This is a genomic window from Streptomyces sp. T39 (assembly GCF_008042045.1).
Taxonomy (GTDB): Bacteria; Actinomycetota; Actinomycetes; order Streptomycetales; family Streptomycetaceae; genus Streptomyces.
Genome location: NZ_RDBP01000012.1, coordinates 2588817 through 2640888 on the forward strand (window position 1 = coordinate 2588817; position 52072 = coordinate 2640888).

A 52072-nucleotide genomic window follows, 5' to 3' on the forward strand; every position below is an offset into this window, starting at 1 on the left:
CACCTACCACCGGCACCCCGCCCCGGCAGCCCCGACCACCTGAGGAACACCCCGTGACCGACGCCGTCATCATGTGCAACCTGCGCCCCAACCAGCTCGAACACCACGCCGCACTGCACGCCGCCCACCGCCTCGGGCTGAAGGTCCTGCTGCTCACCGACCAGAAGGCGGACGTGGCACCCTCCCTGCTGGCCGAGCAGATCCGCGTCCCCACCTACGACATCGCCCAACTCGTCGCGGCCGGACGCGAACTCGCCCGCCGCCACCAGGTCGCCGGAGTCGTCACCTGGAGCGACCGCGACGTGCTCGGCACCGCCGAACTCGCCCACGCCCTGGACCTCCCCGGTCTCGACCCCGCCGTCGCACCCGTGTTCCGCAACAAGCACCGCATGCGCGCCGCGCTCTCCGCCCTCCCCGAGTACCTGCCGCGCTTCGCCCGCGTCACCGACGCCGGCGAACTGGAACGTGCCGCCGAACACGTCGGCACACCCGCCGTGCTCAAGCCCACCGGCGCGGCCGGCAGCATCGGCATCTTCGAGATCCACGGCCCGGACGACCTGCGCCCCGCCTTCGACCGGCTCATCGCCTACACCCGCCCCGAGGTGCACCCCATTTTCGCGACGAGCACGGGCGAGCTGATCCTGGAGGAGTTCCTCACCGGCTCCGAACACAGCGTCGAGGGATACGTCCACGAGGGTCGCGTCACCCTCGCCGGCATCACCGACAAGACCACGCTTGCCCCCTTCCACACCGAGACCCGCCACGTCTTCCCCACGGCCCTGCCCGACACCGCGAGCGCCGCCGTCAACCGCATGGCCGAGAAGGTGATCCGCGAACTCGGCCTCACCGACGGCGTGTTCCACCTCGAATGCAAATGGGACGGCGAACGGGCCCGGCTCGTCGAGGTCGCCGCCCGCGTCGGCGGCGACCACATCACCTCCCACCTCGTCCCCCTGGCCACCGGCACGTCCTTCTACGAGAACACCCTCCGCGTCGCCACCGGCCGCCCCCCGGTCCCGGCCACCGCGCCCCCCGCGGCCGCCGGGGTGCAGAAGTTCCTCGCCCCGCACGCCGGCACCTTCCGGCGGCTCGACGGGCTGGGCGAGGCCACCGCCGTCCCCGGCCTCCACCACCTCGTCGTGGACACCCGGCCCGGCGCCGCCGTCCGCGTCCCGCCCGAGCACTACATGGAGTACGCCCTCGGCGCCGCCATCGTCCGGTCGGGCACACCCGCCGAGGTCACCGCCGCCCTGGACACCCTGACGTCCCTCGTCCGCCCCGTCGTCGAACGATGAAGGATCCCCGGCCCGTGAACCTCCTGGAACCGGTACGGCGCGGCCCCGCCCGCCCGCACCTCGTCACCGCCGCCTACCACACGCCCAACGGCCCGCTCCACCTCGGCCACATCGGCGGCCCCTTCCTCTCCGCCGACGTCGTCGCCCGCCACCTGGAGACACTCGGCCACCCGGTGGCCCGGATCTCCGCCACCGACTCGCACGAGTCGTACATCCTCATGACCGCCCGCCGCGGCGGCCTCGCCCCCGAGGAGGTCGCGAGCCGCTACCACGACGAGGCCCTCGCCGCGCTCACCGGCCTCGGCATGCACCAGGACGCCTGGCCCGACATGCACCGCGCCCCCTACCGCGCGATCTACCACGAGCGCAGCCACGCCACGGTGGCGGACCTGGAACGGCGCGGCAGGCTCGTCCGCGAGACCGAGAAACTCCTCCACTCCTCCACCACCGGCCAGGGGCTCGTCGGCGCCTTCGTCCAGGGCCGCTGCCCGGCGTGCGGCAGCGGCGCCGCGGGCAGCTCCTGCGAGTCGTGCGGGCTCTGGTTCGGGCCCGCCGACCTCATCGACCCCCGGCCCGTCCTGCCCGAGGACGGCACGGCCGAGCCGCGCACCGTGACCAGCGTCTTCCTCACCGGCGACCCGCGCCGCTTCTCGGGCGAGGAGGCGGCACGCCGTTTCCCGCCGGGATACGCGGACCTGCTGGAGACCTACGTGACCCACAACGGGCGCCGCATCCGCCTCAACCACCCGCTCGGCTGGGGGGTTCCGTGGCGCGGGGGCGCGGCGGGCGACGTCCACCTCAGCTACGGCACCGGCACCTACGCCGCCTTCAGCGTGCTGCGCGACCTGTACCGCACGGCCGACCCCGCCGGACGCGACGCCTTCGCCCGCGACACCGATGTCGTCACCATCGCCACGGGCGGCTACGACGCCACCCTGCCCTGGATGTTCGTGCTCGCCTTCATGGACGACGAGACCGACTGGCAGCCGCACCAGCACCACATCATGAACCGCTTCCTGCTCCTGAACGGCAGCAAGTTCTCCACCAGCAGGGGGCATGTCATCTGGGCCCACGACTACCTGCGCGCCGCCCTGCCCGTGGACCCGCTCCGCGGCTACCTCGCCTCCCTCTCCGACGCGGGGGAGGAGAGCGACTTCCGCACCGCCGACTTCGCCGACTGGACCTCCCGCGTCCTCGCCGGCCGCTGGGACCCGGCCATCCGCCGCGCGCTGCGCGACGCGGCGGGGGACGAGACGGCGGTGCCCGACTCCTTCACCGCGGAGGCCCTCACGGCCCTCACCGCGACGGCTGACGCCCTCCGCCCACCGACCACCAGCCCGCGCGCCGCCCTCGCGGTCCTCGACGACTGGATCACCCGGGCCGAACGGGGCCTCGCCCCGGGCGAACCCGCGCCCTGGCTGGCCGTCCTCGCCGTCCTGGCCTGGCCCCTGATGCCCACCCTCGGCACCCAGCTCTGGACCACCCTCGGCCGCACCGACCACCCGACCCTCGCCACCCCCCTGCCGACCCGGGTCGTCACCCCGGAGGCCTTCGAGGGCCTCCCGACGGTGACCCGGTCTGCGGTGGAGGCACTGCTGCCGGAGGCGGGCGGGTCCTGACGGCACGCGGGACGCGGGCGGACACGGTTCGACGACCGGGTCCGCCCGCGTGCCGTGGACCTCGGACGCGGCCCGCTCACCTCGTCGCACAGCCGACTAGGTGTAGTCACAGACAGGTATGAGGCCATCGCCTGCGAGATATGTGCCGCCCGTTGCTGAAACCCGAATACGCGTCACGAGCGCGGGTTCGACCTTCTTGATTTCCGTGATGGTGCGCACGCGCGAGTACGGAACAGACGTGCCTTTCGGTCCCAAGCGTTCTGCCTTACGTGGAAGCCTTGCCGCGTGGTCACCCTCGTAGGCTGTGAATACGATCCTGTATCGGGTACCCGTGATGCGTCCGTTCAGAGTGGCGTTCCCCTGGCTGAGGCGCGGATAAAAGCCCAGGGTGCGGATCAACTCGACAGTATCCAGCGCCAATCGCTTCGACGTGAAACAGACTTCTACCCGGTTCGTTCCGGTTTCGATGTACCCGTCGCTGTCGACAAGGCCTTGGAGGGTTTCGCGACGCTGAGTCTCCGACGAGCGGAAGACGTGTGGGGGTATGTGCTTGTTGTGGAGGACTCCCATCTCTCGAAGCGCATGCAAGGCGGTCGCTCTCGCTCCGAGATCGAACCGTATGCGGAACGTCCTCCCGTGTGTGCGCTGACGAGAGACAACTCGTGCTCCCGCCAGCAGGCACTGGGCTTCCAGATGGGGGAGGTCCTCCTCTGACGCAGTGAAGCGGGGCCCGTCGCTGTCGCCGTCTCCGAGCCAGTAGCCCAAAAGGTAGGGCGGCAGGGGCATCCTGATCTCCGTGAAGGAAAGTGCGGGGGTGGGTCGTGTGCGCCACCGCGCAACCCCTCCCCTCGAGGCCTTGGTTCTGCCCTGAGTGAGAGCTCGCTCGAACGTCACCCCTTGCGTCGCCAGATGCAGTGAAGTGGCTACCGTATTGCGATATCCGCCGGAGAATTCACGGACGGGCCAGTAGTGGTCCCCGCTCGCTACAAGGCGAGTGCCATCCCGGAACGTCAATTCATAGCAGGGAGAGTCGGCCTTGCATGTCTCGGACGAGATGACGTGCACCGCCTCCCCTGACTCGCTCAAGAGATGGTCACCCGGTTTGACGTCGCTGGCTTCGGTCCAACCCTGGAGTGTCGGTAGCCTGCCGTTCAATGCCATATGTACCTGCCAGTGATGCGAATCCCCATCGCGGTTCGGTGTGCGATGCGGGGCGGTGGAGCGGTTTCGGGTCGGAGCGGCTTCAGGGCGAGTGATCATGGCCCGTAGGTGTCCGACGCATCGAACGGCCGTGAACCTTCCCGCTGAAGCGCGACGTGGGGCCATGATCTTAGGCCTCGCTCGAATGCGCCCGCCTGCAGTGGTGGAACCGACCGCCCGACGGTGACCGGCCGGCACTCCCGCGCTGTGCCACGGCCCCTGGTGGCGGGAGTTGGGGGCTGAGGTCGGCGGTCTGCGAGTCCATGCCTCGTCCGCGGACCCCGTCACACGCCCGCTTCGAGCGGCATACACCTGCACATACGCGAAGACCCCGGCTCCAGCGTTTCCGCTGGTGACGGGGTCTTTGGGCACTTCCTGCGAAGTGCCCCCGGCAGGATTCGAACCTGCGCACACGGCTCCGGAGGCCGTTGCTCTATCCCCTGAGCTACGGGGGCGTGCGCCTCGCTGGTGCGTGGCGACGGGTAGAACCCTACCAGCTCGCGGAGGGTCTCCGTGAACAGGTATTTCGAGTCCTCGGCGTGCCCCGCGAAGATCGTCCGCAGCCGGGCCGGCGGGCCCGTGGCGCCCCGCCGGCAGCCCGCCCCGGACGGGCAGTGGGCGGAGCCACCGACGGCGACAGGCGGAGCCCGCACGAGCACCACGCGCAGCCCCGCACGGCCACCACGCACAGCCCCGCACGGCCACCACGCGCAGCCCCGCACGGCCAACACGCGCGGCCCCGGCCGGTGTTGCGTCACGGCCAGTGCTCCCGCACGCCCCCGGCGTGCCCCCGCGTCCCCCGCACGGGGCGGAAGTGGGGAAAAGCCGGACGCCGTCGCGCCCTCGGACCTACTCTCGAGTTGTGTCCGGCGTGCCGCGCCGAGTGCTCGTTGTCGACGACAACCGGGTGATTCGGCAGCTGATCAGGGTCAATCTCGAGCTTGAGGGCTTCGAGGTCGTGACCGCGGCCGATGGTGTCGAGTGTCTGGACGTCGTGCACCGGGTGCAGCCCGATGCCATCACGCTCGATGTCGTCATGCCCCGGCTCGACGGACTGCGCACGGCCGCCCGGCTGAGAGCCGACGCGCGGACCAGTCATCTGCCGCTGGCGATCATCAGCGCCTGCACTCCCTACGAAGTGGAGACGGGTGTCGCGGCCGGTGTCGACGCGTTCCTCGCCAAGCCCTTCGAGCCGGCCGAGCTCATCCGGGTCGTGCGGCGGCTGACGCAGCGGGAGCGGCCGGAGCCGGGTGAGCGGTGGCAGGAGCCGCCGTCCGTGGAGGACGGGGCTCCGGGCGGTGGCCACACCGCCGGGCCGGCCCCCGCCTCGCGCCCCGCCCACGGCTGACGCGCCGCAGGTCACGGCACCCCCTGCCCGCATGGCGAAACCGGTTGGCGGACCGACCCCCTTCCTGAAATACGCTTGTGCCGTGACCCCCGCCGAGCTGTCCCGTACCGTCGCGCGTGCCGTGTGCCGTGCGGTCGAGGAGGGCGCGCTGGCGGTGGAGGTGCCCGAGGCGGCGAGTGTGCGCGTGGAGCGGCCGCGGCCCGGGGGCACCGGGGACTGGGCCACCGGGATCGCGCTGCGGCTCGCGGGCCCCGCGGGGCGGCCGCCCCGGGAGGTGGCCGGCGTGCTGTGCGAGCGGATCGCCCGCACCCCCGGCGTCGCGCGGGTCGAGATCACCGGCCCCGGATTCCTGAACGTGACCCTCGAAGGCGGCGCGCAGCGGCGGCTGGTCGAGGCCGTGCGCGCGGCCGGGACGGATTACGGCATGCCCGAGCGGCGCGCCCCCCGCACCCCCTTCATCCACCTAGCCGAGGAGCGTGCCGCGCTCTGGGCGGGCGTGCTGGGCCGGATGGGAGCCGAGGCGCGCCCCGGGGAGGAGCTGCGGGTCGTGCCCGCGGCGCGGCCGGGTCTGGTGGCCGAGCTCGGCGCCGACGCGGCCCGCTGGGCCCTGCTGTCGGCCGCCGCCCACGACCGGCCCCGTACCGGGGGCGTCCTGGTGCAGCACGAGCGCAACCCGCTGCACAAGGTCCGGTACGCCCACGCCCGGGCGCGGGCGCTGACCCGGGGCGCCCAGTGGCTCGGGTTCACCGCGGCGCCCGAGGAGATCGTGGACGCGCCCGCGCTGACGCAGGCGGTCGCCGACCACCCGGCCGTCGTCGCCGACGCCGCCCGGCTGCGCGCGCCCGACCGGCTCGCCCGGCATCTGGAGGCGACCGCCGAGGCCCTGCTGGCCTTCCAGCACACGGTGCTGCCCGTGGGGGACGAGAAACCCTCGGCCGCCCACCGCTCCCGGCTGGCCCTCGCCGAGGCCGCCGGGACGGTGCTCGCCGGTGGCCTGTCCCTGCTCGGCATCAGCGCACCCGAACACCTGTGAGATGTGAGAGACGACAGATGAGCCGATCCGCACACCCCGCCGGGCCCCGTCACGCGGACGTCCTTCCCGAGGGTCACTACAGCGCCCCGCCGACCGACCTGAACACCCTCGACGAGAAGGTGTGGGCGAGGACGGTCGGCCGCAACGACGAGGGGACCGTCACCGTCGGGGGGATCGAAGTGACCCGGCTGGCCGAGGAGTTCGGCACGCCCGCGTACTTCCTCGACGAGACGGACTTCCGGGCGCGCTGCCGCGCGTGGGCGGAGGCGTTCGGCAAGGACGCCGACGTCTTCTACGCAGGCAAGGCGTTCCTCAGCCGCGCGGTGGTGCGCTGGCTGAAGGAGGAGGGGCTCAACCTGGACGTGTGCTCCGGGGGAGAGCTCGCGACCGCCCTCGGCGCCGGGATGCCGGCCGAGCGCATCGCGTTCCACGGCAACAACAAGTCGGAGCGGGAGATCCGCCGCGCGGTCGAGGCCGGGGTCGGCCGGATCGTGCTCGACTCGTTCCAGGAGATCGTCCGGGTCGCGCACGTCGCCCAGGAGCTGGGTGTCCGGCAGCGGGTGCAGATCCGGGTGACGGTGGGCGTCGAGGCGCACACCCACGAGTTCATCGCCACCGCGCACGAGGACCAGAAGTTCGGCATCGCGCTCGCCGGCGGGCAGGCCGCCGAGGCGGTCCGCCGGGCGCTGCGGCTGGACGGCCTGGAGCTCATCGGCATCCACTCGCACATCGGCTCGCAGATCTTCGACATGGCCGGGTTCGAGGTGTCGGCGCGCCGTGTGGTGCAGCTGCTGGCCGAGGTGCGCGACGAGCACGGGGTGGAGCTGCCGGAGATCGACCTCGGCGGCGGGCTGGGCATCGCCTACACCTCCGACGACGACCCGCGCGAGCCGCACGAGATCGCCAAGGCGCTCGGCGAGATCGTCACCCGTGAGTGCGAGTCCGCGGGGCTGCGGACGCCGCGGATCTCGGTGGAGCCGGGGCGCGCGATCGTCGGCCCGACGGCGTTCACGCTGTACGAGGTCGGCACGGTCAAGCACCTGGAGGGGCTGCGGACGTACGTGAGCGTCGACGGCGGGATGTCGGACAACATCCGCACCGCGCTGTACGACGCCGAGTACAGCGTGGCGCTGGTGTCGCGGACGTCCGACGCGGAGCCGATGCTCAGCCGGGTCGTCGGCAAGCACTGCGAGAGTGGTGACATCGTGGTCAAGGACGCGTTCCTGCCCGCCGACCTGGCGCCCGGCGACCTGATCGCCGTGCCCGCCACCGGCGCGTACTGCCGCTCCATGGCCAGCAACTACAACCATGCGCTCCGTCCGCCGGTCGTCGCGGTGCGCGACGGTGCGGCACGGGTGATCGTCCGGCGCGAGACGGAGGAAGATCTCCTGCGTCTCGATGTCGGATAGTTGAGATAAGTGTCTCGCATGCCGGACGAGGGATAGAAACTCCGGTCCGGTGGGTGAGACTGGTCGAACCTAGAAGGAAACGAAACGAGGTCGGATGATGCGTACGCGTCCGCTGAAGGTGGCGCTGCTGGGCTGTGGTGTGGTCGGCTCAGAGGTGGCGCGACTCATGACGACGCACGCGGACGACCTCGCCGCGCGTATCGGGGCCCCGGTGGAGCTGGCCGGGGTCGCGGTGCGCCGCCCCCAGAAGGTGCGCGAGGGCATCGCGCCGGAGCTGGTCACCACCGACGCCACCGCGCTGGTCTCGCGGGACGACATCGACGTCGTCGTCGAGGTCATCGGTGGCATCGAGCCGGCCCGTACGCTCATCACCACCGCCTTCGAGCACGGCGCGTCCGTGGTCTCCGCCAACAAGGCGCTGCTCGCCGAGGACGGCGCGACCCTCTACGAGGCCGCCGAGAAGCACGGCCGCGACCTGTACTTCGAGGCCGCCGTCGCCGGCGCCATCCCGCTGATCCGGCCGCTGCGCGAGTCCCTGGCGGGCGACAAGGTCAACCGGGTCCTCGGCATCGTCAACGGCACCACCAACTTCATCCTCGACAAGATGGAGCGCAGTGGAGCCGGCTACTCGGAGGCGCTCGACGAGGCGACGGCCCTCGGGTACGCGGAAGCCGACCCGACCGCCGACGTGGAGGGCTTCGACGCCGCCGCGAAGGCCGCGATCCTCGCCGGGATCGCCTTCCACACCCGGGTGCGCCTCGACGACGTGCACCGTGAGGGCATCACCGAGGTCACGGCCGCCGACATGGCATCCGCGAAACGGATGGGGTGCACCGTCAAGCTGCTCGCCATCTGCGAGCGCGCGGCCGACGGGCGGTCGGTGACCGCCCGCGTGCACCCCGCGATGATCCCGCTCAGCCACCCGCTGGCCTCCGTCCGCGAGGCGTACAACGCGGTCTTCGTCGAGGCGGAGGCGGCCGGCCGTCTGATGTTCTACGGCCCCGGCGCGGGCGGTTCGCCGACCGCGTCCGCGGTCCTCGGCGACCTGGTCGCCGTGTGCCGCAACAAGCTCGCCGAGGCAACGGGGCCCGGCGAGTCGGCGTACACCCAGCTGCCCGTGAGTCACATGGGCGACGTGGTGACGCGGTACCACATCAGTCTCGACGTGGCCGACAAGCCGGGCGTGCTCGCCCAGGTCGCGACGGTCTTCGCCGAGCACGGCGTATCGATCGACACCGTGCGCCAGCAGGGCAAGGACGGCGAGGCGTCCCTCGTCGTCGTCACCCACCGCGCGCCCGACGCCGCCCTCTCCGGGACCGTCGAGGCGCTGCGCAAGCTCGACACCGTGCGCGGTGTCGCCAGCATCATGCGTGTTGAAGGGGAGTAAGGGACCCATGACCCAGAACGGCACCCACCAGTGGCGCGGCATCATCGAGGAGTACCGGGACCGCCTTCCGGTCACGGACACGACGCCGGTCGTCACGCTCCGTGAGGGTGGCACGCCGCTCGTCCCGGCGCAGGTCCTCTCCGAGCGCACGGGCTGCGAGGTGCATCTCAAGGTCGAGGGCGCCAACCCCACCGGGTCCTTCAAGGACCGCGGTATGACGATGGCCATCACCCGGGCGAAGGAGGAGGGTGCGCAGGCCGTCATCTGTGCCTCCACCGGCAACACCTCCGCCTCCGCGGCCGCGTACGCGGTGCGCGCGGGCATGGTCTGCGCGGTCCTCGTGCCGCAGGGCAAGATCGCGCTCGGCAAGATGGGCCAGGCGCTCGTCTACGGCTCGCGCATCCTCCAGGTCGACGGCAATTTCGACGACTGCCTGAACCTTGCGCGCAGCCTGTCGGAGAACTACCCGGTGGCGCTGGTCAATTCGGTCAACCCGTACCGGATCGAGGGCCAGAAGACGGCCTCCTTCGAGATCGTCGACGCGCTCGGCGACGCGCCCGACATCCATGTGCTGCCCGTCGGCAACGCCGGCAACATTACGGCGTACTGGAAGGGGTACACGGAGTACGCCGCGGACTCCGTCTCCACCCGCACCCCGCGGATGTGGGGCTTCCAGGCGTCCGGCTCCGCGCCGATCGTGCGCGGCGAGGTCGTCAAGGACCCGTCGACGATCGCCACCGCCATCCGCATCGGCAACCCGGCGTCCTGGACGCAGGCGCTGGCCGCGCGCGAGGAGTCCGGCGGCTTCATCGACGAGGTGACGGACCGTGAGATCCTGCGCGCCTACCGCCTGTTGGCCTCGCAGGAGGGCGTCTTCGTGGAGCCCGCGTCGGCCGCCTCGGTCGCCGGTCTGCTGAAGGCGGCCGAGCAGGGCAAGGTCGACCCGGGCCAGCGGATCGTCTGCACCGTCACCGGCAACGGGCTCAAGGACCCCGACTGGGCGGTCGCGGGCGCACCGCAGCCGGTCACGGTCCCGGTCGACGCCTCCGCGGCGGCCGAGCGCCTCGGTCTCGCCTGACGCACGCCGCACGAGCCCTGCCGCGCGCCGGCACAGCCTTGCCGGCGCGCGGTACGCGCCGAGCCGGTCTTCGCGCCGGGCCGTACCGGCCGTCGTGCCGGTACGGCCCGGCGCGAAGGACGGCTCAGGGTGCGGCGCGAAGGACGGCTCGCAGTGCGGCTCGAAGCGCGGCTCAAGGGCCGCCGCGCGCCCTGGCGTTGCGGCCATCGGCACATGCCTCCGGAATGCCCGGGCGGAAAATCCGGGCAACCGGGACAAGGTTCCGTGCGGGGGCACGGGCGGGCCCGCGACACGCATCGTGCGCCTCCTGTGCGCCCTATGTCGCAGGTGAACCTTCCTTCGATAGGCTGTACCCGAACCCGTCCGCCGCATATGCCGTGCGGTTGTCGCCGCTGTCGCCGCCGCGGGCTCGGGTGTTCGTCCCCTCTCGGAAAAATCTCGTACATCTCGCAGTTCAGAACCAAGGAGAAACGTCGAGCGATGGCCGGTCCAGCGTTCCGCGCCGCCGCTGTCCGGGTGCGCGTCCCCGCCACCAGCGCCAATCTCGGTCCGGGCTTCGACGCCCTCGGGCTGTCGCTCGGCCTGTACGACGACGTCGTCGTCCGGGTCGCGGATTCCGGTCTGCACATCGACATCGCGGGCGAGGGTGAGGACACCCTGCCGCGCGACGAGAACCACCTGCTCGTGCGCTCCCTGCGCACGGCCTTCGACCTGCTGGGCGGGCAGCCGCGCGGCCTCGAGGTCGTCTGCGCCAACCGCATCCCGCACGGCCGCGGCCTCGGCTCGTCGTCCGCCGCCATCTGCGCCGGCATCGTCGCCGCGCGCGCGGTCACGATAGGCGGCGACGCCCGTCTCGACGACACGGCGCTGCTGGAACTGGCGACCGAGATCGAGGGCCACCCGGACAACGTGGCCGCCTGTCTGCTCGGCGGTTTCACCCTCGCCTGGACCGAGTCCGGCGCCGCCCGGGCGATCAGGATGGACCCCTCGGATTCCGTCGTTCCGGTGGTTTTCGTGCCGGGCCGGCCGGTGCTCACCGAGACGGCCCGCGGTCTGCTGCCGCGCACCGTCCCGCATGTCGACGCCGCCGCCAACGCCGGGCGCTCCGCACTCCTCGTCGAGGCTCTGACCAGGCGTCCCGAGCTGCTGCTCCCGGCCACCGAGGACCGGCTCCACCAGGAGTACCGCGCTCCCGCGATGCCCGAGAGCATCGCGCTGGTCAACCGACTGCGCGCCGACGGCGTCCCCGCAGTCATCTCCGGTGCGGGCCCCACGGTCCTCGCACTGGCCGAGGACGGCACGGCCGACAAGGTCGCGCTGCTGGCGGGCGAGGGCTGGGCCGCGAACCGGCTCGCCTTCGACGCGGCGGGGGCGAGCGTTCTGCCGCTGTCCCCGCAGTGATCGACGATTGCCGGTGAGTGAGAGGGGGAATGTTTGTTGGAGCCGGTAGTGTTAACCTCAAGTCTGCAACCGTCGCCGAAGCGGCGCGGTGCTGCGCGTCCCGTATCGGGACCACCATTCTTCCGAGAGCCTCCCACACTGCCTGAGCAGCCTGCCTGAGCAGAGTCGAGCACGCTCCGGAACCGGCACGACACCCCTCGCTCAGCCAGGAGTGGGTCGAGCAGGGGGTCATCGGGCCGGGCCTTGCACGTCTTGCATGTATATCTCTCCGCCGTTGATCTGCACCGGCGGGACCACCGCTCCGACACGGTCCGTACCCCGGGACCACCGTCGGACAGCACAACCGGTCGCCGAGCCAGAAGGCCGACGTCCGCTCCAGGGAAGGACCCTTCGTGAGCGACACCACCGATCTGATGGGCGTTACTGCCGACAACAACGTCGACACCACCGCGCCCGCCGAAGGTGCTGCCTCCGGCACCACCACACGGCGCCGCCGCTCCGGCACCGGCCTCGAGGGCATGGTCCTGGCCGAGCTGCAGCAGGTCGCGTCCGGCCTCGGCATCAGGGGCACTGCGCGGATGCGCAAGAGCCAGCTGATCGAGGTCATCAAGGAGGCGCAGGCCGGGGGTTCCCCCGCGGCCAAGCCCGCCGACGCCGCCGCGGCCGACGCCCCGGTGAAGCCGAAGCGCCGCGCCACCTCCAAGGCCCGTACGGGTGACGAGGCCGCCCCTGCCGCGGAGAAGCCCGCCAAGGCCGACAAGGCGGCCGAGAAGGCCGTCGCCCAGCAGCAGATCGACATCCCCGGCCAGCCGGCGAGCGACGACCAGCCGGCCGGCGAGCGCCGCCGCCGTCGCGCCACCGCGCAGGCGGGCTCCCCGGAGACCCGTACCGAGTCGCGTACGGACACCGCCGTCGACGTGAAGACCGAGACCAAGGCGGAGGCGACGACCGACGCCAAGGCCGAGTCCGCCGTCGCCGGCCAGGACGGCGAGGGCCGCCGCGACCGCCAGGACCGCGGACAGCGCGGCGAGCGCGGCGAGCGCGGGGAGCGCGGCGAACGCCGCGACCGTCAGCGCGGCCGCGGCAAGGGCGACGACCAGCCCCAGGGCGGTCAGCGCCAGCAGCGCCAGGGCGGCCCGCAGGGCCAGCAGGGCGGCGGCGGTCCGCAGGACGACTTCGACGACGACGGCAGCGGCCGCCGCGGACGGCGCGGACGCTACCGCGACCGCCGTGGGCGCCGTGGGCGCGAGGACTTCGCGGGCGGCGGCGAGCCGCAGGTCTCCGACGACGACGTGCTGATCCCCGTCGCGGGCATCCTCGACATCCTCGACAACTACGCGTTCATCCGGACCTCGGGCTACCTGCCCGGCCCGAACGACGTCTACGTCTCCCTCGCCCAGGTCCGCAAGAACGGCCTGCGCAAGGGCGACCACGTCACCGGCGCCGTGCGCCAGCCCAAGGACGGCGAGCGCCGCGAGAAGTTCAACGCGCTGGTGCGCCTGGACTCCGTCAACGCCGCCGCGCCCGAATCCGGCCGCGGCCGCCCGGAGTTCAACAAGCTGACCCCGCTGTACCCGCAGGACCGGCTCCGTCTGGAGACCGACCCCGGTGTGCTGACGACGCGGATCATCGACCTCGTGTCGCCGATCGGCAAGGGCCAGCGCGGTCTGATCGTGGCCCCGCCGAAGACCGGCAAGACCATGATCATGCAGGCGATCGCCAACGCCATCACGCACAACAACCCCGAGTGCCACCTGATGGTCGTCCTCGTCGACGAGCGTCCCGAAGAGGTGACCGACATGCAGCGGTCGGTCAAGGGCGAGGTCATCTCCTCGACCTTCGACCGACCCGCCGAGGACCACACCACCGTCGCCGAGCTGGCCATCGAGCGCGCCAAGCGCCTCGTCGAGCTGGGTCACGACGTGGTCGTCCTGCTGGACTCGATCACCCGCCTCGGCCGCGCCTACAACCTGGCGGCGCCGGCCTCCGGCCGCATCCTGTCCGGCGGTGTCGACTCGACCGCGCTCTACCCGCCGAAGCGCTTCTTCGGCGCCGCGCGCAACATCGAGGACGGCGGCTCGCTGACCATCCTGGCCACCGCGCTGGTCGACACCGGCTCGCGCATGGACGAGGTGATCTTCGAGGAGTTCAAGGGCACCGGCAACATGGAGCTCAAGCTCGACCGCAAGCTCGCCGACAAGCGCATCTTCCCCGCGGTGGACGTCGACGCGTCCGGCACCCGCAAGGAGGAGATCCTGCTCGGCAGCGACGAGCTGGCGGTCACCTGGAAGCTGCGCCGTGTGCTGCACGCCCTCGACCAGCAGCAGGCCATCGAGCTGCTCCTGGACAAGATGAAGCAGACGAAGTCGAACGGCGAGTTCCTTCTGCAGATCCAGAAGACGACTCCGTCGGCCGGCAACAACGACTGAGAGAGCTTCACCACAGCCCGGGGGCTCGTCCGCGAGCCCCCGGCGTCCTCCGCCCGACCGGTGAACCACCTGGTGGGGACGGGGAAACGGCTCGCTCCCGTGCCCACCACGCCCGCGTGGTGGGCACGCGTCGTTCTCAGAGGGCTCTCAGGCGCCCGTGCAACCCTGATGGATGCTTCACCGTCCCCCGGAAAGACGGACATGTGCCGGTCCACCGCGACCGGCCGCCGCGCCGGCGCCCGGCGCGGACGGGGCCCCGACAGAGCCGAGGAGAGCATGACCGAGCAGAGCAGCAGCAGAGGCGGCGGCCGAATACGCGGCGGCGGCACACGGCGGAAGCCGCCGTCGACCGCCCGCCGGGGATGGAGCGTCGCGGCCTGGTCGGCCGCGGCCCTGCTGCTCGTCGGCGGTGCCGGCCTCGGCTACGTCTCCTTCAAGGTCAACGGCAACCTCGACGGCGTCGACATCAACCAGGCACTCGGCACCGAGCGCCCCAAGAACCTCGACGACGGCTCGATGGACATCCTCGTCCTCGGCTCCGACTCGCGCTCCGGCGCCAACTCCGCGTACGGGCGGGACGAGGGCGGTGCCCGTTCCGACACCGCGATGGTCGTCCACGTCCACCAGGGCCACAAGAAGGCGTCGGTGGTGTCCATCCCGCGCGACACCCTCGTCGAACGTCCCGACTGCACACGTGCCGACGGCTCCGACGCCCCCGGCGCGCAGCGGGCGATGTTCAACACCGCGTACGAGTCCGGGGGCCCGGCCTGCGCGGTGAAGACCGTCGAGGCCATGTCGGGCATCCGCATGGACCACTACCTGGAGATCGACTTCGACGGCTTCAAGACGCTGATCGACGAACTCGGCGGCGTCGAGGTCACCACCACCGAGCGCATCGACGACTCCAAGAGCCACCTCGACCTCGAACCGGGCACCCACACCCTCGACGGCGAGCAGGCCCTCGGACTGGTGCGCACCCGGGGGAGCGTCGGCGACGGCAGCGACCTCGGCCGCATCCAGCTCCAGCAGGCGTTCATCAAGGCCCTCGTCGACCAGGTCGGGGACGTCGGTGTGTTCGGCAACCCGAAGAAGCTCCTGGACCTCGCCGACACCGCGACCAAGGCGATCACCCCCGACTCCGAGCTCGACTCCGTCGGTGAACTGACCGGCTTCGCCCGGGGCCTCGGCTCGCTCGGCTCCGAAGACGTCCACATGGTCACCATGCCCGTGCGCTACGACCCACGGGACCCCAACCGGGTCGTCCCCGTCGAGGCGGGCGCCGCGCAGGTGTGGCGGGCCCTCAAGCAGGACCGTGCGATCCCGGCCGCGGCCCTGGAGGACTCCGCCGGCGACAAGGGCGAGGCGGCGGACGTCGTGGGCGGACGGTAGCCGACCGGGCGCGACGGGTGACCGATCGCGCGCCCGGCGCGGGGCCGTAACGCATCTCCCTACCCTCCGGACGCCCGGGGAATACCTCGGGGGCGCCCCCGGTTTTGGGAGATACGGCCGGTCCTGGCAGACTGGTACGTCGGCCCCGGTTCACGCACCCGCATCCCGCGCGTGCGACCCGGCGCCCTCCGGAACCTAGGAGACACCTTGAAGCGCGACATCCACCCCGAGTACGTCGAGACCCAGGTCAGCTGCACCTGCGGCGCGTCGTTCACCACCCGCAGCACGATCGACGGCGGCACCATCCGTGCCGAGGTCTGCTCCGAGTGCCACCCGTTCTACACGGGCAAGCAGAAGATCCTCGACACCGGTGGCCGTGTGGCCCGCTTCGAGGCCCGCTTCGGCAAGGCTGCCGGCTCCAAGAAGTAGCGAGCCGCTGCGCCGGTCCTCGGCCGCCCCGTCCGGGGGGCCGGGACCGGCGCTTTGTCCGTTCTGAGCAGCAGCCCCCCTTTGCGTCAGCGTCATGGAACCAGGAGCCCCCGCATGTTCGAGGCGGTCGAGGAACTGATCGGCGAGCACGCCGATCTCGAGAAGAAGCTCGCCGACCCTTCGGTCCACGCCGACCAGGCGAACGCGCGCAAGCTGAACAAGCGCTACGCCGAGCTGACGCCCATCGTCGGCACGTACCGCTCCTGGAAGCAGACCGGTGAGGACATCGACACCGCGCGTGAACTGGGGGCGGACGACCCGGACTTCGCCGCCGAGGTGAAGGTGCTGGAGAAGCAGCGCGACGAGATCACCGAGAAGCTGCGGCTGCTGCTGGTCCCGCGCGACCCCAGCGACGACAAGGACGTCATCCTCGAGGTCAAGGCCGGCGCCGGCGGCGACGAGTCCGCGCTGTTCGCGGGCGACCTGCTGCGCATGTACCTCCGCTACGCGGAGCGCGTGGGCTGGAAGACCGAGATCATCGACGCCACCGAGTCCGAGCTGGGCGGCTACAAGGACGTCCAGGTCGCGGTGAAGACCAAGGGCGGCCAGGGTGCCACCGAGCCCGGCCAGGGCGTCTGGGCGCGACTGAAGTACGAGGGCGGGGTGCACCGCGTGCAGCGGGTGCCCGCGACCGAGTCCCAGGGCCGCATCCACACCTCCGCCGCCGGTGTGCTGGTCACGCCCGAGGCCGAGGAGATCGACGTCGAGATCCACGCCAACGACCTGCGCATCGACGTCTACCGCTCCTCCGGGCCCGGCGGCCAGTCCGTCAACACCACCGACTCCGCGGTGCGCATCACCCACCTGCCCACCGGCATCGTCGCCTCCTGCCAGAACGAGAAGAGCCAGCTCCAGAACAAGGAGCAGGCGATGCGCATCCTGCGCTCCCGGCTGCTCGCCGCCGCGCAGGAGGAGGCCGAGAAGGAGGCCGCGGACGCGCGCCGCAGCCAGGTCCGCACGGTGGACCGGTCCGAGAAGATCCGGACGTACAACTTCCCGGAAAACCGGATCTCGGACCACCGGGTGGGCTTCAAGGCGTACAACTTGGACCAGGTCCTCGACGGCGACCTCGACGCGGTGATCCAGGCCTGCGTCGACGCCGACTCGGCCGCCAAGCTCGCCGCCGCGCAGTAGAGCGCCGGCGGCCCCGACCGCACCACCCGCACCCGCACCGCATCTGCACCGGAGGACCAGCGTGAACCTGCTGCTTGCCGAGGTGGCACAGGCCACCCAGCGGCTGGCCGACGCCGGCGTGCCGTCGCCGCGCTTCGACGCGGAGGAGCTCGCCGCGTTCGTGCACGGCGTGAAGCGGGGCGAACTGCACAACGTCAAGGACGCCGACTTCGACGCCCGGTACTGGGAGGCCGTCGCCCGCCGCGAGGCACGCGAGCCGCTCCAGCACATCACCGGGCGGGCGTTCTTCCGCTATCTGGAGCTGGAGGTCGGCCCCGGCGTCTTCGTGCCCCGCCCCGAGACGGAGTCCGTGGTCGGCTGGGCCATAGAGGCCGTGCGGGCCATGGACGTCGTCGAACCGCTCATCGTCGACCTGTGCACCGGCTCCGGGGCCATCGCGCTGGCGATGGCGCAGGAGGTGCCCCGCTCGCGGGTGCACGCCGTGGAGCTGTCCGAGGACGCGCTGAAGTGGACCCGGCGCAACGCCGAGGGGTCCAGGGTCACCGTCCACCAGGGCGACGCCCTCGCGGCCCTGCCCGAGCTCGACGGCCAGGTCGACCTCGTCATCTCCAACCCCCCGTACATCCCGCTCACCGAGTGGGAGTACGTCGCGCCCGAGGCGCGCGACCACGATCCGCAGATGGCGCTGTTCTCCGGCGAGGACGGCCTCGACACCATCCGCGGCATCGAGCGGACCGCGCACCGGCTGCTGAGGCCGGGCGGCCTCGTCGTCGTCGAGCACGCGGACACCCAGGGCGGCCAGGTGCCGTGGATCTTCAACGAGGAGTCCGGCTGGGCGGACGCGGCCGACCACCCCGATCTGAACAAGCGGCCGCGGTTCGCGACCGCACGCAAGGCGATGCCATGACGAAGCACGTGTACCAGGAGGCCCGCTGATGGCTCGGCGATACGACTGCAACGACGCTACGGACCGCGCCACCGGCCTGCGGGAAGCCGCATCGGCGATCCGGCGCGGAGAGCTCGTCGTGCTGCCCACCGACACCGTCTACGGCATCGGTGCGGACGCCTTCACCGCGGAGGCCGTCGCCGACCTGCTGGACGCCAAGGGGCGCGGCCGCAACATGCCCACCCCCGTCCTCATCGGCTCGCCCAACACCCTGCACGGCCTGGTGACCGACTTCTCCGAGCAGGCGTGGGAGCTCGTCGACGCCTTCTGGCCGGGCGCGCTGACGCTGGTCACCAAGCACCAGCCGTCGCTCCAGTGGGACCTCGGGGACACCCGCGGCACCGTCGCGATCCGGATGCCGCTGCACCCGGTCGCCATCGAGCTGCTCACCGAGACCGGCCCGATGGCCGTCTCCAGCGCCAACCTCACGGGACACCCCTCTCCCGAGGACTGCGACGCGGCCCAGGAGATGCTCGGCGACTCCGTCTCCGTCTACCTGGACGGCGGGCCGACGCCCGGCATCGTGCCGTCGTCCATCGTCGACGTCACCGGCAAGGTGCCCCTGCTGCTGCGCGAGGGCGCCCTGTCGGCCGACGAGCTGCGCAAGGTGGTACCCGACCTCGAGGTGGCCAATTGACCGCCCCGCAGGGGCGTGGCATAGCGGAGACCAGCAGTACGGGACCGACCTTCCGCATCCTCCACGTCAGCACCGGCAACGTCTGCCGCTCGCCGATCACCGAGCGGCTGACCCGCCATGCCCTGAGCGACCGCCTCGGCGATCCCCTCACGGGCGGCCTGATCGTGGAGAGCGCGGGCACCTGGGGGCACGAGGGCGCCCCGATGGAGGCCAACGCCGAGATCGTCCTGGCGGACTTCGGCGCGGACGCGAGCGGCTTCATGGGACGTGAGCTCCTCGACGAGCACGTGATCCGCGCGGACCTGGTGCTCACGGCGACCCGTGACCACCGGGCCCAGGTGATCTCCATGGGGCACTCGGCGGGGCTGCGCACCTTCACGCTCAAGGAGTTCACCCGGCTGGTGCGCGCGATAGACCCGACCACGCTGCCCGACCCGCACGAGGGCGTCGTCGAACGCGCCCGCGCGCTGGTGCGCGCGGCGGCGGCGCTGCGCGGGTGGCTGCTGGCACCGAGCCCGGACGCGGACGAGGTGTTCGATCCGTACGGGGCGCCGATCACGTTCTTCCGCTCCATCGGCGACGAGATCCACCAGGCGCTGGACCCGGTGGTGACCGCCCTGACGGGCGTGCCCCCACGCGCCTGACCGCCACGGCGGTGGCCGCCGCGAGGGCGTCGCGCCCGGGGGGGGCGGCGGTGCCCCGAGGCGTGCACCGGGCTCCGCCCGGGCCCGTCGCGCCGCGCGCGGTGACCTCGGTCGCCGGACGGGCGGAGGGCTCGGCCTCGCCGGTGTCCGAGGCGCGGGGGTGCGGGGGCGGAGCCTCCGCGAGAGGTGACGCGCGGGGTGGGGGAGCGCGGCCGGGGACGGCCCGAGGCGTGCACCGGGCTCCACCCGGGCTTGTGCCGCGCTGCGCGCGGTGCCCTCACACACGCACGGGCTGAGGACGCCCACCGGCCCCGTGCCCGCAGGCGCGGCGTGCACGCGCTGAGGACGCCACCGCCCCCGGTGCGGGGCGCGCACGGCACGGAGACGCGGCCCGCGGGAGCCGCCCCCCGCCCGCCCCAGGGCACGCGCCCGCGGGGCGGAAACGCGGGGCCGGTTCTACATTGGAGGGGCCGCCCCCCAGGCCCGAGCACCGGAGCAGTCATGCCCGTGACCCATGAAGTGCATCCCGCACCGGTCGTCTACGACACCCCCGGATTCGAGGCGCTGCGCAGGCAGGACCCGCAGGCGGCCGACATCCTGTACGGCGAGGCACGGCGGCAGGCGGGCTCGCTCCAGATGATCGCCGCCGAGAACTTCACCTCGCCCGCCGTCCTCGCCGCCCTCGGGTCGCCGCTCGCGAACAAGTACGCCGAGGGCTATCCGGGCGCCCGCCACCACGGCGGCTGCGAGATCGTCGACGCCGCCGAGCGGCTCGCGGCCGAGCGGGCCAGGGCGCTCTTCGGTGCCGAGCACGCCAATGTGCAGCCGCACTCCGGGTCGTCCGCGGTGCTCGCCGCCTACGCGGCCCTGCTGCGTCCCGGCGACACGGTGCTGGCGATGGGGCTGCCGTACGGCGGGCACCTCACCCACGGGTCGCCGGCGAACTTCTCCGGCCGCTGGTTCGACTTCGTCGCGTACGGCGTGGACGCCGAGACCGGGCTGATCGACTACCACCAGCTGCGCACCCTGGCCCGGCACAGCCGGCCGAAGGCGATCGTCTGCGGCTCGATCTCGTACCCCCGCCACCCCGACTACGCCGCCTTCCGCGAGGTCGCCGACGAGGTCGGCGCATATCTCATCGCCGACGCCGCGCACCCCATCGGGCTGGTGGCGGGCGGTGCCGCCCCCAGTCCGGTTCCGTACGCCGACATCGTGTGCGCGACCACGCACAAGGTCCTGCGCGGGCCGCGCGGCGGGATGATCCTGTGCGGGAGCGAGCTGGCGGACCGGATCGACCGCGCGGTGTTCCCCTTCACGCAGGGCGGTGCGCAGATGCACACCATCGCGGCCAAGGCGGTGGCGTTCGGGGAGGCGGCGACCCCCGCGTACGCGTCCTACGCCCACCAGGTGGTGGCGAACGCGCGCGAGCTCGCCGAGGCGCTGGCCGGTGAGGGCTTCACGGTGCTCACCGGAGGGACGGACACCCATATCGTGGGGGTGGACCCGGCGGGTCTGGGCGTGGACGGCCGGACGGCCCGGGGACGGCTCGCGGCCGCGGGCATCGTCCTCGACACCTGCGCCCTGCCGTACGGCGACGGCCGCGGGATCCGGCTGGGCACCGCCGCGGTCACCACCCAGGGCATGGGCCGCAGCGAGATGGCCCGGATCGCGGGACTGTTCGCGGCCGCGATCCGTGAGGAGGGCGGGGTGCTGGAGCGGGTGCGGGACATCGCCGAGCGGTTCCCGCCGTACCCCAGCTGAGGCCACCCGGCGTTCATCCTCCGTGCAACCGTCGGCCGTCCCCGCTCGTCGTATGTCCTAGGGTATGGAACGGCGCGTCGTCCAACACATGGGGATTCAGTGCGCGAGTACCTGCTGACGCTCTGTGTCACGGTAGCGGTGACTTACCTGCTGACCGGACCGGTGCGGAAGTTCGCCATCGCAGCCGGCGCGATGCCGGAGATCCGTGCGCGTGACGTGCACCGGGAACCGACACCGCGGCTCGGCGGCATCGCCATGTTCGGCGGTCTGTGCGCCGGTCTGCTGGTCGCGGACCATCTGGCGCACCTCAACGACGTCTTCGAGCTGTCGAACGAGCCGCGGGCGCTGCTCTCGGGAGCGGCGCTGATCTGGCTGATCGGCGTCCTCGACGACAAGTTCGAGATCGACGCCCTGATCAAGCTCGGCGGACAGATGATCGCCGCCGGTGTGATGGTGGCGCAGGGTCTGACGATCCTGTGGATCCCCGTGCCCGGTGTGGGCACCGTCTCGCTCACCGCCTGGCAGGGCAATCTGCTGACGGTGGCGCTGGTCGTGATCACGATCAACGCGGTGAACTTCGTCGACGGTCTCGACGGTCTCGCGGCCGGCATGGTGTGCATCACCTCCGGCGCGTTCTTCATGTACGCCTACCGCCTCTGGTACGGGTACGGGATCGAGGAGGCCGCCCCGGCGACGCTGTTCGCGGCGATCCTCATGGGCATGTGCCTCGGCTTCCTGCCGCACAACATGCATCCCGCCCGGATCTTCATGGGCGACTCCGGTTCGATGCTCATCGGCCTGGTGCTCGCGGCCGGCGCCATCTCCATCACCGGCCAGGTGGACCCGGACCGGCTCGGCATCTTCGTGGGCGGCGAGCGCGAGGCCACCCACGCGATGCTCCCGGTCTTCATGCCGCTGCTGCTGCCGCTGACCATCACCGCACTGCCCGTCGCGGACCTGGCGCTCGCCATCGTCCGCAGGACCTGGCGCGGCCAGTCGCCGTTCGCCGCCGACCGCGGCCATCTGCACCACCGGCTGCTGGAGATCGGGCACTCGCACAGCCGCGCGGTGCTGATCATGTACTTCTGGTCGGCGCTGATCGCCTTCGGCACCGTCGCGTACTCGGTGCACTCGGCGTCGATGTGGATCGTGCTGGCGATCGCCGCGCTGAGCGCGGTGGGCCTGGTGCTCCTGCTGCTGCCGCGGTTCCGGCCGCGGGCGCCGCGCTGGGCCGAGTCGTTCGTGCCCCCGCGCTACCGTCGCCGTCGCCGGGGCGGGCGTCCGTCGCCGGCCGGGGGTGCGGCGCGGGGCGGCCCGCGGGAGGCGGGGGCGGCCGCGGACGGCCCCGACGATCCGGACGACGAGGAGTACACCCGGGTGCGGGTGGGTGTGGGCGGCGTCAACGGGGCGACAGCCCTGGGCGCCCGTTCGCGGCTTCCCGACCGGCGGAAGGCCGGTACGCGCGGCTGACGTTCGCGGCCCGGGAGGGGCATATCCGCCCTTTACCAGACGAAACCGATGGTTGTCGTGCACACACGCGCAGTGTCACTCTCATGTGTGAGAGTTGGCACACCTGCGGGTAAAGACCTCATCAAATAGTTTGTGATACCGTTCACGAGACCCGGAGACAGAGCCGAAGGACCGTAGTGCGACGGTCCGTTGGCCCCCGAGGCCCAACTCGGGACCGGGCTTACGCTCGTCCATGACGACACCACTGCCCCCACCAGCAAGCGGAGCTGCCGCCATGCCGTCCACCGACGCACGCTCACTTCTCATGACCGTCGTACCCACCGCTGCCGCCGGCGCGATCGCCGCGGTGATCGCAGCGGTGGTCGCCGGCGGCAAGGGGGCGGTGGGCGCGATCGTCGCGACGCTGGTGGTGATCCTCTTCATGGGGTGCGGCATCGTCGTGCTCCAGCGGACGGCGAAGCACTTCCCGCAGCTCTTCCAGGCGATGGGGCTGATGCTCTACACGACGCAGCTGCTCGTGCTGTTCGTGTTCGTCGCCGTCTTCAAGGACACCACGCTGTTCAACCCGAAGGCGTTCGCCGCGACGATCGTCGCCGCGACGGTGGTCTGGGTGGCGGCGCAGGCCCGCGCGTTCATGAAGGCCAAGATTCTCTACGTCGAGCCCGAATCCTCGGACACCCGCAAGGGCGAGAAGACGGGCCTGTCGTCGTGACAGGTAGGGCCGGGATAAAGCAGCGTTCGGGACCCTGCTATCGTCCGGTGCCAACTGCGGCACTGCGGGCGCGGGCATCCAAGCTGACGCCTGCTCGATCGCGAGGCTTTGATGCCTGAGGGCCGCCCCCACATCCGAAACACCAGTCCGGTGCCGACTCGCGGCTGCGCGCCGCTCCGACACAACGAGGTTGCCGAACCCATGCGTCACGCCGAAGGAGCCCGCGGTGAGTGCTGAACAGACCACGCTCGCCTTTGACTGGAGCTGCCGCATCCTGGCCGACAACGGCTGTGGCTTTCCGGCGCCGGGCCTGCACTCCTTCCTCTTCAAGCCGATCTTCACCGTCGGCGGCTTCGAGTTCAACAAGGTGATGCTGCTCGCGCTCATCACCACGCTCGTCGTCGTCACGTTCTTCACGATGGCTTTCGGGAAGGCCAAGGTCGTCCCGGGCAAGCTCCAGATGATTGGTGAGGCGGGCTACGACTTCGTCCGCCGCGGCATCGTCTACGAGACGCTCGGCAAGCGGGAGGGCGAGAAGTACGTCCCGCTGATGGTCTCGATCTTCTTCTTCGTCTGGATCATGAACATCTGGTCCGTGATCCCGCTGGCGCAGTTCCCGGTCTCGTCGATCATCGCCTACCCCGCGGTCCTGGCGATCATCGTCTACGTGATCTGGGTGTCGCTGACCTTCAAACGCCACGGCTTCGTGGGCGGTTGGAAGAACATCACCGGCTACGACCCGTCGCTCGGCCCGATCAAGTGGCTCGTCTCGTTCATCGAGTTCTTCTCGAACCTGCTCGTGCGGCCGTTCACGCACGCCGTGCGACTCTTCGCCAACATGTTCGCCGGTCACCTGATGCTGGTGATGTTCACCGTCGCCTCCTGGTACCTGCTGAACAGCTACATGATCCCGGCCGCGGGCGTCTCGTTCGTGATGACCATGGCCATGATCGTCTTCGAACTCTTCGTGCAGGCCGTCCAGGCGTACGTCTTCGTCCTCCTGGCCTGCACCTACATCCAGGGCGCTCTCGCCGAGCACCACTGAGCCAACTCCCGCCCGCACCACCCCCAATCGTCCGGTGGCCAACCAGCACGAAGAGTTCGAAGACGATCATGGCCATGGTCATCACGAACGAGACGCCCGCGGCCGGGATCATGTAGCTGTTCAGCAGGTACCAGGAGGCGACGGTGAACGAAAAGGAAGAATCAGCATGGCTGCCACTGAGACCCTTGCCCAGGTCACCGGTTCGCTCGGCTCCATCGGCTACGGCCTCGCCGCGATCGGCCCCGGCATCGGCGTCGGCATCGTCTTCGGTAACGGCACCCAGGCTCTTGCCCGTCAGCCCGAGGCTGCCGGCCTGATCCGTGCCAACCAGATCCTGGGCTTCGCCTTCTGTGAGGCGCTCGCCCTGATCGGCATCGTTATGCCGTTCGTGTTCGGTCAGTAATCACCTCTCACTGACGACACTTTTCGACGAAAGGCACTGATGTGATCGCCAACATCGTTCAGCTGGCGGCCGGGGAGGAGCAGAACCCGCTTCTGCCCCCGGGTCCCGAGCTGCTCGTCGGCACGATCGCCTTCGCCATCGTCTTCTTCTTCTTCGCGAAGAAGCTTCTCCCGAACATCAACCGTGTTCTCGAGGAGCGTCGCGAGGCCATCGAAGGCGGCATGGAGAAGGCCGATGCGGCCAAGATCGAGGCCGAGAGCGTCCTGGAGCAGTACAAGGCCCAGCTCGCCGAGGCCCGCCACGAGGCCGCGCGCCTGCGCCAGGAAGCGACCGAGCAGGGCACCGCGATCATCGCCGAGATGAAGGCGGAAGGCCAGCGGCAGCGTGAGGAGATCATCGCGGCCGGCCACGCCCAGATCGCGGCCGACCGCAAGGCCGCTGCCGCCGCGCTGCGCCAGGACGTGGGCAAGCTCGCCACCGACCTGGCCGGCAAGCTCGTCGGTGAGTCCCTCGAGGACAGCGCCCGCCAGAGCCGCACCATCGACCGCTTCCTCGACGAGCTCGAGGCGAAGGCCGAGGTCGCGCGATGAACGGAGCCAGCCGCGAGGCGCTGGCCGCCGCGCACGAGTCCCTCGACGCGCTGACCGACTCCACGTCGGCCGACGCGGCGAAGCTCGCCGGCGAGCTGGCCGCCGTCACCGCGCTGCTCGACCGTGAGGTGTCGCTGCGTCGGGTCCTCACCGACCCGGCGCAGTCCGGCGAGGCCAAGGCCGAGCTGGCCGGGCGCGTGCTCGACGGGCAGATCGGCGGCCAGACCGTCGACCTGGTCAAGGGCATGGTCCGCGCGCGCTGGTCGCAGTCGCGTGACCTGGTCGACTCGCTGGAGGAGCTGGCGGCCACCGCCGACCTCACCTCCGCGCAGAAGACCGGGCGTCTCGACAACGTCGAGGACGAGCTGTTCCGCTTCGGGCGGATCCTCGTCTCCAGCCCCGAGCTCCGCTCGGCGCTGACCGACCGGGCCGCCACGGCGACCGCCAAGGGCGAGCTGCTGAGCTCCCTGCTCGGCGGCAAGGCCGAGAAGGTCACCGAGCGTCTGGTCGTCGGTCTCGTCACGCACCCGCGGGGACGTAGCCTGGAAGCGGGACTCGACTCCCTTTCCAAGCTCGCCGCGGCGCGCCGGAACCGGATGGTCGCCGTCGTCACCTCCGCGGTGCCGCTCACCGAAGCGCAGAAGCAGCGTCTCGGCGCGGGTCTGGCGCGGATGTACGGGCGCGAGATGCACCTGAACCTCGAGGTGGACCCCGAGGTTCTCGGCGGCATCTCGGTGCGGGTCGGCGACGAGGTCATCAACGGCACCGTCCAGGAGCGCATCGACGAGGCCAAGCGCCGGATCGCCGGCTGACCGGTCGGCCACGCACCACTGCGGTGCCGATCAACTGAACAGGCAACACCAGCGGCCCGGTTGGGCCGTGCAGAGATTGCAGAAGATTCCTGGGGGTCGGCCCCCAGACCCCCAAAGAAACTTCGGGCCCAACAAGGAGAGCAGGGAACCCAGATGGCGGAGCTCACGATCCGGCCGGAGGAGATCCGGGACGCGCTGGAGAACTTTGTCCAGACGTACCAGCCGGACGCGGCCTCGCGCGAGGAGGTCGGTACGGTCAGCCTTGCCGGCGACGGCATCGCGAAGGTCGAGGGTCTTCCCTCGGCCATGGCAAACGAGCTGCTGAAGTTCGAGGACGGCACCCTCGGTCTCGCCCTCAACCTCGAGGAGCGCGAGATCGGCGCGATCGTCCTCGGTGAGTTCAGCGGCATCGAGGAAGGCCAGTCGGTCACCCGCACCGGCGAGGTCCTGTCCGTCGCCGTCGGCGAGGGCTACCTCGGCCGCGTTGTCGACCCGCTCGGCAACCCGATCGACGGTCTCGGCGAGATCGAGACCTCCGGCCGCCGCGCCCTCGAGCTGCAGGCCCCCACGGTCATGCAGCGCAAGTCGGTGCACGAGCCGATGGAGACCGGCTACAAGGCCGTCGACGCGATGACCCCGATCGGCCGTGGCCAGCGTCAGCTGATCATCGGCGACCGCCAGACGGGCAAGACCGCCCTGGCCGTCGACACGATCATCAACCAGCGCGACAACTGGCGCTCGGGCGACGTGAACAAGCAGGTCCGCTGCATCTACGTCGCCATCGGCCAGAAGGGCTCCACCATCGCGTCCGTGCGCGGCGCGCTGGAGGAGGCCGGCGCCCTGGAGTACACGACGATCGTCGCCGCTCCGGCGTCCGACCCGGCCGGCTTCAAGTACCTCGCCCCCTACACCGGCTCGGCCATCGGCCAGCAGTGGATGTACGAGGGCAAGCACGTTCTGATCATCTTCGACGACCTGTCGAAGCAGGCCGACGCCTACCGCGCCGTGTCCCTGCTGCTGCGCCGCCCGCCGGGCCGTGAGGCCTACCCGGGTGACGTCTTCTACCTGCACTCGCGTCTGCTGGAGCGCTGCGCCAAGCTCTCCGACGAGATGGGTGCCGGTTCGATGACCGGTCTTCCGATCGTCGAGACCAAGGCGAACGACGTGTCGGCGTTCATCCCGACCAACGTCATCTCCATCACCGACGGCCAGTGCTTCCTGGAGTCCGACCTGTTCAACGCCGGCCAGCGTCCGGCCCTGAACGTCGGTATCTCGGTCTCCCGTGTCGGTGGCTCCGCCCAGCACAAGGCCATGAAGCAGGTCTCCGGCCGCCTCCGTGTCGACCTCGCCCAGTTCCGTGAGCTGGAGGCGTTCGCCGCCTTCGGTTCCGACCTGGACGCGGCCTCGAAGGCCTCGCTGGAGCGCGGCAAGCGCATGGTCGAGCTGCTGAAGCAGGCCCAGTACCAGCCGATGTCCACCGAGAACCAGGTCGTCTCCGTCTGGGCCGGCACCACCGGCAAGATGGACGACGTCCCGGTCCAGGACATCCGCCGCTTCGAGCGGGAGCTGCTGGACTACCTGCACCGCGAGGAGGGCGGCCTGATGGCCTCCATCCGCGAGGGCGGCAAGATGTCGGACGACACCCTGACCAAGGTCGCGGACTCCATCGCGGCGTTCAAGAAGCAGTTCGAGACCCACGACGGCAAGCTGCTCGGCGAGGACGCTCCGGCGACCGTCAACGTCTCGAAGTGACGACGGAAGGGACCTGACTCATGGGAGCGCAGCTCCGGGTCTACAAGCGTCGCATCCGGTCCGTCACCGCGACGAAGAAGATCACCAAGGCGATGGAGATGATCGCCGCCTCGCGCATCGTCAAGGCGCAGCGCAAGGTGGCGGCCTCCACGCCGTACGCGACCGAGCTCACCCGCGCGGTCACGGCGGTGGCGACCGGTTCGAACACGAAGCACCCTCTGACCACGGAGGCCGAGACCCCGTCCCGCGCCGCGGTGCTGCTCGTCACGAGCGACCGCGGTCTGGCCGGCGGCTACTCCTCCAACGCCATCAAGGCGGCGGACCGGCTCATCGAGCGGCTGCGCGGCGAGGGCAAGGAGGTCGACTCCTACATCGTCGGCCGCAAGGGTGTCGCGTACTACGGCTTCCGTGAGCGCAAGGTCACGGAGTCGTGGACCGGGTTCACGGACAGCCCGGAATACGCGGACGCCAAGAAGGTGGCCGCCCCGCTCATCGAGGCCGTCCAGAAGGACACCGCGGAGGGTGGCGTCGACGAGCTGCACATCGTCTTCACGGAATTCGTGTCGATGATGACGCAGAACCCCGTCGACGACCGGATGCTGCCGCTCAGCCTCGAGAAGGCGGAGGAGACGCAGGGGAAGGGCGAGATCCTTCCGCTGTTCGACTTCGAGCCGTCGGCGGAGGACGTCCTCGACGCCCTGCTGCCGCGCTACGTCGAGAGCCGTGTCTACAACGCACTGCTGCAGGCCGCCGCTTCCGAGCACGCGGCCCGTCGCCGGGCGATGAAGTCGGCCACCGACAACGCGGGTGAGCTGATCAACACGCTTTCCCGACTTGCCAACGCGGCCCGCCAGGCCGAAATCACCCAGGAAATCAGCGAGATCGTCGGTGGCTCCGCAGCCCTGGCCGACGCGACCGCGGGGAGTGACAAGTAATGACGACCTCTCTTGAGACGGCTGCTGCCACGGGCCGCGTCGCCCGGGTCATCGGCCCGGTCGTCGACGTGGAGTTCCCCGTCGACGCGATGCCCGAGATCTACAACGCCCTTCACGTCGAGGTCGCCGACCCCGCCGAGGAAGGCGCCAAGAAGACGCTGACCCTCGAGGTGGCGCAGCACCTCGGTGACGGCATCGTCCGCACCATCTCGATGCAGCCCACCGACGGCCTGGTCCGCCAGGCCACGGTGACCGACACGGGCGTGGGCATCAGCGTGCCGGTCGGCGACTTCACCAAGGGCAAGGTGTTCAACACCCTCGGTGAGGTGCTGAACCAGCCCGAGGAGAACGCCAACGTCGGCGAGCGCTGGCCGATCCACCGCAAGGCCCCGGCCTTCGACCAGCTCGAGTCCAAGACCGAGATGTTCGAGACCGGCCTGAAGGTGGTCGACCTTCTCACCCCGTACGTCAAGGGTGGAAAGATCGGTCTGTTCGGTGGTGCCGGTGTCGGCAAGACCGTGCTGATCCAGGAAATGATCATGCGTGTCGCCAACCTCCACGAGGGCGTCTCCGTCTTCGCGGGTGTCGGTGAGCGTACGCGTGAGGGCAACGACCTGATCGCGGAGATGGAGGAGTCCGGCGTCCTCGACAAGACCGCGCTGGTCTTCGGTCAGATGGACGAGCCCCCGGGCACCCGTCTGCGCGTCGCCCTGGCCGGTCTGACCATGGCGGAGTACTTCCGCGATGTGCAGAAGCAGGACGTGCTCTTCTTCATCGACAACATCTTCCGGTTCACCCAGGCCGGTTCCGAGGTGTCCACCCTGCTCGGCCGTATGCCGTCCGCGGTGGGTTACCAGCCGAACCTCGCCGACGAGATGGGTCTGCTGCAGGAGCGCATCACCTCGACGCGTGGTCACTCGATCACCTCGATGCAGGCGATCTACGTCCCCGCGGACGACCTGACCGACCCGGCGCCGGCCACCACGTTCGCCCACCTCGACGCGACGACGGTTCTCTCCCGTCCGATCTCCGAGAAGGGCATCTACCCCGCGGTGGACCCGCTGGACTCGACGTCCCGCATCCTGGACCCGCGCTACATCGCGCAGGACCACTACGAGACGGCGATGCGCGTCAAGGGGATCCTCCAGAAGTACAAGGACCTCCAGGACATCATCGCGATCCTCGGTATCGACGAGCTGGGCGAGGAGGACAAGCTGGTCGTCCACCGTGCCCGTCGTGTCGAGCGCTTCCTGTCCCAGAACACCCACGCGGCGAAGCAGTTCACCGGCGTGGACGGTTCGGACGTGCCGCTGGACGAGTCGATCTCCGCGTTCAACGCGATCTGCGACGGTGAGTACGACCACTTCCCCGAGCAGGCGTTCTTCATGTGCGGTGGTCTCGAGGACCTCAAGAACAACGCCAAGGAACTCGGCGTCTCCTGAGTCCCCGACTCGCTGAAGGGGGCGGGCACGTCCCGCCCCCTTCGTCGCGCCCGCCGCCCGGCCTCCGGGAGTGCGCGGGGGCACCCGGCCCGAGGGCCGGACGGGACCGGGGCACTTCGGTGCTCCGGGCCCTACTAGACTTATGACCCAACACCCGGCACAACCGCCGGGTGGTGACCCGAGGAGCCAACCTTGGCTGCTGAGCTGCACGTCGAGCTGGTCGCCGCGGACCGCAGTGTCTGGTCCGGCGAGGCCACCCTGGTGGTCGCGCGCACCACGTCCGGCGACATCGGCGTCATGCCCGGTCACCAGCCGCTGCTGGGTGTGCTGGAATCGGGCCCGGTGACCATCCGTACGACTGAGGGTTCGACCGTCGTGGCCGCCGTTCACGGTGGCTTCGTCTCCTTCGCCGACAACAAGCTGTCGCTGCTGGCGGAGATCGCCGAGCTGGCGGACGAGATCGACGTCAAGCGCGCCGAGCGCGCGCTGGAGCGTGCGAAGTCCGACACGGACGGCGCCGCCGAGCGCCGCGCCGACGTCAGGCTGCGCGCGGTGGCGGCCGGCTAGGTCCTGTCCGGACCTGGCGACACCGCCGATCAGGTTTTTCCCTCAGCCGCGGCCGTTCCGGAGCCCCTCCGGAGCGTGCCGCGGCTGAGGCGATGCAGGTGCACGTGGTATTCGGTTAACGGGACGATGCGAGGAGGTCGGTGGAGATGTTCCTCGCTCTTCTTGTGAGCGGCCTGGTCGTCCTACTGGTGGTGGTCGCGCTCTTGGTGTTCGGCCTGCGCAGGCGGCTGATCCAGCGCTCGGGCGGCACCTTCGACTGCAGCCTGCGCTGGAACGTCCCCGAGGAGGGCGATCCGTCGAGCAAGGGCTGGGTCTACGGCGTGGCCCGCTACAACGGTGACCGCATCGAGTGGTTCCGCGTCTTCTCCTACGCGCCCCGGCCCCGCCGCACCCTGGAGCGTTCCGCGATCGAGGTGCTGGCCCGCCGGGTCCCGGACAGCGAGGAGGAGCTCGCCCTGCTGTCGGACTCCGTGGTCCTCGGCGCCCTGCACCGCGGCACCCGCCTGGAGCTCGCGATGAGCGAGGACGCGCTGACCGGCTTCCTCGCCTGGCTGGAGGCGGCGCCGCCGGGCCAGCGGGTCAACGTGGCGTGAACCGGATGTGAGGAAGCCCGGGCGGGGAGGACCCCGCCCGGGCTTCCTGCGTGTGTACGGCCCTGCTACCCGAGGCCGCTGTTGATCGCGCTCACCAGCTCACCGTTGGTGGTGTCGCCGCTGAACTCCCAGAAGAACGCTCCGCCGAGGCTCTGGTTCTTCGCCCAGGTCATCTTGGAGCCGATGGTGGCCGGGGTGTCGTAGCTCCACCAGTTGGTGCCGCAGTGCGCGTAGGCCGTGCCGGCGACGGTGCCGGTGGCGGGGCAGCTGCTCTTGAGGACCTTGTAGTCCTCGATGCCCTGCTCGTAGGTGCCGGGCGCCGGTCCGGTCGCGGTGCCGCCGGGGGCGGCCTGGGTGACGCCCGTCCAGCCGCGGCCGTAGAAGCCGATGCCGAGCAGCAGCTTCTTCGCGGGGACGCCCTTGGCCTTGAACTTGGCGATGGCGTCCGCGGAGTTGAAGCCCGCCTGCGGGATGCCGGCGTAGCTGTTCAGGGGCGAGTGCGGGGCCGTGGGGCCCTGGGCCGCCCAGGCGCCGAAGAAGTCGTACGTCATGACGTTGTACCAGTCGATGTACTGTGCGGCGCCGCCGTAGTCGGCCGCGTCGATCTTGCCGCCGTTCGAGCCGTCGGCCGTGGTGGCGGCGGTGACCAGGTTGTTCGCGCCGAACTTGGCACGCATCGCCTGCATCATGTTCCTGAAGGAAGCCGGACCGCTGGTGTCGCAGGTCAGACCGCAGGCGTTCGGGTACTCCCAGTCCAGGTCGATGCCGTCGAAGACGTCGGCCCAGCGCGGGTCCTCGACCAGGTCGTAGCAGGACTGTGCGAAGGCGGCCGGGTTCTGCACCGCCTGGCCGAAGCCGCCGGACCAGGTCCAGCCGCCGAACGACCAGAGGATCTTGATGTGCGGGTACTTGGCCTTCAGCTTGCGCAGCTGGTTGAAGTTGCCGCGCAGCGGCTGGTCCCAGGTGTCCGCGACGCCGTCGACGGACTGGTCGGCGGTGTACGCCTTCTCGTAGTCCGCGTAGCCGTCGCCGATGGTGCACTTGCCGCCCTGGACGTTGCCGAAGGCGTAGTTGATGTGCGTGATCTTCGCGGCCGAGCCGGAGGTCACCAGGTTCTTGACGTGGTAGTTGCGCCCGTAGACGCCCCAGTTGGTGAAGTAGCCCAGCTTGACCTTGTCGCCGGTCGGCGGCTCGCCGCCGCCTCCGCCGGTGGTGCGCACCGAGACCGAGGCGCTGACCGGGCCGGTCTGGTCGGCCGTGTCGCGTGCCTGGACCGCGTAGGAGTAGTCCGTGCCGGCGGTGAGGCCGTTGTCGGTGTACGTGGTGCCGGTGACCGTGGCGACCTTGGCCCCGTCGCGGAGCACGTCGTAGTTCTTGACGCCCTTGTCGTCGGTGGCCGCGCCCCAGGTCAGCCGCACGGAGGTGTCGGTGACGCCGGACGTGGCCGGTGCGCCGGGAGCGGTGGGCGGGGTGTCGCCGGGTACGGAGCCGCCGTCGCAGGAGGCGCCGTTGAGCTTGCACCCGGTGGGGGAGCCGGTGCCGGAGCCGTTGAAGCCGAAGGACACCGAGGCGCCGGGGGAGAGGGTGCCGTTCCAGCCGACGTTCTTGGCGGTCCAGTGGTTGCCGGAGCTGGTGACGGTGGCGTCCCAGGCGGAGGTGACCTTGGTGCCGGCGGGGAAGTCCCACTCGACGGTCCAGGAGCTGATGGTCGTGGTGCCGGTGTTCTTCACCGTCCACTTGCCTTCGAAGCCCGAGCCCCAGTCGGAGGACTTCGCGTAGGTGGCGGTGGCGGAGGTGGCCGCCTCGGCGGGGGAGGCGAGACCGACCATGGCGGCGAGGGGGAGCAGCAGTGCGGTGAGTCCCGCGGTCGCCCGTGATCTGAGGCGCCGTCTCGCGTGGGGGGTGTCTGTGGCCTGAGTGCTCAAGGAAGCTCCTCGAGTCGTGTGCGGACAGTTCGGGGTTGGTCCGTGCACACCGCTGCGGGGCTCACCGCAGCGTGCTCGGCGAGAGTAGGGTGGTCTGGACCAATCGTCAATAGGTCCAGACCAACGTCGGGGCGCCCCGTCCGGCTCCGGTCAGATCCCCAACTCCTGGGCCAGGACGGCCGCTTGCACCCGGCTGCGCAGCTCCAGCTTCCCCAGCAACCTGCTGACGTGCGTCTTCGCCGTCGCCTCCGCCATCGACAGCCGCTGCGCGATCTCCGCGTTCGACAGGCCCTGCCCCAGACACGAGAGCACCTCCCGTTCCCGCCGGGTCAGCGCGTCGACCACCGACGGATCGGGCCCGTCCGCCGACCGGCCGGGCCGGGGCGCGGCGAACTCCGCGATCAGGCGCCGGGTGACGGCGGGCGCGATCGTCCCCTCGCCGCGTGCCACCGTGCGCACCGCCTCGATGAGGGCCCCGGCCTCCGTGTTCTTCAGCAGGAAGCCCGCGGCGCCCGCCCGCAGCGCCCCGAAGACATAGGCGTCGAGATCGAACGTGGTCAGCACCAGGACGTCGGCCAGCCCCCGCGAGACCACCTCACGGGTCGCCGACACCCCGTCCAGCTTGGGCATCTGCACGTCCATCAGCACCACGTCCGGGCGCAGCTCGCCGGCGAGCCGCACCGCCTCCTCGCCGTCCGCCGCCTCGCCCACCACCTCGATGTCGGGCGCGCTGCGCAGGATCAGGACCAGCCCGGCACGCACCGCGCTCTGGTCCTCCGCGACCAGCACCCGCACCCGGCGCCCGGGTGCGGGCGCCGGTGCGGCCGCCGTGTCCGTCATGCCGAGAACTCCTTGTCGTCGACGAGCAGGGGCAGGGTCGCCCGTACCCTCCAGACCGTGCGCGGACCGCCTCCGCCCTCGGGGCCCCGTGCCGGCCCCGCCGCGAAGCCGCCGCCCAGCAGCGCGACCCGCTCCTCCATGCCGACGAGACCCGCCCCGGAGCCGGGGGCGCGCGGCCCCGGCCGGCGCCCGAAGGGGCTCACGACGTCCACGGCGAGCACCCGGGCCGCGTCGTCGAGTGCCACCGTCACCCGGACCTCGCCCGCCTCGGCGTGCTTGAGGGCGTTGGTCAGCGACTCCTGCACGATGCGGTAGGCCGCCAGCTCCACCGGCGCGGGCAGCTCCACCGCCCCCGTGCGCCGGTCGTGCAGCGCGAAGGTCAGCCCGCTGGGCGCGCCGTTCGTCCGCGCCTGCTCCACCAGCGCCTCCAGCCCGGCGAGGGTCGGCGCGGCCGCCGGTTCCGTGTCGCCGCCCGCGCTGTCCCGCAGCAGTCCGATCAGCCGGCGCATCTCGGCCAGGCCCGCGACGCTGTTCTCCCGGATCACCCCGAGCGCCTGACGGGTGGTCGCCTCGTCGTCCAGCGACAGCGCCGCCGTGGAGTGGATGGCGATCGCCGACAAGTGGTTCGCCACCATGTCGTGCAGCTCGCGGGCCATCCGGGCCCGCTCGGCGACGACCGCCTGCGCCCGGTCCATCTCCGCGAGCAGGGTGGTCTGCTCGGCCCGCAGCCGCGCGGCGTCCGCGGCCTCGCGGTGGTTGCGCACGATGGCGCCGGTGGTGGCGGGACCGAAGGAGACGAGGCCGGTGACGACACCGATCAGCAGCGCTCCCGGGTTGCGCAGCCAGGCCAGGAAGCCGATCGTCACCGCGATCGTGAGCATCCCCGTGATCACCGGGATGCGGCGGGCCGCACCGGGCGAGCCGTACAGCACCGCCGCGTAGACGAGGTCGGCGAACATCATCACGGTCGCCAGGCTGCCGGGGGTGAACAGGTCGGAGATCATCGCCGCCGTGCCCACGAGCAGGGCGGTCCGCGGCATGGTGCGGCGCAGCAGTTCCAGGGCGGCCATGGCCGTCAGCGGCAGCAGCGTCACCCAGCCGGGCAGCGGGGCCCCGTAGCCGTTGGTGTGGAGGTCGAACGACCAGAGCAGCAGGCCGCCGAGCAGACCGGTGACCGCGATGAGGACGTCGTCGCGGTGGGGGCGGGGCAGGGTCACGGACCCATCAAACACGCAGCGGCCCGCCGCGTGCCTCACCGCGCGGTCGGAGGTGCCACTACATCGAACGATGCAGTCGCAGGTCGTCACCGGCGACGACGACGGCGCGGCCCGGGGCCGACAGTCTTGGAGCGTACGAGAGGAGATCCGCCGTGATCGTCACGCTGATCATCGTCTGCGAGATCGGGTTCTGGGTCCTGCTGGCCGCCGGTCTCGCCGTCCGCTACCTGCTGAGGATGCCCCGGACCGGTGCCGCGCTGCTGCTGTGCGAGCCGCTGCTGGAGGTGCTGCTGCTCGTGGTCACGGCGATCGACCTGAAGAACGGGGCCGACCCGAGCTGGAAGCACGGTCTGGCGGCGCTCTACATCGGTTACACCGTCGGGCACGGCCACCGGACCGTGAAGTGGCTCGACGGCCATGCCGCCCACCGCCTCGGCGGCGCGCCGCCGCCCCCGAAGCCGCCGCGCTACGGCATGGCCCGCGCCCGGCACGAGGGCCGTGTCTGGCTCGGCACGGTGGTCGGCGCCGCCGTCGCGAGCGTCCTGCTGCTGGGCGCCATGTGGTACGTCGACGACCCCTCGCGCACCGGGTCGCTGGAGAGCTGGATGTCCGGGGCCTGGCGGGCGGCCGGCATCCACGGCCTGATCGCCCTCACCTACGCGGTGTGGCCGAAGAAGGACCCCGGCGCCGCCGGGAAGTCCGACCGGGAGCCGGTCCGCGTCGACCGCTGAGGGCGGGCCGCCCGGGCGCGGTCCGCGCCGCGCCCGACCGCCCGGCGTGCTGCCGGCCCCGGAGCCCGTCGGGCCCCCGGGACCGCCGCTCAGCGTTCGCCGCCGGGCACCCACAGCACGTCGCCGACCTCCTTGTTGGCGGTCCTGGCCAGGATGAAGAGCAGGTCGGAGAGGCGGTTGAGGTAGGTGGCGGTCAGCGCGTTCATCGTCTCGCCGTGGACCTCCAGCGCCGCCCAGGTCGACCGCTCGGCCCTGCGGACCACCGTGCACGCCTGGTGCAGCAGGGCCGCCCCCGGCGTCCCGCCGGGCAGGATGAAGCTCCGCAGCTTCTCCAGCTCCTCCAGGAACCGGTCGCAGTCGGCCTCCAGCTTGTCGACGTAGGACTGCTCGACCCGCAGCGGCGGGTACTTCGGGTCCGGCACGACCGGGGTCGACAGGTCCGCGCCGACGTCGAAGAGGTCGTTCTGCACCCGGACGAGGACCTTCACGACCTCCTCGTCCAGCCCTCCGAGGGCGATCGCCGTACCGATCACGGCGTTGGCCTCGTTGGCGTCGGCGTACGCCGAGATGCGCAGATCGGTCTTGGCGGTGCGGCTCATGTCGCCGAGGGCGGTGGTGCCCTGGTCGCCGGTGCGGGTGTAGATGCGTGTCAGATTGACCATGCGGTCAGCGTAGTTACGCCCCGGCCCTGCGGAACACCCGTGTGCCGACCGTCACGGACACCGCGGCCAGCGCGAGCGCCATGAGCACGCCGTACGCCATCGCGGGACCGGCGTAGTCGCCGACGTACGCGGCGCGCACCGCGTCGACCAGGTAGCGGAACGGCATGATGTGCGACAGCACGTCCAGCCACGCCGGGGCCAGCGCCATCGGCAGCATCAGCCCGGACAGCAGCATCGACGGCATGCTGACCGCGTTCACCACCGGGCCGAACTCCTGCGGGGTGCCGACCGTCATCGCGAGCGCGTACGACAGCGCCGCGAGGGAGACCGTCAGCAGCGCGACGAAGGCGAAGCCGATCAGGATGCCGCCGAGCGGCGCCCGCAGCCCCATCGCCAGGGCCGCGAGCACCAGCAGCACGGCCTGGAAGACGAACAGCGCGGCGTCCCGCAGCACCCGGCCCAGCAGCAGCGCGAGGCGGCTCACGGGGGTCACTCGCATCCGCTCGACGACCCCCGTCTGCTTGTCGATCAGCACTGCGAAGCCGGCGAACGAGGCGCCGAAGAGCCCCAGCTGGAGCAGGAGTCCGGGCACGAGCACCTGCCACGAGTCGCCCTCGGACGCGAGCGGCAGATCGGACAGCAGCGGCCCGAAGAAGAGCAGGTACAGCAGCGGCATCAGGACGCCGAAGAGGATCTGGAACCGCGAGCCGAGGGTCTGGCGGGCGTACCGCCCGAAGATCAGCGCGGTGTCGGAGAGGAGTTCTGGCATGTCGGGGGCCCAGGGCCTTTCGTGTGGATAGGGGTGGACCGGCGAGCGGGGTCCGGTGCCGTGGATCGCAGGGCGGAGGGGTGAGGAGGACCTCCTCCAGGGGCGAGCCGGCGCAGGGCGCGGCACCGGGGCACGCGAGCCCGCCAGGATGTGAACGGAGGCCCTAGACGGCGATCGGTGTGGTGTCCCGCGGCGCGGCACTGCGCCCGGTGATGGCGAGGAAGGTCTCCTGGAGACCCGCTTCGGGGGAGCCCCCGTACCGCGACCTGAGGTCCGCCGGGGTGCCCTCGGCGGCGACGACGCCCCGGTCGACGACGACCAGGCGGTCGGCGAGGGCGTCGGCCTCGTCGAGGTAGTGCGTGGTCAGGAAGACGGTGGTGCCCTGCTCGTCGCGGATGCGGCGCACCAGCTCCCACAGGTCCGCCCGGCTCGCCGGGTCCAGCCCGGTGGTCGGCTCGTCGAGGAAGAGGACCTCCGGACGGTGGGTGAGGGCCATGGCGATGTCGAGCCTGCGCCGCTGCCCGCCGGAGAGCGCGGCGCACCTGCGGTCCAGCAGCTCCGTCAGGCCGAGCTCCTCCGCGAGTTCGCCGGCGCGGGTGGCGGCCGCGGCCGCCGTCAGCCGGTACAGCCGCCCCTGGGTGACCAGCTCCTCCCGGACCGGGACGGTCGGGTCGACGCCACCGGACTGGGCGACGTAGCCGATGCGCCGGCGGACACCGGCCGGGTCGCGCACCAGGTCGTGTCCGGCGACGGTGGCGGCGCCGCCGGTGGGCGGGAGGAGTGTGGTGAGCATGCGCAGGGTGGTGGTCTTGCCGGCGCCGTTGGGGCCGAGGAAGCCGAGGATCTCGCCCGGCCGGACGGTGAGGTCGATGCCGCGCACGGCGTCCACGCTCCCGCCGCGGGTGCGGAAGGTCCGGGCGAGCCCGGCGGTGCTGATGATTGCCATGACCCCAGAAAAACAGAGTCACTTAAATTTTGCAACGACCCCAAAGTTTAGCCGGGTGCACCGAAGCTAGGATCGGGCCATGGCGGAAGGGCTCAGGGAACGCAAGAAGCGGCAGACCAGGCAGCACATCTCCGACGTGGCCACCCGGCTCTTCGTGGAGCACGGATTCGTCACGGTGACGATCGCCGAGGTCGCCGAGGCCGCCGATGTCTCGGTCAACACCGTCTACAACTACTTCCCGGCCAAGGAGGACCTCTTTCTCGACCGCAGCGCCGACGTCACCGACCGGCTCTCCCGCTGGGTGCGCGGCCGCCGGCCGGGGGAGTCGGCCGCCGCCGCCGTGCTGCGCGAGCTGCGCGCGGCCGTCGAGGGGATGTCTCCGGCCGTCGGGCTCTTCGAGGGCTACGCCGACTTCATGAAGGTCATCGTCGAGGCGGACACCCTGCGCTCGCGGCTGTGGGCGATCCAGCAGGAGAGCCTGCTCGACCTGGTGGGCACGATGCGCGCGGAGGGCGGCGCCGCCGAGGGGGACATGCTGCCGGATCTGGTCGCGGGGCAACTCGCCTGGCTCCACGGGACGCTGATGGGGTGGATCGGCGCGGAGATGGTCAAGCGGCGCAAACCGGACCAAGTGTCCCGTGAAGCCCTGGTCCTCATCGACGAGATGGAGGAGCTGCTGAGCGAGAAGGTGCTCGACTACGCCGTCCGTGGCGGCTGACCGGGGGGCCGGAGTGTGATGTCCGCCATGTGGGACGTGACGCGCGTCTCTTGGCGGTCACAGGGCCCCCTCACGGGCGCTAACCTCCCGCAGAGAGCGCACATGTAAACAGTCGTTAAGGGGTGCAGCAGTGGCCAGGAAGCTCGCCGTCATCGGGTCCGGACTCATGGGGTCCGGTATCGCACAGGTCTCGGCCCAGGCCGGCTGGGACGTCGTGCTGCGCGATGTGACCGACGAGGCCCTGACCCGCGGCCGCGACGGCATCAAGGCGTCGTACGACCGGTTCGTCGCCAAGGGCAGGCTCGAAGCGGCCGACGCCGAGGCGGCGTTGGCCCGCATCACCACCACGACCGACCTGGACGCCGTGGCCGACGCCGACATCGTCGTCGAGGCCGTGTTCGAGAAGCTCGAGGTCAAGCACGAGATCTTCCGGACGCTCGACAAGATCGTCCGGCAGGACGCCGTCCTCGCCTCCAACACCTCCGCCATCCCGATCACGAAGATCGCGGCCGTGACGGAGCGGCCGGAGCGGGTCGTCGGCACCCACTTCTTCTCGCCGGTCCCGATGATGCAGCTGTGCGAGCTGGTCCGCGGCTACAAGACGAGCGACGAAACCCTCGCCACCGCGCGGGAGTTCGCCGAGTCCGTGGGCAAGACCTGCATCGTCGTCAACCGCGACGTCGCCGGCTTCGTCACCACCCGCCTCATCTCTGCCCTCGTCGTCGAGGCGGCGAAGCTGTACGAATCGGGCGTCGCCACCGCCGAGGACATCGACATCGCCTGCAAGCTCGGCTTCGGCCACGCCATGGGGCCGCTGGCCACCGCCGACCTGACCGGCGTCGACATCCTGCTGCACGCCACGAGCAACATCTACACCGAGTCGCAGGACGAGAAGTTCGCGCCGCCGGAGCTGATGCGCCGGATGGTGGACGCCGGTGACATCGGCCGCAAGAGCGGGCAGGGCTTCTACAAGCACTGACGCTATCGACCGATTCGGTATCGCCCGTGGGGGTGAATTCGGTATCGGTTCGCTTACAAGCAGCAACCCCACCGCATGTGCGGCAGTCAGTTGTTGCAAGACGGGGAATCAACGGACACGGGGCAGACCACACCTTCTCGGGGAGCGCATATGCACATCAGGGGCGACCACGCCGAGCTGGTCGTCGGGGGCCGCCTCGACGTCCGCAGCGCGGCGGACGCCCGTACGGTGCTGCACTCGGCCGTCGACGACGGCGTCGGCGACCTGGTGCTCGACCTGACGCACCTCGACTCCTGGGACGCCACCGGGCTCGGGGTCATCATGGGAGCGCACCGGCGGGCCGGCCGCTGCGGCCGCCGCCTGGTGCTGCGCGGTGTGCCGCCGCAGATGCAGCGGCTCCTCGTCGCCACCAGGCTGCACCGCATCCTGGCGATCGAGGGCGGTATCGCGGCGGAATCGCTTCCGCGCGTCTGACGTCCGCCCGCCCCCGACGGGGAGCCGGGCGGGCGCCCGCCCGGCGATCGCGACGGAGCCCGCCGGCGGCGGAGGAGCCCGGCCACCCGGCGCCGAGGTCTCCGATCCGCGGGAGCGAGCCGCCGAGGTCTCCGACCCGCGGGAGCGAGCCGCCGAGGTCTCCGCGGTGCGGGACAGAGCGGCGCATCCGGCCGCCACGGGGACCTTCGCGGTACGAGCGGCACCACGGGTGCGAACGGTACGAGGCGTGCAAACCTCCCAAGACCGTGACGTCCCAGGCTGTGGGGGAACCCGCTGTTCCGCGATCCCCGCCCAGCGTCTAGGGTTCGATCGCCCGCCCTTGCGCAGGACCCGTCAGGCGGGCACCGGACCGAAGCGACGGCGAGCGTGCCCAGAGGCCGGAGGGCAACGAGCACGCGGCTCCGGCCCCAGGATTCGAGCGATCTTGGCGGAGCGAGTCAGGCAACCGCATCTGGGGGCTTTCACCATGGACAACGACAGCTTCGGCGAATCCGCCGGACACGGGCGGCCGCCGCGCGACGCCATCAAGCAGGCCGTGCCGTCCGCCCCGGCGCCCGTGCGCACGGTCCAGCTCGTCACCGGCGACTACCTGCTCACCGTCAACCCCGTCGACGGCAGCGAGATCGAGCTCTGCCCGCCCCTGCAGACGCCCGCCCGGCCGGTCCGGCACACCGCCGCCGAGCGCGCCGAGGTGGCCCGGGCGGGTCTGCCGCCCGTCCCCGCCGGACCCGCCGCGCCGCGGCTGCCGCTGCTGGAACGCGACGAGCCGCGCGAGCGCCTCGTCCGGCTGATCGGGCAGGGCCGCTCCGTCCGCCTCACCGGTCCCGCGGGATCGGGACGCACCGCGCTCCTCGACGCCGTTGCGGAGGAGTGCGCGGACGTGGCCCCCGACGGGGTCGTCCGTCTCAACGGTCTGAACCGCACTCCGGGCGAACTCCTCCAGGAGCTGTTCGCGACGGTCTTCTCCGCCCCCGGGCAGCGCCCCGACCGGAACGCCCTCGCGGGCTTCGTCCGCGACATCGGTGCCGTCGTGATCCTCGACGACCTGGAGTTCGGCGGCGCCGCGCTCGACGAACTCCTCGACGCCGCGCCCGAATGCGCCTTCCTGCTCGCCGCCACGCCCGAGGTGGCCGCGCCCTCCGCCGACTCGCCCCTGGAGGAGGTCTTCCTCGGCGGCCTCGGCCGGGCCACCGCGCTGGAACTGCTGCGCCAGGTCGTGGGCAGGGCGCTGACCGAGGAGGAGGCCAACTGGGCGGGAGACCTCTGGTTCGAGTCCGAGGGCCTGCCGCTGCGCTTCGTGCAGGCCGGTGCGCTGCTGCGCCAGTGCGACGACCTGCGCGGCGACCCGGAGGCGTTCGAGGACTTCGCCCCGTTCGACGCCGCGCAGGGCCGGGACGTGCCGCTGCCGACCCTGGGGGAGGGGGCGGCACCCGCTCCGCTGCTCGCGTCCCGCCTCAGCGAATCGGCCCGCGCCACCCTGCGCTTCGCCGTCGCGCTCGGCGGCGAGGTGCCGCACCAGGCCCATCTGCCCGCCCTGGTGGGCGACACCCACGCGGACGCGGCTCTCGGCGAACTCATGGCCTGCGGCCTGCTCTCGCCCGCCGGTCCGCGCTACCGCCTCGCCGCCGGAGTCCTCGCGCAGCTGAGGGAGAAGGGTTACGACGAGGGCGCCGCCGGTCATGCCCACACCGCGGCCCAGCACTACACCTGGTGGGCCGGCCACCCGTCGGTCACGCCCGAGCGGGCCGTCGCCGAGGCCGACGCGCTGCTGGCGTCGCTCGCGGGCCTGGTGCCCGCCGGCGACGCCGGGTACGCCAGCACGGCCGTGCTCCTCGCACGCAGCGCCGCACCGGCCTTCGCCGCCGGACGGCACTGGGGCGCCTGGGAGCGGGCCCTGCGGAGCGGCTCGGAGGCCGCCAGGATCGCGGGCGAGGTCGCCGAAGACGCCTACTTCCACCACGAGTTGGGCGTCCTCGCCCTGTGCACGGGCAACCTGGACAGGGCCAGGGCGGAGCTGGAGGCCTCCATAGGCATGCGCGGGGCCCTCGCCGACAGGAACGGCACGGTCGCGGGACGCCGGACGCTGGCGCTCGTCGAGGACCGTACGCAGGGACTCGCGCCGAAGCCCGAGACGCTGACCACGCGCCCGGAGGGGCCGCAGTCGCCGCCCCGCGGCGTCCCGCTCGCCCTGGCGTCCGGGGCCGCGACCGCCCGGCTGCCCCGGACCGGTGGCGACGACGCCTCGCCGGTGACGCAGGCCCTCGCCACCGGGGCGCCGGACCGGGCGCCCGCGCGCCGCTTCGGCGTCCTGGGCGGCACCAGGCGGAACCTGGTCGCCGTCGGCGCGGGCGCCGTCCTGGCGGTCGTCCTCGGCACCGTCGTCACCCTCGGGGCGACCTCCGGCGCCGAGGAGCCGCCCGCGGAGGGCGTCAGGAACGGCCAGCAGACCGACGACGGGATCGACGACTGGGGCACGGACGAGCCCGCCCCGGCCGGCGAGCCCTCCGCCACCCCCGACGGCAAGGGGAGCACCGGGCCGTCGCCCTCGGCGTCCCCGGGCACGGCCACGCCGTCCCCGGGCGCGAGCGCGACGAGCACCGGCCCCGCGCCCTCCACGAGCTCGTCCCGCCCGGCGACCCCGTCCAGGACCAGCCGGCCGCCCACGGCGCCCACCTCCGGGCCCGCCCCGTCGTCGCCGACGAACTCGCCGAGCCCGTCGGCGAGCAACCCCTCGCTGCCGCCGTCGCCGACCACGACCCCCACCGGGGGCACGACGTCGGCGGACGGATCGCCGACCACCCCCCTCGACCCGGCCTGAACGCCGTGACCGCGCGGCCGAGGACGGCCGCGCGGTCGGGGAGAGGGGTCCGCGCGCAGGCGCACGGGGGTGGGATCAGAAGAGGCGGAGCTTGTCGTCCTCGATGCCGCGCAGGGCGTCGTAGTCGAGAACCACGCAGCCGATGCCGCGGTCGGTGGCCAGCACGCGCGCCTGCGGCTTGATCTCCTGGGCCGCGAAGACGCCCTTGACCGGCGCCAGATGCGGGTCGCGGTTGAGCAGCTCCAGGTAGCGGGTCAGCTGCTCGACGCCGTCGATCTCGCCGCGGCGCTTGATCTCCACCGCCACCGTCGCCCCGTCGGCGTCCCGGCACAGGATGTCCACCGGGCCGATGGCCGTCGGGTACTCGCGGCGGATCAGGCTGTATCCGGCGCCGAGTGTCTCGATCCGGTCGGCCAGCAGCTCCTGCAGGTGTGCTTCCACGCCGTCCTTGATGAGACCGGGGTCCACCCCCAGCTCGTGGGAGGAGTCGTGGAGGACCTCTTCCATCGTGATGATCAGTTTCTCGCCCGCTTTGTTCACCACGGTCCACACGCTGTCGTCACCCTCCTTCAACGTGCAGGGCGGCGACATCCAGTTCAGTGGTTTGTACGCCCTGTCGTCGGCGTGGATGGACACACTGCCGTCGGCCTTGACCAGGATCAATCGGGGGGCGGACGGCAGATGGGCGGTGAGCCGGCCCGCGTAGTCCACGGAGCAGCGGGCGATGACGAGACGCATGGTCGGCAACGCTACTCGACAGCCGCCTCGGCGCGCGATTCGCCCCGGAAGCCCCCTTCTTATTTGGCCGGTTGTGCTCCCAATCTCCTGGTGCGACCAAGACAGCGCACTTACCGTGTAAGCGGGAGGTCGCCGGTCGTGCACGCTGCGTCGTCTTACATCTTTGGTATGCCGTCGTTTCGCCCGCTTTCTCCCTCCATGCCCGTAAGACCCCTTCTTGGGGGTCGCGAGAGGAGAACCCATGTCGCTCGACGTCTCACCGGCTCTGTTGGAACAGGCCGAGCGAGGCGAGGTCGACGAAGCAGCCTTCGTCGACTGCGTCCGGACCTCCCTGCCCTTCGCATGGGAGATGATCAGTTCTCTGGTGGCTCAGCTGGAGGTGGACGGCGGCGACTTCGCCGACAACCAGACGCCTCCGCCCGACGAGCAGGCACGTGGTCAGCTGCTGCGCGCACTCGCGAGTGACGCGATTCGCGGTGCGCTCCAGCGGCACTTCGGTGTGCGTCTCGCATTCCAGAACTGCCACCGCGTCGCGGTGTTCCCGCTGGACTCCTCGGCGGACGAGCGGCTCGCCCGCTTCACCTCCGTACGGGGCCAGCTGCTCAACCAGTCTCCCGAACTGCGCGACTGCTAGGGCCTTTCGTTCGGATCAGGGCGGATCGGCGAGTGACGTCGCCCCGGTCCGGACGAGGAGCCCCGGTCGTCGTGGCCGCTTCCGCATCCGCGCAGGATGTCGGAGCGGTGGCACCGCCTGTGGCACCTCGCACGACTCCCGGCCGGGGCGACGGGCCCGGCCGGGCCCGCACCGGGGCGTCCGGCTCACAGGAGCCGGGGCAGCACCTCGGTCCCGAGACGGCGTACGTTCTCCTCGGTGGCCGCGAGGTCGCCGGACCCCTCCGCGAGGAGGGCGAAGCGGGTGATGCCGGTGCGCTCGGCCGTTGCGGCGAGCCGGTCCGCCGCGAGCCGCGGTGGTCCCACGGGGTGCAGCGAGCAGAGCATCTCCGTGTAGGCGACGGGGTCGCGCATCGCGCGGTGCCGGCCGTCCACGGTGACATGCGCGTCGAGACCGAGCTTCAGCCAGCCCGGCATCGCCTTGACCAGGGTCTCCCGCGCCTCGGCCGCGCCGTCGGCGATCTGGGCCACTCCGGCCGACACATGCTCCGCCCCCGCGACCTCCTCGGGCGGGCGGCCCGCCGCGAGCGCGTGGCGGCGCCAGAGGCCGACCATCGCGGCCTTGTCCTCGTCGCCGCAGTGCATGCCCAGCAGCATCGGCAGCCCCCGTTCCGCGGCCAGCTCCACACTCTTCGGGGACGTGCAGGCGACGACCACCTCGGGCCCCGTGTCCGGGCCGTCGATCCGTTCGGCGGGGCGCGGGACGACGTCGACCTCCCGGAACGCGTACCGCTCGCCGTCGGCCCCGACACGCGCCTCGCGCAACCACCGGAGCAGCAGATCGAGCGATTCCCGGAACCCGTGTTCGTACGCGGCGAGGCCGGCGCCGAAGACCTCCAGATCGACCCAGGGGCCGCCGCGCCCCACACCGAGCGTGAATCTGCCGCCCGAGGTCAGGTGGAGCAGTGCGGTCTGCTCGCCGAGCGCCACCGGGTGCGCGGTCGGCAGCACGCTCACCGCCGTGCCGACGTGGATCCGGCGTGTGCGGCCCAGCAGCAGGGCCGCGAGCGTCACGGCGGACGGGCAGACCCCGTACGGTACGAAGTGGTGTTCCGCCAGCCAGACGGAGTCCAGCCCGGACTCCTCGGCCACCTCGGCGGACCGCACCGCGCGGTGCAGTGCCTCCCCCTGTCCCTGACCGGGGAACTGGGCCGCCAGTACGAAAGTGCCAACGCGCATCGCCAATTGCCTCCTTGCGGCCGACGCGTCTCCCCCTCGACGGCATCAACGCATGACACGTGCCAAAGGCACGGGCGGGCGGGAAGTTGTTGCGATTTTCCGCTAACCGGAGCCGTCGGCCCGGCCGCCGTGGGGCCGGAGGCGACGAGTGCCCCGTATCCGGGCGCTTACGCTGGAGGACGACCGTCCGGCCGACATCCATGAGGTGAACCCGTGTCCCCGCGCCGCAACCGCCCCCGTGGCGGCGACAACCCGACCGATCGAGGCGACGAGGTCGGCAGCCGGTACGGCGGCTTCGGACGCAGCGAGTCCTGGCAGGGAGAGGACTGGTCGGTGCGGCACGTCGCCGGGGCGAGTGCGGCGGGCAAGTCGTACCGCTGCCCCGGCTGCGACCAGGAGATCCCGTCCGCCGTCCCGCACGTGGTGGCCTGGCCCGAGCACGGCGGCGTGGACGACCGGCGCCACTGGCACAAGGCCTGCTGGAACGCGAAGGACCGCCGCACCACGAAGGTGCAGCGGTCCCGGAACGCGCCGCGGCACTGAGCCCGCCGCGAGGCCGTCCTCAGACGTCGCGGCTGTTCATCACCGCGAAGGCTCCGCCCAGCGAGACGGCGGCGAGGCCCACCATGATCGCGACCGGCGTCCAGCCCAGCGGACCCGACGAGCCGCCCGACGCGGCCTCGCCGTAGATGCCGATGAGCTGACTCGGGATCGCGTACTCCAGCAGGAACTGCTGCAGGTCCGCGAGGTTCTCGGAGAACATGAACATCGCGGCGACCAGCGGCATCAGGATGACGCCGATCATGGTCGTGATCGCGCCCGCCGAGTGCCGGATCATGCCGCCCACACCGAGCGAGACCAGACCGAGCGCCCCGACGAACAGACCGACCCCCACGGTGGCCCGCAGCCACTCGTCGCCCTTCGGCTCGGAGGCGTCGACCATCGCGTGCTGCATGAGCGCGACGAGGGTGGCCACCACGGTGGTGATCACGAAGACCAGCAGGAAGAAGACGACGGCCTTGGCCGCCAGCACCCGGCCGCGGCTCGGGCAGGCCGTCAGCGTCGTACGGATCATGCCGGTGCCGTACTCGGACGTGATGGTGAGCACGCCGAGGGTCACCACGCAGATCGAGCCCGGCAGCAGGCCGAAGAAGCCCAGCGCGAGCGCGGACTCCTCGCCCATGCCGGCGGACTCGCCCGCCGCGGCGAGGAGCGCGGCGACACCGAGCCCGATGCCGATCATGAGCAGGATCATCACGCCCAGCGTCCACATGGTGGAGCGCACCGAACGGATCTTCGTCCACTCGGAGGTGAGGGCGTCGCCGAGGTGCGCACCGCGGATCGGGATGGGCGAGGAGTACGCGGGAGCGCCCGGCTGCTGGTAGGAGGTGGTCATCGGGCGTCCTCGGGCTTGGTCAGGTCGGCGGGCGCGGCGGCCGGGGCCGCCGGGGGAGCGGTGGGCGGCACGGCGGGCGCCTGGGGCGCCGGCTGCGCCGGGGCGCCGGGCACCGGCGCCGCGTACGGGTTCTGGCCGGGCGCCGGCGGGGCGTACCACCCCTGCTGCGGCACGTCGGGGATCTGCTGCGGCGGCACCCAGCCCACCGGCGGCTGCTGCATGAGCCCCGCCTTCTGGTCGTCCGTGGAGCGGTAGTCGACGGCGCCCTGCGTCATCCGCATGTACGCCTCCTCCAGCGACGCCTGGTGCGGCGACAGCTCCCACAGCCGGACGCCGGCCTCGTGCGCCGCGTCGCTGATGCGCGGCAGGGCGAGCCCGGTCACCCGCAGCGCCCCGTCGGCCTCGGGCATGACCTGCCCGCCGGCCTCGGTCAGCACCGCCGACAGCTTCTCGCGCTGCTGCGGCTCCGTCTGCGGGGTGCGCACCCGCGCGAAGTCGGCCGAGTTGTGCGAGATGAAGTCCTTGACGCTCATGTCCGCCATCAGCTGGCCGCGGCCGATGACGATCAGGTGGTCCGCGGTGAGCGCCATCTCGCTCATGAGGTGCGAGGAGACGAAGACGGTGCGGCCCTCGGCGGCCAGCTGCTTCATCAGGTTGCGCACCCAGAGGATGCCCTCGGGGTCGAGGCCGTTGACGGGCTCGTCGAAGAGCAGCACCTGCGGGTCGCCGAGCAGCGCGGCGGCGATGCCCAGCCGCTGGCCCATGCCGAGCGAGAAGCCGCCCGAGCGGCGCTTGGCGACGTCCTGGAGCCCGACGACGCCGAGCACCTCGTCGACCCGGCGTGCCGGGATGCCGGACAGCTGCGCGAGCGACAGCAGGTGGTTGCGGGCGCTGCGTCCGCCGTGGACGGCCTTGGCGTCCAGCAGCGCGCCGACCTGCCGGGGGGCGTTGGGCAGCTGGCGGTACGGCCGTCCGCTGATGGTGACCTGGCCCGAGGTCGGGCGGTCCAGGCCGAGGATCATGCGCATGGTGGTGGACTTGCCGGCGCCGTTGGGTCCGAGAAAGCCGGTCACGGCGCCGGGCCGCACCTGGAAGGAAAGGTTGTACACGGCCGTCTTGGCGCCGTAGCGCTTCGTCAGGCCGACTGCCTCGATCATTTCTCCAGCCCCATCGACTGTCGGGTCGTCGGGGCCCAGGCCGTGCTGTGCCGTACGCCCCCGTAAGAGTTAGGAGGATATCCGGGCCTTGACGGTTCCGGCCAAGACGTGTCGCCGGATCCGCCCGGTGCCGTGTGTCTCAGGCGTCGCGCTTCTTGAGGACCAGGTAGCCGCCGACGAGCGCGGCCGCCACCCAGACGAGCATGATGCCGAGCCCTCCCCAGGGCCCGTACGGTGCCTCGTCGCTGTTCAGGGCGTTGGGCACGACCTGCATGATCTTGGCGCCGGCCTGGTCGGGGAAGTACTGCGCCACGTCCTTGGCGCCCGGGACGGCGCTGAGGATCTGCGAGACCAGGAAGAAGAACGGCATCAGGATGCCGAGCGACAGCATCGAGCTGCGCAGCATCGCCGCGACGCCCATCGAGAAGACCGCGATCAGGCCCATGTACAGGCCGCCGCCGACCACCGCCCGCAGGACGTTCTCCTCGCCGATGGAGGTGCGGTGCGTGCCCAGCAGGGCCTGGCCCACGAAGAAGGTCAGGAAGCTGGTGACCAGGCCGATCACCAGCGCCAGCAGCCCGGCCACCGCGATCTTGCTGAAGAGGAACGTGGCCCGCTGCGGCACGGCCGCGAGCGAGGTGCGGATCATGCCGGAGCTGTACTCGGTGCCGACGACCAGGACGCCGAAGACGACCATGGCCAGCTGGCCGAGGATCATCCCCGAGAAGCTGATCAGGGTCGGGTCGAAGGTGAGCCGCTCGGCCTCGGAGAGGTCGTCGAAGGTCGAGTTCATCAGGGCGCTGAGGGCCGCGCCCATGGCCAGGGTCACGGCGAACGCGCAGATCAGCGTCCAGGTCGTGGACGAGACCGTGCGGATCTTCGTCCATTCGGACGTCAGGACGGCGGGTACGGACGCCATGGGTCAGGCTCCCTCGTTGCGCGGGGCCCACTGCGGGGCGGCGGGACCGGTCGGCGGGGGCGCGTCGGCGCGGTCGCCGGTGGAGTGCGCGTGGTACTCCACGGAGCCCGCCGTCATCTGCATGAAGGCCTCTTCGAGCGAGGCGCGCTGGGCGCTCAGCTCGTGCAGCACGATCCGGTGCTCGGCGGCCAGTTCACCGAGTGCCTCGGTCGTCGCGCCGTCGATCTCCAGGGTGCCGTTGCCGGACTCGACGGCGATCATGCCGGCGCCGTGCAGCACGTCGAGGAGGCGTTCGCGCTGCGGTGTGCGCAGTCGTACATAACTGCGGGAGTTCTTGTGAATGAAATCGGCCATCGACGTGTCGGCGAGCAGCCTGCCCTGCCCGATGACGATCAAGTGGTCCGCGGTCAGGGCCATTTCGCTCATCAGATGGGACGAGACGAAGATCGTCCTGCCTTCCTGGGCGAGGGCTTTCATCAGATTGCGGATCCAGTGAATTCCCTCGGGATCCAGACCGTTCACCGGCTCGTCGAACATGAGGATCTCCGGGTCGCCGAGCAGCGCCGATGCGATTCCGAGGCGTTGGCCCATACCAAGGGAGAATCCCTTGGACTTCTTCTTCGCCACCGCGGTCAGGCCGACGACGTCGAGCACTTCCGCGACCCGGCGTGCGGGGATGCGGTTGGCCTGGGCGAGGCAGAGGAGGTTGTTGTACGCGCTGCGGCCGCCGTGCATGGCCTTCGCGTCGAGGAGCGCGCCGATGTACTTGAGCGGTTCGTCGAGGTCCCGGTAGTGCCTGCCGTCGATCCGGACCGTCCCGCGGGTGGGGTTGTCCAGATCCAGCATCATGCGCATCGTGGTCGACTTGCCCGCCCCGTTGGGGCCGAGGAATCCGGTCACCACCCCCGGGCGCACCGTGAAGGAGAGGTTGTCGACCGCGACCTTCTTGCCGAAATGTTTGGTGAGACCCTCGAGCTCGATCATGCGGTCACGCTACGGGGGCGGCATGGCCTCCGCCACCCGGTTCGCCCAACGGGACACGTCGGTCGCGCGTCGGGGGCGAGGCCCCGCGGCCAACGGCCCGTGCCGGGGGGCAAAGTGACGCCGGCACGCTTGCGCGGGCGCTGCGCGCCCGGCGGGTGACGCCCCGGAACACCGGTGCCCGGCACCTCCGAGAGGTGCCGGGCACCGGTCTGTGCACGGATCGCGGGACGGCGGGCGAGCCGGTGCCGGGCCCACAGGCCCGGCACGGCGCCCGAGGGGCGCGCCCGGCGCGTCAGCGGGACTGCTGCGCCGGGACGCCGCGGGAGATGGGCTCGTCGTCCGCCGGGGTGCCCGCCGCGGCCACGGCCGCACCGGTCAGCGTGGCCAGCATCTCGCGGACGTTGGTCAGCTGGGCGTTGATCGAGTCGCGGCGGTTGGTCAGCGCCGCCAGCTCGCGCTCCGATTCGCTGCGGATCCGGTCTGCCTTGGCGTTGGCGTCGGCGACGATGTCCTCGGCCTGGCGCTGAGCGGTCTCCACCGTCTGGCGGGCACGGCGCTCCGCGTCCGTCCGCAGCTTCTCGGCCTCCAGGCGCAGCTGCTCGGCACGGTGCTCGATCTCCGCCAGGCGCTTCTCCGCCTTGGCCTGACGCGAGGCCAGGTCGCGCTCGGACTGCTCGCGGCGCTTGGCCAGGTTGGTCTCGAAGTCCGCGGCGGCCTGGGCGGCCTTCGCGCGGGTCTCCTCGAAGAGGGCGTCCGCCTCCTCGCGCTTGGACTGCGCGTCCTTCTGGGCCTCGCTGCGCAGCGTCTGGGCGTCGCCCTTGGCCTTCTCGACGATGCGGACGCCCTCGTCCTCGGCCTTGGACTTGCGCTCGGCGGCGAACGACTCGGCGTCGTTGCGCACCTGCTGGGCGGCGGACTCGGCGAGCTCGCGGTGCTGCTCGGCGGCGCGACGGGCCTCCTCGCGCAGGTCCTTCGCCTCCTCCTCGGCGAGACGGAGGATCTTCTCGACACGCGCGCCCAGACCGGCGTACGACGGCTCGGCGTCGTTGACCTGGGCCTGGGCGTTCTGCGTTTCGAGGTGGAGCTCCTCGATGCGCTTTTCCAGAGAGGTGATTCGGGCCAGAGCACTATCACGGTCGGCGACGAGTTTGGTAATGCGGTCGTCCACCTGACCGCGGTCGTAACCACGCCGCACGAGCTCGAAGCCGAAGGGGGAGGAAGTGTCGCTCATGGGGTTCCTGTCGAAAGAGACCGGTGAGGTGTTAGAGGGAATCCTAGGGGCCGAGGCGGCGTGTCATCGAGCGGATGCCGGTTTGATCTGGAGAATGTCCAGCCTTTTGAGTGGCTAGCCGTCGGATGACTTGCCACTCGAACGAGTGCCCCCCGCCGCTGCCCCCGCCTTGACGG

48 protein-coding genes, 1 tRNA gene and 1 pseudogene are annotated in these 52072 nt (G+C 71.4%); 34 read left to right on the top strand and 16 right to left on the bottom strand.

What is annotated here, in order from left to right; genetic code table 11:
* Positions 1-53: 53 nt before the first annotated feature.
* Positions 54-1295 (top strand): ATP-grasp domain-containing protein, encoded by a 1242-nt coding sequence (locus EAO77_RS12865; protein WP_147988128.1) that lies wholly within the window; start codon positions 54-56, stop codon positions 1293-1295.
* Positions 1296-1309: 14 nt separating this feature from the next.
* Positions 1310-2914 (top strand): class I tRNA ligase family protein, encoded by a 1605-nt coding sequence (locus EAO77_RS12870; RefSeq protein ID WP_187283199.1) that lies wholly within the window; start codon positions 1310-1312, stop codon positions 2912-2914.
* A gap of 96 nt (positions 2915-3010) precedes the next feature.
* Here EAO77_RS12870 and EAO77_RS12875 read toward each other — a convergent pair whose 3' ends face one another.
* Both EAO77_RS12875 and EAO77_RS12880 read right to left on the bottom strand, forming a co-directional pair.
* Entirely contained in the window at positions 3011-3700 is a 690-nt protein-coding gene (locus EAO77_RS12875) for an LAGLIDADG family homing endonuclease (RefSeq protein ID WP_147988130.1), read from the bottom strand.
* Between the two features lie 797 nt (positions 3701-4497).
* Positions 4498-4569: transfer RNA gene (locus EAO77_RS12880), tRNA-Arg, on the bottom strand.
* 359 nt (positions 4570-4928) lie between these two features.
* On the opposite strand from EAO77_RS12880, the gene EAO77_RS12885 reads away from it, so the two are divergent.
* The 17 genes from EAO77_RS12885 to atpB all read left to right on the top strand — a co-directional run bounded on the left by EAO77_RS12885 (position 4929) and on the right by atpB (position 24426).
* The gene (locus tag EAO77_RS12885; protein ID WP_147988131.1) at positions 4929-5462 is read left to right on the top strand and encodes a response regulator; all 534 of its coding nucleotides are present in this window, start codon (positions 4929-4931) and stop codon (positions 5460-5462) included.
* Positions 5463-5544: 82 nt separating this feature from the next.
* Complete coding sequence (gene nrtL / locus EAO77_RS12890; protein WP_147988132.1) at positions 5545-6495, top strand: ArgS-related anticodon-binding protein NrtL; 951 nt, start codon at positions 5545-5547, stop codon at positions 6493-6495.
* 17 nt (positions 6496-6512) lie between these two features.
* Positions 6513-7904 carry a diaminopimelate decarboxylase gene (gene lysA, locus EAO77_RS12895; RefSeq protein ID WP_147988133.1) on the top strand — a complete coding sequence of 464 codons (1392 nt, stop codon included), beginning with the start codon at positions 6513-6515 and terminating at the stop codon, positions 7902-7904.
* A 94-nt stretch (positions 7905-7998) separates the two neighbouring features.
* A complete protein-coding gene (locus tag EAO77_RS12900; RefSeq protein WP_187283200.1) occupies positions 7999-9291 on the top strand; it encodes a homoserine dehydrogenase in 1293 nt (430 codons plus the stop codon).
* A gap of 7 nt (positions 9292-9298) precedes the next feature.
* A complete protein-coding gene (gene thrC / locus EAO77_RS12905) occupies positions 9299-10369 on the top strand; it encodes a threonine synthase (protein WP_147988134.1) in 1071 nt (356 codons plus the stop codon).
* A 480-nt stretch (positions 10370-10849) separates the two neighbouring features.
* Positions 10850-11770 carry a homoserine kinase gene (gene thrB / locus EAO77_RS12910; protein WP_147988135.1) on the top strand — a complete coding sequence of 307 codons (921 nt, stop codon included), beginning with the start codon at positions 10850-10852 and terminating at the stop codon, positions 11768-11770.
* A gap of 392 nt (positions 11771-12162) precedes the next feature.
* On the top strand, positions 12163-14199 hold the full coding sequence (gene rho / locus EAO77_RS12915; RefSeq protein WP_147988136.1) for a transcription termination factor Rho: 2037 nt from the start codon (positions 12163-12165) through the stop codon (positions 14197-14199).
* 276 nt (positions 14200-14475) lie between these two features.
* Positions 14476-15588 (top strand): LCP family protein, encoded by a 1113-nt coding sequence (locus EAO77_RS12920; RefSeq protein WP_147988137.1) that lies wholly within the window; start codon positions 14476-14478, stop codon positions 15586-15588.
* Between the two features lie 207 nt (positions 15589-15795).
* Positions 15796-16017, top strand: coding sequence for a 50S ribosomal protein L31 (gene rpmE, locus EAO77_RS12925; protein WP_147988138.1), 222 nt, complete (start codon positions 15796-15798; stop codon positions 16015-16017).
* A gap of 114 nt (positions 16018-16131) precedes the next feature.
* Positions 16132-17211 (top strand): peptide chain release factor 1, encoded by a 1080-nt coding sequence (gene prfA / locus EAO77_RS12930; RefSeq protein ID WP_147988139.1) that lies wholly within the window; start codon positions 16132-16134, stop codon positions 17209-17211.
* Between the two features lie 61 nt (positions 17212-17272).
* Positions 17273-18118, top strand: a complete 846-nt coding sequence (gene prmC / locus EAO77_RS12935; RefSeq protein ID WP_147988140.1) for a peptide chain release factor N(5)-glutamine methyltransferase — start codon at positions 17273-17275, stop codon at positions 18116-18118.
* A 28-nt stretch (positions 18119-18146) separates the two neighbouring features.
* A complete protein-coding gene (locus EAO77_RS12940) occupies positions 18147-18794 on the top strand; it encodes an L-threonylcarbamoyladenylate synthase (protein WP_147988141.1) in 648 nt (215 codons plus the stop codon).
* Positions 18791-19438, top strand: a complete 648-nt coding sequence (locus EAO77_RS12945) for a protein-tyrosine-phosphatase (RefSeq protein WP_147988142.1) — start codon at positions 18791-18793, stop codon at positions 19436-19438. Before EAO77_RS12940 ends, EAO77_RS12945 begins: the two co-directional genes overlap by 4 nt.
* A 501-nt stretch (positions 19439-19939) precedes the next feature.
* The gene (gene glyA, locus EAO77_RS12950; protein ID WP_147988143.1) at positions 19940-21199 is read left to right on the top strand and encodes a serine hydroxymethyltransferase; all 1260 of its coding nucleotides are present in this window, start codon (positions 19940-19942) and stop codon (positions 21197-21199) included.
* A gap of 99 nt (positions 21200-21298) precedes the next feature.
* Positions 21299-22669, top strand: coding sequence for an MraY family glycosyltransferase (locus tag EAO77_RS12955; RefSeq protein ID WP_147988144.1), 1371 nt, complete (start codon positions 21299-21301; stop codon positions 22667-22669).
* 274 nt (positions 22670-22943) lie between these two features.
* Positions 22944-23381: a hypothetical protein gene (locus tag EAO77_RS12960; RefSeq protein WP_147988145.1), complete on the top strand. Its 438-nt coding sequence runs from the start codon at positions 22944-22946 to the stop codon at positions 23379-23381.
* Positions 23382-23655: 274 nt separating this feature from the next.
* Positions 23656-24426 carry a F0F1 ATP synthase subunit A gene (atpB, locus tag EAO77_RS12965; RefSeq protein WP_147989107.1) on the top strand — a complete coding sequence of 257 codons (771 nt, stop codon included), beginning with the start codon at positions 23656-23658 and terminating at the stop codon, positions 24424-24426.
* A gap of 42 nt (positions 24427-24468) precedes the next feature.
* Here atpB and EAO77_RS39950 read toward each other — a convergent pair.
* Positions 24469-24574, bottom strand: a pseudogene (locus EAO77_RS39950) (F0F1 ATP synthase subunit A); the annotation flags it as partial.
* Between the two features lie 18 nt (positions 24575-24592).
* Between EAO77_RS39950 and atpE the strand changes: the two are divergent.
* From atpE to EAO77_RS13010, 8 genes are all read left to right on the top strand, one after another.
* Positions 24593-24829 carry an ATP synthase F0 subunit C gene (gene atpE / locus EAO77_RS12975; protein ID WP_147988146.1) on the top strand — a complete coding sequence of 79 codons (237 nt, stop codon included), beginning with the start codon at positions 24593-24595 and terminating at the stop codon, positions 24827-24829.
* A gap of 41 nt (positions 24830-24870) precedes the next feature.
* Positions 24871-25419, top strand: a complete 549-nt coding sequence (locus EAO77_RS12980; protein ID WP_147988147.1) for a F0F1 ATP synthase subunit B — start codon at positions 24871-24873, stop codon at positions 25417-25419.
* Positions 25416-26231, top strand: a complete 816-nt coding sequence (locus EAO77_RS12985) for a F0F1 ATP synthase subunit delta (protein WP_147988148.1) — start codon at positions 25416-25418, stop codon at positions 26229-26231. The genes EAO77_RS12980 and EAO77_RS12985 overlap by 4 nt, the downstream gene beginning before the upstream one ends.
* Positions 26232-26384: 153 nt before the next feature.
* A complete protein-coding gene (gene atpA / locus EAO77_RS12990; protein ID WP_147988149.1) occupies positions 26385-27983 on the top strand; it encodes a F0F1 ATP synthase subunit alpha in 1599 nt (532 codons plus the stop codon).
* Positions 27984-28003: 20 nt separating this feature from the next.
* Positions 28004-28918: a F0F1 ATP synthase subunit gamma gene (locus EAO77_RS12995; protein ID WP_147988150.1), complete on the top strand. Its 915-nt coding sequence runs from the start codon at positions 28004-28006 to the stop codon at positions 28916-28918.
* Positions 28918-30360, top strand: a complete 1443-nt coding sequence (gene atpD, locus EAO77_RS13000) for a F0F1 ATP synthase subunit beta (protein WP_147988151.1) — start codon at positions 28918-28920, stop codon at positions 30358-30360. Before EAO77_RS12995 ends, atpD begins: the two co-directional genes overlap by 1 nt.
* A gap of 192 nt (positions 30361-30552) precedes the next feature.
* The gene (locus EAO77_RS13005) at positions 30553-30927 is read left to right on the top strand and encodes a F0F1 ATP synthase subunit epsilon (RefSeq protein ID WP_147988152.1); all 375 of its coding nucleotides are present in this window, start codon (positions 30553-30555) and stop codon (positions 30925-30927) included.
* 146 nt (positions 30928-31073) lie between these two features.
* On the top strand, positions 31074-31520 hold the full coding sequence (locus tag EAO77_RS13010) for a DUF2550 domain-containing protein (protein ID WP_147988153.1): 447 nt from the start codon (positions 31074-31076) through the stop codon (positions 31518-31520).
* Positions 31521-31585: 65 nt separating this feature from the next.
* Here EAO77_RS13010 and EAO77_RS13015 read toward each other — a convergent pair whose 3' ends face one another.
* The 3 genes from EAO77_RS13015 to EAO77_RS13025 form a co-directional block, all read right to left on the bottom strand.
* Positions 31586-33349, bottom strand: coding sequence for a glycoside hydrolase family 18 chitinase (locus EAO77_RS13015; RefSeq protein WP_147989108.1), 1764 nt, complete (start codon positions 33347-33349; stop codon positions 31586-31588).
* A 246-nt stretch (positions 33350-33595) separates the two neighbouring features.
* A complete protein-coding gene (locus EAO77_RS13020) occupies positions 33596-34285 on the bottom strand; it encodes a response regulator (protein WP_147988154.1) in 690 nt (229 codons plus the stop codon).
* Positions 34282-35502, bottom strand: a complete 1221-nt coding sequence (locus EAO77_RS13025) for a sensor histidine kinase (protein WP_147988155.1) — start codon at positions 35500-35502, stop codon at positions 34282-34284. The genes EAO77_RS13020 and EAO77_RS13025 overlap by 4 nt, the downstream gene beginning before the upstream one ends.
* 152 nt (positions 35503-35654) lie before the next feature.
* Here EAO77_RS13025 and EAO77_RS13030 point away from each other — a divergent pair, with 152 nt between their 5' ends.
* The gene (locus EAO77_RS13030) at positions 35655-36233 is read left to right on the top strand and encodes a hypothetical protein (protein WP_147988156.1); all 579 of its coding nucleotides are present in this window, start codon (positions 35655-35657) and stop codon (positions 36231-36233) included.
* 89 nt (positions 36234-36322) lie between these two features.
* Here EAO77_RS13030 and EAO77_RS13035 read toward each other — a convergent pair whose 3' ends face one another.
* The 3 genes from EAO77_RS13035 to EAO77_RS13045 form a co-directional block, all read right to left on the bottom strand.
* A complete protein-coding gene (locus EAO77_RS13035) occupies positions 36323-36895 on the bottom strand; it encodes a cob(I)yrinic acid a,c-diamide adenosyltransferase (protein WP_147988157.1) in 573 nt (190 codons plus the stop codon).
* Between the two features lie 13 nt (positions 36896-36908).
* The gene (locus EAO77_RS13040) at positions 36909-37664 is read right to left on the bottom strand and encodes an ABC transporter permease (RefSeq protein ID WP_147988158.1); all 756 of its coding nucleotides are present in this window, start codon (positions 37662-37664) and stop codon (positions 36909-36911) included.
* 163 nt (positions 37665-37827) lie between these two features.
* Positions 37828-38610, bottom strand: a complete 783-nt coding sequence (locus tag EAO77_RS13045) for an ABC transporter ATP-binding protein (RefSeq protein WP_147988159.1) — start codon at positions 38608-38610, stop codon at positions 37828-37830.
* Positions 38611-38689: 79 nt separating this feature from the next.
* On the opposite strand from EAO77_RS13045, the gene EAO77_RS13050 reads away from it, so the two are divergent.
* From EAO77_RS13050 to EAO77_RS13065, 4 genes are all read left to right on the top strand, one after another.
* On the top strand, positions 38690-39328 hold the full coding sequence (locus EAO77_RS13050) for a TetR/AcrR family transcriptional regulator (protein WP_147988160.1): 639 nt from the start codon (positions 38690-38692) through the stop codon (positions 39326-39328).
* Positions 39329-39458: 130 nt separating this feature from the next.
* The gene (locus EAO77_RS13055; protein WP_147988161.1) at positions 39459-40307 is read left to right on the top strand and encodes a 3-hydroxyacyl-CoA dehydrogenase family protein; all 849 of its coding nucleotides are present in this window, start codon (positions 39459-39461) and stop codon (positions 40305-40307) included.
* Positions 40308-40457: 150 nt separating this feature from the next.
* Positions 40458-40781, top strand: coding sequence for an STAS domain-containing protein (locus EAO77_RS13060; protein ID WP_147988162.1), 324 nt, complete (start codon positions 40458-40460; stop codon positions 40779-40781).
* A 487-nt stretch (positions 40782-41268) separates the two neighbouring features.
* Positions 41269-43620, top strand: coding sequence for an ATP-binding protein (locus EAO77_RS13065; RefSeq protein ID WP_187283201.1), 2352 nt, complete (start codon positions 41269-41271; stop codon positions 43618-43620).
* Positions 43621-43695: 75 nt separating this feature from the next.
* On the opposite strand, the gene nucS is transcribed toward EAO77_RS13065, so the two are convergent.
* Entirely contained in the window at positions 43696-44358 is a 663-nt protein-coding gene (nucS, locus tag EAO77_RS13070; RefSeq protein WP_187283202.1) for an endonuclease NucS, read from the bottom strand.
* Between the two features lie 241 nt (positions 44359-44599).
* Between nucS and EAO77_RS13075 the strand changes: the two genes are divergently transcribed.
* Positions 44600-44992, top strand: a complete 393-nt coding sequence (locus EAO77_RS13075; protein ID WP_147988164.1) for an SCO5389 family protein — start codon at positions 44600-44602, stop codon at positions 44990-44992.
* A 185-nt stretch (positions 44993-45177) separates the two neighbouring features.
* Here EAO77_RS13075 and EAO77_RS13080 read toward each other — a convergent pair whose 3' ends face one another.
* Positions 45178-46209 (bottom strand): LLM class flavin-dependent oxidoreductase, encoded by a 1032-nt coding sequence (locus tag EAO77_RS13080; RefSeq protein ID WP_147988165.1) that lies wholly within the window; start codon positions 46207-46209, stop codon positions 45178-45180.
* A 213-nt stretch (positions 46210-46422) separates the two neighbouring features.
* Here EAO77_RS13080 and EAO77_RS13085 point away from each other — a divergent pair, with 213 nt between their 5' ends.
* Entirely contained in the window at positions 46423-46752 is a 330-nt protein-coding gene (locus tag EAO77_RS13085; RefSeq protein WP_147988166.1) for an ATP/GTP-binding protein, read from the top strand.
* Between the two features lie 19 nt (positions 46753-46771).
* On the opposite strand, the gene EAO77_RS13090 is transcribed toward EAO77_RS13085, so the two are convergent.
* The 5 genes from EAO77_RS13090 to EAO77_RS13110 form a co-directional block, all read right to left on the bottom strand.
* Positions 46772-47605, bottom strand: coding sequence for an ABC transporter permease (locus EAO77_RS13090; protein WP_147988167.1), 834 nt, complete (start codon positions 47603-47605; stop codon positions 46772-46774).
* Positions 47602-48762, bottom strand: coding sequence for an ABC transporter ATP-binding protein (locus EAO77_RS13095; RefSeq protein ID WP_147988168.1), 1161 nt, complete (start codon positions 48760-48762; stop codon positions 47602-47604). Before EAO77_RS13095 ends, EAO77_RS13090 begins: the two co-directional genes overlap by 4 nt.
* 139 nt (positions 48763-48901) lie before the next feature.
* Positions 48902-49681, bottom strand: a complete 780-nt coding sequence (locus EAO77_RS13100; RefSeq protein WP_147988169.1) for an ABC transporter permease subunit — start codon at positions 49679-49681, stop codon at positions 48902-48904.
* A gap of 3 nt (positions 49682-49684) precedes the next feature.
* The gene (locus EAO77_RS13105) at positions 49685-50665 is read right to left on the bottom strand and encodes an ABC transporter ATP-binding protein (RefSeq protein ID WP_147988170.1); all 981 of its coding nucleotides are present in this window, start codon (positions 50663-50665) and stop codon (positions 49685-49687) included.
* Positions 50666-50957: 292 nt separating this feature from the next.
* Positions 50958-51896: a cellulose-binding protein gene (locus tag EAO77_RS13110; protein ID WP_147988171.1), complete on the bottom strand. Its 939-nt coding sequence runs from the start codon at positions 51894-51896 to the stop codon at positions 50958-50960.
* Positions 51897-52072 lie beyond the last annotated feature (176 nt).

Bases quoted from the DNA above. Each gene is read 5' to 3' on its own strand.
- EAO77_RS12875 (WP_147988130.1), bottom strand. From the start codon at position 3,700: ATGCCCCTGCCGCCCTACCTTTTGGGCTACTGGCTCGGAGACGGCGAC.
- lysA (WP_147988133.1), top strand. From the start codon at position 6,513: ATGAGCCGATCCGCACACCCCGCCGGGCCCCGTCACGCGGACGTCCTT.
- EAO77_RS12900 (WP_187283200.1), top strand. From the start codon at position 7,999: ATGATGCGTACGCGTCCGCTGAAGGTGGCGCTGCTGGGCTGTGGTGTG.
- thrC (WP_147988134.1), top strand. From the start codon at position 9,299: ATGACCCAGAACGGCACCCACCAGTGGCGCGGCATCATCGAGGAGTAC.
- thrB (WP_147988135.1), top strand. From the start codon at position 10,850: ATGGCCGGTCCAGCGTTCCGCGCCGCCGCTGTCCGGGTGCGCGTCCCC.
- EAO77_RS12920 (WP_147988137.1), top strand. From the start codon at position 14,476: ATGACCGAGCAGAGCAGCAGCAGAGGCGGCGGCCGAATACGCGGCGGC.
- prfA (WP_147988139.1), top strand. From the start codon at position 16,132: ATGTTCGAGGCGGTCGAGGAACTGATCGGCGAGCACGCCGATCTCGAG.
- EAO77_RS12940 (WP_147988141.1), top strand. From the start codon at position 18,147: ATGGCTCGGCGATACGACTGCAACGACGCTACGGACCGCGCCACCGGC.
- glyA (WP_147988143.1), top strand. From the start codon at position 19,940: ATGCCCGTGACCCATGAAGTGCATCCCGCACCGGTCGTCTACGACACC.
- EAO77_RS12960 (WP_147988145.1), top strand. From the start codon at position 22,944: ATGCCGTCCACCGACGCACGCTCACTTCTCATGACCGTCGTACCCACC.
- atpE (WP_147988146.1), top strand. From the start codon at position 24,593: ATGGCTGCCACTGAGACCCTTGCCCAGGTCACCGGTTCGCTCGGCTCC.
- EAO77_RS12985 (WP_147988148.1), top strand. From the start codon at position 25,416: ATGAACGGAGCCAGCCGCGAGGCGCTGGCCGCCGCGCACGAGTCCCTC.
- atpA (WP_147988149.1), top strand. From the start codon at position 26,385: ATGGCGGAGCTCACGATCCGGCCGGAGGAGATCCGGGACGCGCTGGAG.
- EAO77_RS12995 (WP_147988150.1), top strand. From the start codon at position 28,004: ATGGGAGCGCAGCTCCGGGTCTACAAGCGTCGCATCCGGTCCGTCACC.
- atpD (WP_147988151.1), top strand. From the start codon at position 28,918: ATGACGACCTCTCTTGAGACGGCTGCTGCCACGGGCCGCGTCGCCCGG.
- EAO77_RS13010 (WP_147988153.1), top strand. From the start codon at position 31,074: ATGTTCCTCGCTCTTCTTGTGAGCGGCCTGGTCGTCCTACTGGTGGTG.
- EAO77_RS13015 (WP_147989108.1), bottom strand. From the start codon at position 33,349: ATGGTCGGTCTCGCCTCCCCCGCCGAGGCGGCCACCTCCGCCACCGCC.
- EAO77_RS13020 (WP_147988154.1), bottom strand. From the start codon at position 34,285: ATGACGGACACGGCGGCCGCACCGGCGCCCGCACCCGGGCGCCGGGTG.
- EAO77_RS13035 (WP_147988157.1), bottom strand. From the start codon at position 36,895: ATGGTCAATCTGACACGCATCTACACCCGCACCGGCGACCAGGGCACC.
- EAO77_RS13040 (WP_147988158.1), bottom strand. From the start codon at position 37,664: ATGCCAGAACTCCTCTCCGACACCGCGCTGATCTTCGGGCGGTACGCC.
- EAO77_RS13045 (WP_147988159.1), bottom strand. From the start codon at position 38,610: ATGGCAATCATCAGCACCGCCGGGCTCGCCCGGACCTTCCGCACCCGC.
- EAO77_RS13050 (WP_147988160.1), top strand. From the start codon at position 38,690: ATGGCGGAAGGGCTCAGGGAACGCAAGAAGCGGCAGACCAGGCAGCAC.
- EAO77_RS13060 (WP_147988162.1), top strand. From the start codon at position 40,458: ATGCACATCAGGGGCGACCACGCCGAGCTGGTCGTCGGGGGCCGCCTC.
- EAO77_RS13065 (WP_187283201.1), top strand. From the start codon at position 41,269: ATGGACAACGACAGCTTCGGCGAATCCGCCGGACACGGGCGGCCGCCG.
- nucS (WP_187283202.1), bottom strand. From the start codon at position 44,358: ATGCGTCTCGTCATCGCCCGCTGCTCCGTGGACTACGCGGGCCGGCTC.
- EAO77_RS13075 (WP_147988164.1), top strand. From the start codon at position 44,600: ATGTCGCTCGACGTCTCACCGGCTCTGTTGGAACAGGCCGAGCGAGGC.
- EAO77_RS13080 (WP_147988165.1), bottom strand. From the start codon at position 46,209: ATGCGCGTTGGCACTTTCGTACTGGCGGCCCAGTTCCCCGGTCAGGGA.
- EAO77_RS13090 (WP_147988167.1), bottom strand. From the start codon at position 47,605: ATGACCACCTCCTACCAGCAGCCGGGCGCTCCCGCGTACTCCTCGCCC.
- EAO77_RS13095 (WP_147988168.1), bottom strand. From the start codon at position 48,762: ATGATCGAGGCAGTCGGCCTGACGAAGCGCTACGGCGCCAAGACGGCC.
- EAO77_RS13100 (WP_147988169.1), bottom strand. From the start codon at position 49,681: ATGGCGTCCGTACCCGCCGTCCTGACGTCCGAATGGACGAAGATCCGC.
- EAO77_RS13105 (WP_147988170.1), bottom strand. From the start codon at position 50,665: ATGATCGAGCTCGAGGGTCTCACCAAACATTTCGGCAAGAAGGTCGCG.
- EAO77_RS13110 (WP_147988171.1), bottom strand. From the start codon at position 51,896: ATGAGCGACACTTCCTCCCCCTTCGGCTTCGAGCTCGTGCGGCGTGGT.